General features: G+C 57.6%; 50 protein-coding genes, 2 tRNA genes and 4 other RNA genes (2 of these 56 only partly in view). 32 read left to right on the top strand and 24 right to left on the bottom strand.

What is annotated here, in order from left to right; all coding sequences use genetic code 11:
• On the bottom strand, positions 1-880 hold the 5' portion of the coding sequence (chaA, locus tag LGM20_RS09865) for a sodium-potassium/proton antiporter ChaA (protein WP_004203207.1). It extends 221 nt beyond the left edge of the window; 880 of the gene's 1,101 nt are visible here — the first part of the coding sequence; it begins with the start codon at positions 878-880; its stop codon lies beyond the left edge, outside the window.
• A gap of 263 nt (positions 881-1,143) precedes the next feature.
• On the opposite strand from chaA, the gene chaB reads away from it, so the two are divergent.
• Both chaB and LGM20_RS09875 read left to right on the top strand, forming a co-directional pair.
• Entirely contained in the window at positions 1,144-1,374 is a 231-nt protein-coding gene (gene chaB, locus LGM20_RS09870) for a putative cation transport regulator ChaB (protein WP_023290145.1), read from the top strand.
• Between the two features lie 136 nt (positions 1,375-1,510).
• Entirely contained in the window at positions 1,511-2,191 is a 681-nt protein-coding gene (locus LGM20_RS09875; protein WP_004203203.1) for a gamma-glutamylcyclotransferase, read from the top strand.
• Between the two features lie 56 nt (positions 2,192-2,247).
• Here LGM20_RS09875 and LGM20_RS09880 read toward each other — a convergent pair whose 3' ends face one another.
• Both LGM20_RS09880 and LGM20_RS09885 read right to left on the bottom strand, forming a co-directional pair.
• Complete coding sequence (locus tag LGM20_RS09880; protein ID WP_002910387.1) at positions 2,248-2,490, bottom strand: DUF1883 domain-containing protein; 243 nt, start codon at positions 2,488-2,490, stop codon at positions 2,248-2,250.
• Positions 2,491-2,728: 238 nt separating this feature from the next.
• Complete coding sequence (locus tag LGM20_RS09885; protein WP_002910380.1) at positions 2,729-3,082, bottom strand: DsrE/DsrF/TusD sulfur relay family protein; 354 nt, start codon at positions 3,080-3,082, stop codon at positions 2,729-2,731.
• A 68-nt stretch (positions 3,083-3,150) separates the two neighbouring features.
• On the opposite strand from LGM20_RS09885, the gene nasR reads away from it, so the two are divergent.
• The 7 genes from nasR to LGM20_RS09920 all read left to right on the top strand — a co-directional run bounded on the left by nasR (position 3,151) and on the right by LGM20_RS09920 (position 15,737).
• A complete protein-coding gene (nasR, locus tag LGM20_RS09890; RefSeq protein ID WP_044523872.1) occupies positions 3,151-4,332 on the top strand; it encodes a nitrate regulatory protein NasR in 1,182 nt (393 codons plus the stop codon).
• Positions 4,333-4,576: 244 nt separating this feature from the next.
• Positions 4,577-5,833, top strand: a complete 1,257-nt coding sequence (locus tag LGM20_RS09895) for a CmpA/NrtA family ABC transporter substrate-binding protein (RefSeq protein ID WP_032453296.1) — start codon at positions 4,577-4,579, stop codon at positions 5,831-5,833.
• A 1-nt stretch (position 5,834) separates the two neighbouring features.
• Positions 5,835-6,719 carry a nitrate ABC transporter permease gene (ntrB, locus tag LGM20_RS09900; protein ID WP_044523870.1) on the top strand — a complete coding sequence of 295 codons (885 nt, stop codon included), beginning with the start codon at positions 5,835-5,837 and terminating at the stop codon, positions 6,717-6,719.
• A 9-nt stretch (positions 6,720-6,728) separates the two neighbouring features.
• On the top strand, positions 6,729-7,517 hold the full coding sequence (locus tag LGM20_RS09905) for an ABC transporter ATP-binding protein (protein WP_044523868.1): 789 nt from the start codon (positions 6,729-6,731) through the stop codon (positions 7,515-7,517).
• 10 nt (positions 7,518-7,527) lie between these two features.
• Positions 7,528-11,595 (top strand): nitrite reductase large subunit NirB, encoded by a 4,068-nt coding sequence (nirB, locus tag LGM20_RS09910; RefSeq protein ID WP_077255377.1) that lies wholly within the window; start codon positions 7,528-7,530, stop codon positions 11,593-11,595.
• Positions 11,595-14,201, top strand: coding sequence for a nitrate reductase (locus tag LGM20_RS09915; RefSeq protein WP_044523865.1), 2,607 nt, complete (start codon positions 11,595-11,597; stop codon positions 14,199-14,201). The genes nirB and LGM20_RS09915 overlap by 1 nt, the downstream gene beginning before the upstream one ends.
• A 153-nt stretch (positions 14,202-14,354) precedes the next feature.
• Entirely contained in the window at positions 14,355-15,737 is a 1,383-nt protein-coding gene (locus LGM20_RS09920; RefSeq protein ID WP_044524070.1) for a YchO/YchP family invasin, read from the top strand.
• Here LGM20_RS09920 and narL read toward each other — a convergent pair.
• Together narL and narX are read right to left on the bottom strand one after the other, a co-directional pair.
• On the bottom strand, positions 15,734-16,384 hold the full coding sequence (gene narL, locus LGM20_RS09925; protein WP_002910198.1) for a two-component system response regulator NarL: 651 nt from the start codon (positions 16,382-16,384) through the stop codon (positions 15,734-15,736). The two genes, LGM20_RS09920 and narL, sit on opposite strands and share 4 nt — an antisense overlap.
• Positions 16,385-16,394: 10 nt before the next feature.
• Positions 16,395-18,173, bottom strand: a complete 1,779-nt coding sequence (gene narX / locus LGM20_RS09930) for a nitrate/nitrite two-component system sensor histidine kinase NarX (protein ID WP_044523863.1) — start codon at positions 18,171-18,173, stop codon at positions 16,395-16,397.
• A 311-nt stretch (positions 18,174-18,484) separates the two neighbouring features.
• On the opposite strand from narX, the gene LGM20_RS09935 reads away from it, so the two are divergent.
• The 5 genes from LGM20_RS09935 (at position 18,485) to narI (ending at position 26,938) form a co-directional block, all read left to right on the top strand.
• Complete coding sequence (locus LGM20_RS09935; protein ID WP_023290135.1) at positions 18,485-19,873, top strand: NarK family nitrate/nitrite MFS transporter; 1,389 nt, start codon at positions 18,485-18,487, stop codon at positions 19,871-19,873.
• 405 nt (positions 19,874-20,278) lie between these two features.
• Positions 20,279-24,022 carry a nitrate reductase subunit alpha gene (locus tag LGM20_RS09940; RefSeq protein ID WP_044523861.1) on the top strand — a complete coding sequence of 1,248 codons (3,744 nt, stop codon included), beginning with the start codon at positions 20,279-20,281 and terminating at the stop codon, positions 24,020-24,022.
• On the top strand, positions 24,019-25,554 hold the full coding sequence (gene narH, locus LGM20_RS09945; protein ID WP_044523859.1) for a nitrate reductase subunit beta: 1,536 nt from the start codon (positions 24,019-24,021) through the stop codon (positions 25,552-25,554). The genes LGM20_RS09940 and narH overlap by 4 nt, the downstream gene beginning before the upstream one ends.
• Entirely contained in the window at positions 25,551-26,261 is a 711-nt protein-coding gene (narJ, locus tag LGM20_RS09950; RefSeq protein ID WP_032453280.1) for a nitrate reductase molybdenum cofactor assembly chaperone, read from the top strand. The genes narH and narJ overlap by 4 nt, the downstream gene beginning before the upstream one ends.
• Positions 26,261-26,938, top strand: a complete 678-nt coding sequence (narI, locus tag LGM20_RS09955; protein WP_002910189.1) for a respiratory nitrate reductase subunit gamma — start codon at positions 26,261-26,263, stop codon at positions 26,936-26,938. Before narJ ends, narI begins: the two co-directional genes overlap by 1 nt.
• Here the strand turns inward: narI and LGM20_RS09960 are convergent.
• Positions 26,935-27,831: a DMT family transporter gene (locus LGM20_RS09960; protein ID WP_023290131.1), complete on the bottom strand. Its 897-nt coding sequence runs from the start codon at positions 27,829-27,831 to the stop codon at positions 26,935-26,937. The two genes, narI and LGM20_RS09960, sit on opposite strands and share 4 nt — an antisense overlap.
• 107 nt (positions 27,832-27,938) lie before the next feature.
• Here LGM20_RS09960 and LGM20_RS09965 point away from each other — a divergent pair, with 107 nt between their 5' ends.
• Positions 27,939-28,382 (top strand): Lrp/AsnC family transcriptional regulator, encoded by a 444-nt coding sequence (locus LGM20_RS09965; protein ID WP_023290130.1) that lies wholly within the window; start codon positions 27,939-27,941, stop codon positions 28,380-28,382.
• A gap of 116 nt (positions 28,383-28,498) precedes the next feature.
• On the opposite strand, the gene LGM20_RS09970 is transcribed toward LGM20_RS09965, so the two are convergent.
• From LGM20_RS09970 to LGM20_RS10005, 8 genes are all read right to left on the bottom strand, one after another.
• Positions 28,499-28,630, bottom strand: a non-coding RNA gene (locus LGM20_RS09970) — RtT sRNA.
• 69 nt (positions 28,631-28,699) lie between these two features.
• Positions 28,700-28,831, bottom strand: a non-coding RNA gene (locus LGM20_RS09975) — RtT sRNA.
• A gap of 43 nt (positions 28,832-28,874) precedes the next feature.
• A non-coding RNA gene (locus LGM20_RS09980) (RtT sRNA) lies at positions 28,875-29,006 on the bottom strand.
• Between the two features lie 44 nt (positions 29,007-29,050).
• Positions 29,051-29,135 (bottom strand) — tRNA-Tyr (locus tag LGM20_RS09985).
• Positions 29,136-29,174: 39 nt separating this feature from the next.
• A non-coding RNA gene (locus LGM20_RS09990) (RtT sRNA) lies at positions 29,175-29,307 on the bottom strand.
• Positions 29,308-29,350: 43 nt separating this feature from the next.
• Positions 29,351-29,435 (bottom strand) — tRNA-Tyr (locus LGM20_RS09995).
• A gap of 159 nt (positions 29,436-29,594) precedes the next feature.
• Positions 29,595-30,437, bottom strand: coding sequence for a formyltetrahydrofolate deformylase (purU, locus tag LGM20_RS10000; RefSeq protein ID WP_004203178.1), 843 nt, complete (start codon positions 30,435-30,437; stop codon positions 29,595-29,597).
• 42 nt (positions 30,438-30,479) lie between these two features.
• Positions 30,480-30,938 (bottom strand): YchJ family protein, encoded by a 459-nt coding sequence (locus LGM20_RS10005; protein WP_032428898.1) that lies wholly within the window; start codon positions 30,936-30,938, stop codon positions 30,480-30,482.
• A 112-nt stretch (positions 30,939-31,050) separates the two neighbouring features.
• Here LGM20_RS10005 and rssA point away from each other — a divergent pair, with 112 nt between their 5' ends.
• The 3 genes from rssA (at position 31,051) to galU (ending at position 34,156) form a co-directional block, all read left to right on the top strand.
• Positions 31,051-31,953 carry a patatin-like phospholipase RssA gene (gene rssA, locus LGM20_RS10010; protein ID WP_044523856.1) on the top strand — a complete coding sequence of 301 codons (903 nt, stop codon included), beginning with the start codon at positions 31,051-31,053 and terminating at the stop codon, positions 31,951-31,953.
• 89 nt (positions 31,954-32,042) lie between these two features.
• Positions 32,043-33,056: a two-component system response regulator RssB gene (rssB, locus tag LGM20_RS10015; RefSeq protein WP_032453277.1), complete on the top strand. Its 1,014-nt coding sequence runs from the start codon at positions 32,043-32,045 to the stop codon at positions 33,054-33,056.
• A 197-nt stretch (positions 33,057-33,253) separates the two neighbouring features.
• Positions 33,254-34,156, top strand: a complete 903-nt coding sequence (gene galU / locus LGM20_RS10020) for a UTP--glucose-1-phosphate uridylyltransferase GalU (protein ID WP_023290127.1) — start codon at positions 33,254-33,256, stop codon at positions 34,154-34,156.
• Positions 34,157-34,280: 124 nt separating this feature from the next.
• On the opposite strand, the gene hns is transcribed toward galU, so the two are convergent.
• On the bottom strand, positions 34,281-34,688 hold the full coding sequence (gene hns / locus LGM20_RS10025) for a histone-like nucleoid-structuring protein H-NS (protein ID WP_002910103.1): 408 nt from the start codon (positions 34,686-34,688) through the stop codon (positions 34,281-34,283).
• 422 nt (positions 34,689-35,110) lie between these two features.
• Positions 35,111-35,242: a hypothetical protein gene (locus LGM20_RS10030; protein WP_044523854.1), complete on the bottom strand. Its 132-nt coding sequence runs from the start codon at positions 35,240-35,242 to the stop codon at positions 35,111-35,113.
• A 7-nt stretch (positions 35,243-35,249) separates the two neighbouring features.
• On the opposite strand from LGM20_RS10030, the gene tdk reads away from it, so the two are divergent.
• Positions 35,250-35,867 (top strand): thymidine kinase, encoded by a 618-nt coding sequence (tdk, locus tag LGM20_RS10035; RefSeq protein ID WP_032429180.1) that lies wholly within the window; start codon positions 35,250-35,252, stop codon positions 35,865-35,867.
• 146 nt (positions 35,868-36,013) lie between these two features.
• Here tdk and adhE read toward each other — a convergent pair whose 3' ends face one another.
• On the bottom strand, positions 36,014-38,689 hold the full coding sequence (gene adhE / locus LGM20_RS10040; RefSeq protein WP_044523852.1) for a bifunctional acetaldehyde-CoA/alcohol dehydrogenase: 2,676 nt from the start codon (positions 38,687-38,689) through the stop codon (positions 36,014-36,016).
• Between the two features lie 77 nt (positions 38,690-38,766).
• Here adhE and LGM20_RS10045 point away from each other — a divergent pair, with 77 nt between their 5' ends.
• The 8 genes from LGM20_RS10045 (at position 38,767) to LGM20_RS10080 (ending at position 47,029) form a co-directional block, all read left to right on the top strand.
• A complete protein-coding gene (locus LGM20_RS10045) occupies positions 38,767-38,982 on the top strand; it encodes a hypothetical protein (protein WP_032428896.1) in 216 nt (71 codons plus the stop codon).
• 183 nt (positions 38,983-39,165) lie between these two features.
• A complete protein-coding gene (locus LGM20_RS10050; protein WP_002910095.1) occupies positions 39,166-39,813 on the top strand; it encodes a YchE family NAAT transporter in 648 nt (215 codons plus the stop codon).
• Between the two features lie 744 nt (positions 39,814-40,557).
• Positions 40,558-42,192 (top strand): oligopeptide ABC transporter substrate-binding protein OppA, encoded by a 1,635-nt coding sequence (oppA, locus tag LGM20_RS10055; RefSeq protein WP_023290124.1) that lies wholly within the window; start codon positions 40,558-40,560, stop codon positions 42,190-42,192.
• A gap of 85 nt (positions 42,193-42,277) precedes the next feature.
• A complete protein-coding gene (gene oppB / locus LGM20_RS10060) occupies positions 42,278-43,198 on the top strand; it encodes an oligopeptide ABC transporter permease OppB (protein WP_002910089.1) in 921 nt (306 codons plus the stop codon).
• A gap of 14 nt (positions 43,199-43,212) precedes the next feature.
• Positions 43,213-44,121: an oligopeptide ABC transporter permease OppC gene (gene oppC, locus LGM20_RS10065; protein ID WP_004145396.1), complete on the top strand. Its 909-nt coding sequence runs from the start codon at positions 43,213-43,215 to the stop codon at positions 44,119-44,121.
• 11 nt (positions 44,122-44,132) lie between these two features.
• Positions 44,133-45,146, top strand: coding sequence for an ABC transporter ATP-binding protein (oppD, locus tag LGM20_RS10070; RefSeq protein ID WP_023290123.1), 1,014 nt, complete (start codon positions 44,133-44,135; stop codon positions 45,144-45,146).
• Positions 45,143-46,147 (top strand): murein tripeptide/oligopeptide ABC transporter ATP-binding protein OppF, encoded by a 1,005-nt coding sequence (oppF, locus tag LGM20_RS10075; RefSeq protein ID WP_002910083.1) that lies wholly within the window; start codon positions 45,143-45,145, stop codon positions 46,145-46,147. The genes oppD and oppF overlap by 4 nt, the downstream gene beginning before the upstream one ends.
• A 54-nt stretch (positions 46,148-46,201) precedes the next feature.
• A complete protein-coding gene (locus LGM20_RS10080; protein ID WP_044523850.1) occupies positions 46,202-47,029 on the top strand; it encodes an ion transporter in 828 nt (275 codons plus the stop codon).
• A gap of 63 nt (positions 47,030-47,092) precedes the next feature.
• On the opposite strand, the gene LGM20_RS10085 is transcribed toward LGM20_RS10080, so the two are convergent.
• Together LGM20_RS10085 and cls are read right to left on the bottom strand one after the other, a co-directional pair.
• On the bottom strand, positions 47,093-47,422 hold the full coding sequence (locus LGM20_RS10085; protein WP_002910079.1) for an HI1450 family dsDNA-mimic protein: 330 nt from the start codon (positions 47,420-47,422) through the stop codon (positions 47,093-47,095).
• A 34-nt stretch (positions 47,423-47,456) separates the two neighbouring features.
• Complete coding sequence (gene cls, locus LGM20_RS10090; RefSeq protein ID WP_023290121.1) at positions 47,457-48,917, bottom strand: cardiolipin synthase; 1,461 nt, start codon at positions 48,915-48,917, stop codon at positions 47,457-47,459.
• Positions 48,918-49,060: 143 nt separating this feature from the next.
• Between cls and LGM20_RS10095 the strand changes: the two genes are divergently transcribed.
• Positions 49,061-49,234: a YciY family protein gene (locus LGM20_RS10095; protein ID WP_004194006.1), complete on the top strand. Its 174-nt coding sequence runs from the start codon at positions 49,061-49,063 to the stop codon at positions 49,232-49,234.
• A 277-nt stretch (positions 49,235-49,511) separates the two neighbouring features.
• Here the strand turns inward: LGM20_RS10095 and LGM20_RS10100 are convergent, their stop codons facing one another.
• Together LGM20_RS10100 and LGM20_RS10105 are read right to left on the bottom strand one after the other, a co-directional pair.
• The gene (locus LGM20_RS10100; RefSeq protein WP_162823525.1) at positions 49,512-50,159 is read right to left on the bottom strand and encodes a YceI family protein; all 648 of its coding nucleotides are present in this window, start codon (positions 50,157-50,159) and stop codon (positions 49,512-49,514) included.
• Between the two features lie 685 nt (positions 50,160-50,844).
• Complete coding sequence (locus LGM20_RS10105) at positions 50,845-51,141, bottom strand: YciI family protein (protein ID WP_002910042.1); 297 nt, start codon at positions 51,139-51,141, stop codon at positions 50,845-50,847.
• Between the two features lie 210 nt (positions 51,142-51,351).
• On the opposite strand from LGM20_RS10105, the gene tonB reads away from it, so the two are divergent.
• A complete protein-coding gene (gene tonB, locus LGM20_RS10110) occupies positions 51,352-52,098 on the top strand; it encodes a TonB system transport protein TonB (RefSeq protein WP_032453270.1) in 747 nt (248 codons plus the stop codon).
• 43 nt (positions 52,099-52,141) lie between these two features.
• Here the strand turns inward: tonB and LGM20_RS10115 are convergent, their stop codons facing one another.
• The 3 genes from LGM20_RS10115 to pfkB form a co-directional block, all read right to left on the bottom strand.
• Positions 52,142-53,014 carry a fructosamine kinase family protein gene (locus LGM20_RS10115; protein ID WP_023290117.1) on the bottom strand — a complete coding sequence of 291 codons (873 nt, stop codon included), beginning with the start codon at positions 53,012-53,014 and terminating at the stop codon, positions 52,142-52,144.
• A gap of 105 nt (positions 53,015-53,119) precedes the next feature.
• The gene (ghoS, locus tag LGM20_RS10120; protein WP_023290116.1) at positions 53,120-53,404 is read right to left on the bottom strand and encodes a type V toxin-antitoxin system endoribonuclease antitoxin GhoS; all 285 of its coding nucleotides are present in this window, start codon (positions 53,402-53,404) and stop codon (positions 53,120-53,122) included.
• Positions 53,405-53,497: 93 nt separating this feature from the next.
• Complete coding sequence (gene pfkB / locus LGM20_RS10125) at positions 53,498-54,430, bottom strand: 6-phosphofructokinase II (protein ID WP_023290115.1); 933 nt, start codon at positions 54,428-54,430, stop codon at positions 53,498-53,500.
• A 355-nt stretch (positions 54,431-54,785) separates the two neighbouring features.
• Here pfkB and LGM20_RS10130 point away from each other — a divergent pair, with 355 nt between their 5' ends.
• The 3 genes from LGM20_RS10130 to thrS form a co-directional block, all read left to right on the top strand.
• Positions 54,786-55,544, top strand: a complete 759-nt coding sequence (locus tag LGM20_RS10130) for a DUF481 domain-containing protein (protein WP_004203142.1) — start codon at positions 54,786-54,788, stop codon at positions 55,542-55,544.
• A 269-nt stretch (positions 55,545-55,813) separates the two neighbouring features.
• A complete protein-coding gene (locus tag LGM20_RS10135; RefSeq protein ID WP_023290114.1) occupies positions 55,814-56,047 on the top strand; it encodes a YdgH/BhsA/McbA family protein in 234 nt (77 codons plus the stop codon).
• Between the two features lie 431 nt (positions 56,048-56,478).
• A protein-coding gene (gene thrS / locus LGM20_RS10140) for a threonine--tRNA ligase (RefSeq protein ID WP_017900777.1) crosses the window boundary here: on the top strand, positions 56,479-57,671 show its 5' portion. The gene runs 736 nt beyond the window's last position; only the first 1,193 of its 1,929 coding nucleotides appear in the window; it begins with the start codon at positions 56,479-56,481; the stop codon falls past the right edge of the window.

Consider the following 57,671-nt stretch of genomic DNA (forward strand, 5'->3'; position numbering starts at 1 on the left):
AGCCGAAGAACAGGTTCATCGCCCGCTGTACCTGATTGTTGAGCACCGCTTTGAGCGCGCCAAGGCCTTCCGGCGACAGGATCAGCAAGGCCACGAGGAAGCCGGTGAAGGCCACCGGGGCATTCATGCTGGTCAACAGCGTTTCCAACGGGTTGGCGTTCATTTTAGTGACGGCGATCACCGCCACCAGGTGCACCAGCAGCCAGGCGGTATGCCACCCGCTGCTGTGGGCGGACGGTTTACCGTGGTGCGGGTCGTCATCATCGCCGTCGTCTTCATGCTCATAAACAAACAGACTCTGATGGGTTTTGGTCTGAATAAGCAGGAAAACGCCGTACATGGCCGCCGAAATCACCGCCACCAGCAGCGATTGCCCGGTGCTGAAGTTCGCGCCCGGCAGCGCCATGGGAAACACCAGCACGATAATCGCCAGCGGAAACAGGGCGATAAGATACTGCTTAATGCCGAACAGATTCATATATTGGGTGGCGAATTTACGCCCGCCCAGCAGCAGGGAGAAACCGACCAGACCGCCGGTGACGATCATAATGATGGAGTAGAGCGTATCACGCATCAGGGTCGGCGCGGCGTCGCCGGTGGCCATCAACGCGGAGATCAGACTGACCTCAAGGATAACCACCGACAGGCTGAGAATCAGGGAGCCGTAGGGTTCGCCCAGGCGGTGGGCGAGGACGTCGGCGTGGCGGACCACGCTGAAGGCGCTGCTTAAAATACCGACCAGCGCGAGGATATTAATCGCGATAACCACTGGCAGTGACTGGCTGCTGCCCCAGAAAAACAGCACCGCCAGCGCCAGCACCGGAAAGACGAGGGAAGACTCCTTATGGCGGGTTTTTACCGCCTCATGTGCATGGGTCATGAACCATCTCCATTTATGCAGGTGTTATAATTATAAAAACGCAGGGCGATAAAGTAACAGATTTTGCTAAATTTCTGCTGTATTTTTACTTAAGTTTACGGGTATCGAGAGATATCTTGATTAGTTTGTTATAATTTGCGATTACGCTATTTTTATACTTACTATTCAGATAATTACTAAAATTCATTTTTAACTCATCATCGGCTTGATAGCCTGCCGCCTGCGTTCCAGACTTAAATTTTATGCTCAAACAGGAGGTCATTATGCCCTATAACAGTAAACAAGAGCTCCCCGACAGCGTTCAGCATGTTCTGCCTGCCCATGCGCAGGAAATTTATAAAGAAGCGTTTAACAGCGCCTGGGATCAATATAAAGATAAAGACGAGCGGCGCGATGACGCCAGCCGTGAAGAGACGGCGCACAAAGTCGCCTGGGCGGCGGTTAAGAACAGTTACGAGAAAGGCGATGACGATAAGTGGCATAAGAAAAAATAATTGCTGACGCCGCTTTTATGCTTGCCAGCGCCCCGCTGATTGCTTATTGAAAGATAAAGCTGGATAATATTTCAGCAATATTGACGGATGCATGAGACGAACGCCGGGAAGCGGGCAGTGGCGGAGGTAGTAAACAGTGTTAACTCGTGATTTCTTGATGAATGCGGATTGTAAGACAGCGTTTGGCGCTATTGAGGAATCGCTACTCTGGTCGGCAGAACAACGCGCAGCCTCGCTGGCGGCGACGCTGGCCTGCCGCCCGGATGATGGCTCAGTATGGATCTTTGGCTACGGTTCGCTTATCTGGAACCCGGCGCTCAATTATCGCGAGTCCTGCACTGGCACGCTGCCGGGCTGGCACCGCGCGTTTTGCCTGCGGTTGACCGCCGGGCGCGGGAGCGCCTGCCAGCCGGGACGCATGCTGGCCCTGAAAGAGGGCGGTCGAACCACCGGCGTCGCTTATCGTCTGCCGGACGACACGCTGGAAGAAGAGCTGACGCTGCTGTGGAAACGGGAGATGATTACCGGCTGCTATCTGCCCACCTGGTGCAAGCTGGAGCTGGACGACGGGCGGACGGTAAATGCGCTGGTGTTTATTATGGATCCGCGTCATCCGCTGTTTGAGCCGGATACCAGCGCCCAGGTCATTGCTCCGCTGATCGCCCGGGCCAGCGGGCCGCTCGGCACCAACGCCCAGTACCTGTTTTCGCTGGAGCAGGCGTTGAGTAAGCTCGGGATGCACGACGCCAGTCTTGATGATCTGGTGGCCAGCGTCCGCGCGCTGTTGGGCGAGAGCCCGACGCCGGGCCTGGCCTGAGCGCGCGGAAAAGAAAAACGCCCGGCATGGCCGGGCGTGTGTTAAGGCAGTGACTGTCAGGCCGGAACGTAGCTGATGGAGTGCTCCAGTGACTGGCTGTGACTGTCGATAAGCACGTTCCAGGTGCCGCTGTAGGGCACCGTCAGATAGGCGCTGTCCCGATCCTGCACGCTCAGAATATCCGCATGGCTGTCGCCAGGAACCTTTGCGCTCATCAGATGAATATGGCAGCGCTCTGAGCACCGCACCACCAGCGTGTCACCGCCAAACAACGTCAAACTTGCTTTTACCATCGCCATTTTTGTACCCCGTTTCTGTCCCGCTACAGCATCCTGCCCACCCAGTCCTCGCGTGATATTGTTCACACTTTGCTCTGTGCATCACACCAAACGGCGCGGGTCGGGATGCTGATTTTGATCAAAAAAAGGGATAAAGATTAAACAAAAATGACGTTGTTCCTGAAAGCATTCAGCTAACGTTTTTTTTACCTCTTCAGGCGGCGAAACCTGATATTTCCTCCCGTTCGGCGGCGCAGATTTAGAAGGTCAGCACTTTATCTGCCGCCAAGGTCCACTGGGCCAGCTCAACGAGAGTGCCAACCTCCACCCCATCAACCAGCGGCAGTGCGCTGACCCCGCGGCCGTCCGCGCAGGTCTTGCACAGCTTCACGGGAACCTGCTGGGCGGTGAGGATCTCCAGCATCTGCTGCACATTATACCCTTCCGCCGGCTTCTGCCCGCGCAGCCCGGCGGTGACGGCGTCGGACATCAAAAACAGCTTGAGATCGAGGTCGGACTGCTGTTCGCGCAGGGCAATGGCCAGGCGCAGGCTGTTGAACAGGGATTCACTGCCGTAGGCGGCGCCGTTGGCGATAATCACAATACGTTGCATACAAACTCCTTCTTAAAGGCACGGTTATTGCTTTACCGCAGTATAAAGCGTTAACCCGGAGGAGGGGTATGAATAATACGACTGGTCACGCGGACGAGGCGACGGCCTGGCTGCAGCTGGCGCGCCGCCTGCAAAAACAACAGCTTCAGCAACTTGCCCGGCTGGGCGAGCTGGCAAGTCAGCTCAGCGCGCTGGTGCATATGCTGCAGTGCGAGCGCGGCGCGTCGAATATTTTTCTTTGCTCGGGCGGTCAGCTGTACGCGGCGGAGTGTCGGGCGGGTGGGGCGCTGGTTGATGAGCGGCTGGCCTTGTTCTATGCCGCCCTCGAACGGGCGCGCGCGGTCGCCGGCAGCGCGCTGTGCTGGCGCATCGCCCGGGCGGTCGGCGATCTGGCGCAGCTCCCGGCGCTGCGTGAGCAGGTCAGCCGCCGGCAGGTCGCCGCTGAAGCCGCGACGGAGCAGTTCAGCCGTATTATCCGCCATCTGCTGAATATCGTCCCGCAGCTCAATGACAGCATTGACGACCCGTCGGTAGCCGGGCGTATGGTCGCCCTGTACAGCTTTATGCAGGGAAAAGAGCTGGTGGGCCAGGAGCGCGCGCTGGGAGCATTGGGCTTTACCCGCGGTGAGTTCAGCGACAGCCTGCGCCAGCAGCTGGTGGACCGTATTGATGGTCAGCAGCCCTGCTTTGACAGCTTCCAGGCGCTGGGCAGTCCGGCGACGGTCCAGCTGTTTACGACCGAGTGCCAGGCCGGTCTGGACATCGAGCAACTGCGGCGGATCGCCTGCACCCGCCAGCCGGCGGCGGACGGCGGGGAAACGGCGCTGCGCTGGTTCGGCCTGCAAACCCAGCGGCTTGAGCAACTGCGCGAAGTGGAAGAGCAACTGATCGACGATCTGCTGGACGCCACCGACGCGCTGTTAGAAGACGACGCGCCTGGCTGGCTGGCCGGGGAGGAGAGCGACAGCGTGACGCCGCGGCTGGATAAACAGCTGCTGCCGCTGGTGCGCCAGCAGGCCTATGAGCTGCAACAGCTCTCCAGCCAGCTGGCTTCGCTGAAAGACGCGCTCGAGGAACGCAAGCTGATCGAAAAAGCGAAAAGCCTGCTGATGACTCATCAGGGGATGCCGGAGGAGCAGGCCTGGCAAACGCTGCGCAAGATGGCCATGGACAAGAATCAGCGGATGGTTGAGATAGCCCGCGCGCTGCTGATGGTGAAGGCGATCTGGCCATTAACCCCAAAGGAGTAGATGCACAATCGATGGGCATTCGCTGCCTGTCGGCGGTGCACTTTTGCCTGACAAACCGACCAGAGCGAAAGGAAAAGCCCGCCAGCGCGCCATAGCCAAAGCTGGCATCCCCTTTGCATTAGCATTAGTGAGTGAATAAAAGTCCGGGCGACGAACCAATGGCGGTTCGGGTGTCCGTGGATAAAGGCGTCCTGCAGTGCATATGCACTGTCGGGCGCTTTTTTTTTGCGCGTGTGGAGCGGATATGAGCGATAAGTTTTCAATTTCACGGCGGCGCTTGCTGCAGGCAGGGGCCGCGCTGGGCGGCGCGATGCTGCTGCCGGGCGTGATGCAGGCCGCATGGGCCGGCGGCTCGGACAGACCGGAGCAAACCACCGTGCGGGTAGGGTTTATTCCGCTGACCGACTGTGCGCCGCTGGCCATCGCCGCGGCGAAGGGGTTTGACAAAAAATATGGAATTACCCTGGCGCCGAGTAAGGAGGCCAGCTGGGCGGCGGTGCGCGACAAGCTGGTGGCCGGTGAACTGGACGCGGCGCATATTCTCTATGGCCTGCTGTACGGTCTTGAACTGGGGATCGCCAGCAAGCCGCAGGCGATGGCTAATCTGATGACCCTCAACCGCAATGGTCAGGCCATCACTCTCTCCAGCGAACTGCAGGAGAAAGGGGTGACCGACCTCGGCGGACTGAAACGGCTGATCGACCGCAGCGCGCCGGGCAGCTACACCTTCGCCCATACCTTTCCCACCGGCACCCATGCCATGTGGCTTTACTACTGGCTGGCGAGCGCCGGCATCGATCCCTTTAACGATGTGCGCACCGTCGTGGTGCCGCCGCCGCAGATGGTGATGAACATGCGCATCGGCAATATGAGCGGCTTTTGCGTCGGCGAGCCGTGGAACGCCCGCGCCATTAACGACCGTATCGGCTTCACCGCGGCCACTTCCCAGGATATCTGGCCTGAGCATCCGGAAAAGGTGCTGGGCGCCCGTCGCGACTGGGTGGAACGCCACCCGAACACCGCCCGCGCGCTGGTGGCAGCCCTGATGGAGGCGCAGCGCTGGATCGCCGCCTCGGCGGAGAACACCCGGGAGACGGCCCGCCTGCTCGCCAGACGCGGCTGGCTCAATACCAAAGAGCAGTACCTCACCGGCCGGATGCTTGGGGAGTATGACAACGGCCTCGGCCGCCGCTGGCAGGATGCCCATCCGATGCGCTTTTACGCCGAGGGAGAGGTGAGCTTCCCCTGGCTGTCGGACGGGATGTGGTTCCTCACCCAGTTTCGTCGCTGGGGGCTGCTGAAGCAGGCTCCGGATTACCTCGCGGTGGCGTCGCGTCTTAACCGCATCGACGTCTGGCAGGCGGCCGCCCAGGCGGTCGGCGGGATCAGTACACCGGCAGCCACGATGCGCAGCAGCACACTGATGGACGGTACGGTCTGGAACGGGTCTGACCCGGAAGGCTACGCCCGCCATTTCGCTATTCAACGTAAGGGGGCATGAGATGAAGCAGGCACAACGTAAGCAACCGGTCGTCAGCGTGGAGAACGCGCCTGGCGAAGTCATTATCCTGCCGCCGGTGCAGGTCCGGCGCACCACGCCGACCGTCACGCGCTGGCTGCGTGAGCTCATCCAGCGCCTGCTGCCCCCACTGCTGGGGCTGGGGGTGCTGCTGCTGGCCTGGCAGCTGGCGGCGATGCACAGCAAAGGCTTTCCCACCCCGCTGAGCACGCTGGACTCGGCGCTGACGCTGTTCGCCGATCCGTTCTATCAGGACGGGCCGAATGACATGGGGATCGGCTGGAACGTGCTGGCCTCCCTGCAGCGCGTGGCGGTGGGCTTCGGCCTGGCGGCGCTGGCGGGCATTCCGCTGGGGTTTTTGATCGGCCGCTCGCTGTTCTTCACCCGCATGTTTAATCCGCTGATTGCTCTGCTGCGCCCGGTCAGCCCGCTGGCCTGGCTGCCGATTGGCCTGCTGCTGTTCCAGAAGGCGGAGCCAGCCTCCAGCTGGACCATTTTTATCTGCTCCATCTGGCCGATGGTGATCAACACCGCGGAAGGCGTGCGGCGGATCCCGCAGGACTATCTCAACGTCGCCCGCGTCCTCCAGCTCTCAGAGTGGACGGTGATGCGCAAAATTCTCTTTCCGGCGGTGCTGCCGGCGGTGCTCACCGGCGTGCGCCTCTCCATCGGCATCGCCTGGCTGGTGATCGTGGCGGCGGAAATGCTCACCGGCGGGCTGGGGATCGGCTTCTGGATCTGGAACGAGTGGAACAACCTCAATGTGGAAAACATCATCATCGCCATCGTCATTATCGGCGTCGTCGGCCTGCTGCTGGAGCAGGGCCTGATGCTGCTCGCCCGCCGCTTTAGCTGGCAGGACAAATAAGGAGCCAATATGAAACCATTAATTCAGGTGCAGGCCGTCAGCCAGCGCTTCAACACCGCCAGCGGCGAGTTTCTGGCGCTACAGAATGTCTCCTTCGATATCGTCGAAGGGGAGACCATTAGCCTGATCGGCCACTCGGGGTGCGGAAAATCGACCCTGCTGAATCTGATCGCCGGGATCACGACCCCTACCGAGGGCGGACTGCTGTGCGATAACCGGGAAATCGCCGGGCCCGGGCCGGAGCGGGCGGTGGTTTTCCAGAACCACTCGCTGCTGCCGTGGCTGAGCTGTTTCGACAATGTGGCGCTGGCGGTGGATCAGGTGTTCCGTCGCACCATGAGCAAGCATGAGCGTCGGGAGTGGATTGAACACAACCTCGCTCGCGTGCAGATGAGTCATGCGCTGCATAAACGGCCCGGGGAGATCTCCGGCGGCATGAAGCAGCGGGTGGGTATCGCCCGGGCGCTGGCGATAAAGCCGAAAGTGCTGCTGCTTGATGAGCCCTTCGGCGCCCTGGACGCGCTGACCCGCGCTCACCTCCAGGACACGGTGATGCATATCCAGCAGGAGCTCAATACCACCATCGTCATGATCACCCACGACGTTGATGAAGCGGTGCTGCTTTCCGACCGGGTGCTGATGATGACCAACGGCCCGGCGGCGACGGTCGGCGAGATCCTCGCGGTCGATCTGCCGCGTCCGCGGCATCGCGTTCAGCTGGCGGACGACAGCCGGTATCACCATCTGCGCCAGCAGATCCTCCATTTCCTGTATGAAAAACAGCCGAAAGCGGCATGAGGAGGCGGTCATGACGCGGCGACTGGTGGTGATCGGTAACGGCATGGCGGCCACCCGGCTGGTGCAGCGGCTGGTTGAGCGCGACCCTGCGCGGTTTGCCATTACCGTCGTCGGCGACGAGCCGCACCCGGCCTATAACCGCATCCAGCTCTCGCCGCTGCTGGCTGGCGAAAAAACGGCATCGCAGATCCCGTTGCTGCCGGCGGAGTGGTACACCCGGCACGGGGTATGTCTGCGGTCTGGCGAGGCGGTGGATGAAGTGGATGTTGCGCAACGGTGGCTGCGCATCGCTGACGCCTGGCTGCCGTGGGACGAGCTGGTTTTCGCCACCGGCTCGCGGCCCTTTATCCCGCCGCTGCCGGGCATTGAACGTCCGCAGGTTATGCCCTTCCGCACCCTGGCGGACGTGGAACGTATTCTGGCGATACCCGGCCCGGCGGTGGTGATTGGCGGTGGGGTTTTGGGCGTGGAAGCGGCGGCGGCGCTGCGTCGCCGCGGCGGGGAGGTCACACTCCTGCATCGCGGCAGCGGCTTAATGGCGCCGCTGATCGACGCCTTTGCCGCCGATGAGCTCAGGCAGCAGCTTGAAGCGCGCGGTATTCGCTGCGTGCTGGAGTGCCGGATCGCCGCCATCGACGCCGACGGCGTGCGGCTGGCGGACGGGCGCGTATTCCGCGCCGCCAGAGTGGTGCTGGCGACCGGCGTGCAGCCCAACAGCCGTCTGGCGGCGCAGTCCGGCGTGCTGTGCCAGCAGGGGATCGTGGTTGACCGCCAGATGGCCGCCTCGCTGCCGGGGATCAGCGCCATTGGCGAGTGTTGCGAAATTGACGGCCAGACCTGGGGGCTGGTGGCTCCCTGCCTGCGCCAGGCCGAGGTGCTGGCGGATCGCCTGTGCGGCGCCCCCGGCGCGGGCTTTGTCTGGCAGGACGCCGGGACCCGCCTGAAGGTCACCGGCATTGAACTCTTTAGCGTCGGCGAACAGCAGGCCGGCGAACAGGATGACATCTATACCAGCTGGGATCCCATCGACCGGCACTATCGTCGCCTGCTGCTGCGCGACGGCCGCCTGCGCGGCGTGCTGCTGATGGGCGACTGTACCGCCGCCGCCGCGCTCACCGCGCGCCTGGAAAGCGACGAGCCCGCCACCGCGGACTGGCTTTTTGACCCTTCTTCAACGCAGCCGCAGGCTGCAGGAATAATGACGATGACGAAACCTGTATTAGTGCTGGTGGGACATGGCATGGTCGGCCACCATTTTCTCGAACAATGCGTGAGCCGCAACCTGCATCAGCAATATCGTATCGTGGTGTTTGGCGAAGAACGTTACGCCGCCTACGACCGGGTGCATCTCTCCGAATATTTCGCCGGACGCAGCGCCGAATCGCTGTCGCTGGTGGCCGATGATTTCTTTCACCAGCACGGCATCGAACTCCGCCTCGGCAAGGCGGTGGCGACGATCGACCGCGACGCGCGGCTGGTGCGGGACGCCGAGGGGCATGAAACCCACTGGGATAAACTGGTGCTGGCGACCGGCTCCTATCCCTTTGTTCCGCCGATCCCTGGCAACGATCTCGACGGGTGCTTTGTCTATCGTACCCTTGACGATCTCGACCGTATCGCCGCCCATGCCGCCGCGGCGAAGACCGGGGTGGTGATCGGGGGCGGCCTGCTCGGGCTGGAGGCCGCCAACGCCCTGAAACAGCTGGGGCTGGAGACGCACGTGGTGGAGTTTGCCCCGAACCTGATGGCCGTCCAGTTGGATAACGGCGGGGCGGCGATGCTGCGGGAGAAGATCGTCGCCCTCGGCGTGGGGGTGCATACCAGCAAAGCCACCACCGCCATCGTGCGCGAGGCCGATGGCCTGCGGCTGAACTTTGCCGACGGCGGCACGCTGGCGGCCGACATGGTGGTCTTCTCGGCAGGGATCCGCCCGCAGGACGCGCTGGCCCGCGGCTGCGCGCTGCAGGTTGGCGAGCGCGGGGGGATTGGCATCGACGGCCAGTGCCGCACCACTGACCCGGACGTGCTGGCGATAGGCGAATGCGCCCTGTGGGATAATAAAATTTACGGCCTGGTGGCGCCGGGTTATCAGATGGCGCGGATCGCCGCGGCCACCCTCGCAGGAGAGGACGCCTGCTTTAGCGGCGCCGACATGAGCACCAAACTGAAGCTGCTGGGGGTTGACGTAGCCTCGTTTGGCGATGCGCAGGAGCGCACGCCGGGCTGCCAGAGCTATCAATGGACCGACGGTCCGCAGCAGGTTTACAAAAAAATCGTCGTCAGTCAGGACGGCAAAGCCCTGCTTGGCGGCGTGCTGGTGGGGGACGCCAGCGACTACGCCACGCTGCTGCAGATGATGCTGAACGGCATGGCGCTGCCGCCGCGTCCGGAGAGCCTGATCCTGCCGGCGCTGGAGGGGGCCGCGCCGAAGGCGCTGGGGGTGGCGGCGCTGCCCGACAGCGCGCCGATCTGCTCCTGCCATAGCGTCAGCAAAGGCGATATCTGCCAGGCGGTGAACAATGGCGCGGGGGATATGGCGGCGATAAAAAGCTGCACCAGAGCGGCTACCGGCTGCGGCGGCTGCAGCGCGCTGGTGAAACAGGTGATGGAGCACCAGCTGGCGGCGCAGGGCGTCGAAGTGAAAAAAGACGTCTGCGAGCATTTCCCGTGGTCGCGTCAGGAGATCTACCATCTGGTGCGGGTCAACCATATCCATACCTTCGAGCAGCTGATTAGCCGCTACGGCCAGGGGCACGGCTGCGAGGTTTGTAAACCGCTGGTGGCCTCGGTGCTGGCCTCCTGCTGGAACGAATACCTGCTGAAGCCGGCGCACCTGCCGCTGCAGGATACCAACGACCGCTATTTCGCCAACATTCAGAAGGACGGCACCTATTCGGTGGTGCCGCGGATGGCGGCGGGGGAAGTGACCCCGGACGGGCTGATCGCCATCGGGCAGATCGCCAAACGTTACCAGCTCTACAGCAAAGTGACCGGCGGCCAGCGCATCGACCTGTTTGGCGCGCGGCTGGAACAGCTGCCGGCGATCTGGCGCGAGCTGGCCGACGCCGGGTTTGAAACCGGCCACGCCTATGGCAAGTCGCTGCGCACGGTGAAGTCCTGCGTTGGCGCAACCTGGTGTCGCTACGGCGTGCAGGACTCCACCGGGCTCGCGGTGCGGCTCGAGCATCGCTATAAAGGGCTGCGCGCCCCGCACAAAATCAAGATGGCGGTCTCCGGCTGCACCCGCGAATGCGCCGAAGCCCAGGGCAAAGACATCGGGGTGATTGCCACCGACAAAGGCTGGAATCTCTACGTCTGCGGCAACGGCGGAATGAAGCCGCGTCACGCCGACCTGTTTGCCAGCGACCTCGACGAAGCGACGCTGATCCGCAGCATCGATCGTCTGCTGATGTTCTATATCCGCACCGCCGATCGCCTGCAGCGGACCAGCACCTGGATGGACAACCTGGAGGGTGGCGTGGCCTACCTGCGGCAGGTGGTGCTGGAGGACAGTCTCGGCATTGGCGAGGAGCTGGAACAGGAGATGGCCCGCATCGTCGACAGCTACCAGTGCGAGTGGCAGACCACGCTCAACGATCCCCAGCGCCTGGCGCTGTTCCGTTCCTTCGTGAACAGCGACCAGCCCGACGAGGCGGTGCAGCGCCACGATCTGCGCGGTCAGCCGCAGCCGTTGCCTGCTGAAGCGTTGCCTGAAGGCGAACTCCCATCCCGGCCGTGGCAGGCGATTTGCGACCTTGACGCTATCCCGGCGCAGGCGGGTATCGGCGCCCGGTTAGGGGAGCGGCAGATTGCCCTGTTCCGCTTTGGCGATCGGGTGTATGCCCTGGACAACCGCGAGCCGGGCAGCGCGGCCAACGTGTTGTCGCGGGGGCTGTTAGGGGACGTCGGCGGGGAACCGGTGGTGATCTCCCCGCTGTACAAACAGCGGATTCGCCTGCGCGACGGCTGGCCGTGCGACGGCGGTGAACAGGCAGTGCGCGCCTGGCCGGTGAAAGTGGAGAACGGCAAAGTGTGGGTGGGCAGCCAGCAGCTGCTGGCGCGAGCGGAGGCCTCCTGATGAAGACCATCCGAACGACCTGTCCCTACTGCGGCGTAGGCTGCGGCGTGCTGGCGAGCGTGGATGACGCGGGTCAGGTGAGCGTGCGCGGCGACGATCAGCACCCGGCCAACCTCGGCCGCCTGTGCGTCAAAGGGGCGGCACTAGGGGAGACCACGGGCCTGGCGGGGCGGCTGCTGGCGCCGGAGGTGGACGGCCAGCCGGTGGCCTGGTCTCAGGCGCTGGCGGAGACCGCTTCCCGCCTGCAACAGGTTATCGACCAGCACGGTCCGCAGGCGGTGGCCTTCTACGCCTCCGGCCAGCTGTTAACGGAGGATTACTATGCCGCCAACAAGCTGATGAAGGGATTTATCGGCGCGGCGAACATCGACACCAATTCGCGGCTGTGCATGTCGTCGGCGGTGACCGGCTACAAGCGGGCCTTTGGCGCCGACGTGGTGCCCTGTAGCTATGAGGATGTGGAAAACAGCGATCTGGTGGTGCTGGTCGGCTCGAACGCCGCCTGGGCGCACCCGGTGCTGTACCAGCGTCTGGCGCAGGCGAAGCGGGATAATCCCCGGCTGCAGATCGTGGCGATCAACCCCCGGCGCACCGCCACCTGCGAGATCGCCGATCGCCATCTGGCGCTGGCGCCGGGAAGCGACGGCGGGCTGTTCGTGGGGTTGCTTAACGCCCTGGCGCAGGCCGGGGCCTGCGTCGACGGTTTTCGCGACGGCCCGCAGGCGCTGGCCGCCGCTCGCGGCTGGGACGTGGCGAAAGTGGCGGCTTTTTGCGGCCTGCCCGCCGATGAGGTGGCGGGTTTCTATCGCGATTTTATCGCCGCCCCGCGGGCCATCACCCTCTACACCATGGGAATTAACCAGTCAGCCAGCGGCAGCGACAAATGTAATGCCATCATCAACGTCCATCTGGCCAGCGGAAAGTATGGCCGCCGCGGCTGCGGCCCCTTTTCGCTGACCGGTCAACCCAACGCCATGGGCGGGCGCGAAGTCGGCGGGTTGGCGACGATGCTGGCGGCGCACATGGATTTTGTGCCAGACGATCTGCAGCGGCTGGCCCGCTTTTGGGGAACCGAGCGGCTGGCGCAGACCCCGGGGCTGACCGCCGTGGAGCTGTTTGCCGCCATCGGCCGCGGCGAGGTGAAAGCGGTGTGGATCATGGGCACCAACCCGGTGGTGTCGCTCCCCGACAGCCACGCGGTGAGCCAGGCGCTGGCCGGCTGTCCGCTGGTGATCGTCTCGGATGTCGCCGCTGAGACGGATACCGGACAATTCGCCCACATTCGCTTTCCGGCGCTGGCCTGGGGCGAGAAAAATGGCACGGTCACCAACTCGGAGCGGCGCATCTCCCGTCAGCGTAGCTTCCTGCCGCCGCCGGGGGAGGCGAAAGCGGACTGGTGGATCATCGCCAGAGTAGGGCAGGCGCTGGGGTATCGCGAGGCGTTTGCCTGGCAGCATCCGCATGACGTCTTCCGCGAGCATGCGGCGTTGTCCGGTTTCGAAAACGACGGCCAGCGGGCGTTTGATATCGGCGCGCTGGCGGATCTCAGCCGCGAGGCATGGGACGCCATGGCGCCGGTACGCTGGCCGGTCAGCCGCCGCCGCGCCGCCTGGGATATCACGCGCGGCTGGCATAGCGATGGCAGGCTGCGGATGGTGCCAGTGACGCCTCAGCCGACCCGGGCGGCAACCGATGTCTTTTATCCGCTGATCCTCAACAGCGGGCGGATCCGCGATCAGTGGCACACCATGACCCGCACCGGCGCCGTGCCGCGGCTGATGCAGCATATCGCGGAGCCGGTGGTGGAGGTGGCGCCGCAGGACGCCGTTCGCTACCAGCTTGTCGCCGGCGGGCTGGCGCGGATCTGGTCGCGCCATGGGGTGATGGTGGCGAAAGTGGCGATCAGCGAAGGCCAGCGCCCCGGCTCGCTGTTTGTCCCAATGCACTGGAACAATCAGTTCGCCCGCCAGGGGCGGGTGAATAATCTGCTGGCCGCCGTCACGGACCCGCATTCCGCCCAGCCGGAGAGTAAACAGGCGGCGGTGGCCATCGCCTCCTGGCAGCCTGCCTGGCATAGCGAACTGTTTTGTCGCGAACCGCTGCCGTTTCCTGCGGCCTGGCACTGGCGGCGGCGGGCGGCGGCGGGCGTATTGCACTACTCGCTGGCCGGGGAGGCGTCAGCCCGGCAGTGGCTCAGCGTCTGGTGCGCGCAGCGCGGCTGGCAGATGCAGATAGCAGACGGCGGCGCGGTGTGGAACCTGCTGGCGTGGCATCAGGGGAGGCTGATGCTGGGCTGGTGGAGCGATGCGCGCGAGCCGGCGGTGGATAGCGCAGGGATAAGCGCCGCCTTCGCCGCGCCGCCGTCCGATGCCGCCCGGCGCCATGCGTTGCTCAGCGGCCGACCGGACGCCGCCGCCGCGCCGCCGGGGCGGATCGTCTGCAGCTGTTTTGGGGTGGGGGAGCGGGCGATCGGCGAGGCCATCGCCAGCGGCTGCGCCAGTGTTGGGGCTTTGGGCGCCAGGCTTAAGTGCGGGACCAACTGCGGCTCCTGCGTGCCGGAGCTCAACGCGCTGCTGACGGCGCAACCGGCCCGCGCCGGGGCGTAACGGCGCGACGGCACCTTCTGTGGTTGGGCGACTATTTGCCCAACCGGTTTCAGCATATTCCTGGAATTGTCTGCAGGGCTGCGGGAGAAGGGAAAAAACGATAAACTAAAACTATCTTCCAATTTTTTCTGCGAGCCCGCGCAAAACCTGTTGATGCCTGTGTCGTACCGTTTGCTGCCATCCCTGATCTTTCTCCTGCTGCTGCCGGGCGCTCCCGTCTGGGCGCTGACCGCCAGCGACACCGCTCTTACGCCCCAGGGAGAAGATCCCTTGCCCGATTTGGGGATCGCCCCGCAGGTCGATGACGACGCCAGACACTTTGCCGAAGTGGCGAAGAAATTCGGCGAGGCCAGCATGAGCGATAACGGACTGACGGCGGGCGAGCAGGCGCAGATGTTCGCCATCAACAAACTCGGCAATGAAGTGAGTCACCAGCTGGAGAGCTGGCTCTCGCCGTGGGGCAACGCCAATGTCGACCTGCTGGTCGATAAAGAGGGGAAGTTCACCGGCAGTAAAGGGAGCTGGTTCGTGCCATTGCAGGATAACGATCGCTACCTGACGTGGAACCAGTATTCGGTAACCCGGCGCGAGAACGATCTGGTGGGCAATATTGGGCTTGGCCAGCGCTGGCGGGTCGGCGGCTGGCTGCTGGGCTATAACTCGTTTTATGACAAGGTGCTGAGCGAAAGCCTGGCCCGCGGCAGCGTCGGCGCCGAGGCGTGGGGGGAATATCTCCGCCTGTCGGCGAACTACTATCATCCGCTGGGCGACTGGCAGCTGCGGGAGAATCAAACTCAGGAGCAGCGGATGGCCGCGGGGTATGACGTTACCGCCCAGGCGCGGCTGCCGTTTTATGAGCACATCAATACCAGCGTCAGCGTCGAACAGTACTTCGGCGACAGCGTCGATCTGTTTCACACCGGCACAGGCTACCATAACCCGGTGGCCGTCTCCGTCGGGCTCAATTATACCCCGGTCCCGCTGGTCACCGTGACCGCCAAGCATAAGCAAGGGGAAAATGGCGTCAGCCAGAACAACGTTGGCCTGAAGCTCAACTACCGCTTTGGCGTGCCGCTCAAGCAGCAGCTGGCGGCGGACGAGGTGGCGTTCAGCAACTCGCTGCGCGGCAGCCGCTTCGACAGCCCGGAGCGGGATAATCTGCCGGTGGTGGAGTATCGGCAGCGCAAAAATCTGACGGTCTATCTGGCCACGCCGCCCTGGGATCTACAGTCCGGGGAGACGGTGCAGCTGAAGCTGCAGATCCATAGTCTGCACGGCATCAAGTCGCTGCACTGGCAGGGCGACACCCAGGCACTCAGCCTGACGCCGCCGGTGGATGCCAGCAGCCCCGATGGCTGGAGCGTGATTATGCCGGTGTGGAACAGTGAACCGGGCGCCGCGAACCGCTGGCGCCTGTCGGTGGTGGTAGAGGATAAACAGGGGCAGCGCGTCTCCTCCAATGAGATCGTCCTGGCGCTGACTGAGCCGCTGGTCAAGTTCACCGCGCCTGGCGTCTCGTGGACGGACTCGCCTTAAAAAATTCGCTCCTGGTGGACCCATACCGCGGCTTCCACCCGGGATTTGAGCTTCATTTTCTTCAGCATGTGCTTGACGTGCACTTTGACGGTGCTTTCGGTGATATCCAGCCGGCGGGCGATCATTTTGTTCGGCAGCCCCTGGGCGATCAGCTTGAGGATGTCGCGCTCGCGCGGGGTCAGCTGGCTGATGTCGCGATCGGAGGTGGCGCGGTTGGCGCGCAGGCTGGCGGCCAGCACCGGGGTTAACGCTTCGCTTAATACCATCTCGCCGGCGGCGGCCTGCTGCAGCGCTTTCAGCAGATCTTCCGGCTCCATGTCTTTCAGCAGATAGCCATCGGCACCGCGCTTGAGGGCGGTAACAACGTCCTCTTCATGGTTAGAGACGCTGAAGACCACCACCCGGCCAGACAGCGATTTCTCACGCAGTTTGTCCAGCGTTTCCAGACCGTTCATGCCCGGCATATTGAGGTCCAGCAGGATCAGGTCCGGATCCAGCGACTCCGCCAGCTCGATACCTTGCGCGCCATTGCTGGCTTCGCCAATCACCTGGATGTCCGGCGCCATGCTGATCAGTTGTTTCACGCCGGTGCGCAGCATCGGATGGTCGTCAATGAGAAGGATGGTTGCCCGTTCCTGTTGACTCATGGGGGTCTCCTTATTGGATGGAAAACGTTTTTTCCGGGATAAACGTGACGATCACTTCGGTCCCGCCGGTTTCCCGGCGCCGAACCTGACAGTCGCCGCGCAGACTTTGCGCGCGATCCCGCATAATGATTAAACCGTAATGATTACTCCGCTCGGCGTGGTCCGGCACGCCGCGGCCGTTATCCGCCACCACCAGACGGACCTGATTATCGCGTTGTGACACCGTCACGGTGACTTGGGTCGCGCTGGCATGCTTCAGGGCATTGCTTAACGCTTCGCGGGCGATCTGCAGCAGGTGAATGGCCTGATGCGACGGCACAAAGCGCGGCGGGAGCTGATAATCAAGCTGCACCGTAAAGCCGAAGTGGGCGCTGTACTCCTGACAGCTGGCCTCTAGCGCCGGGCGCAGGCCCGGCTCGGTCAGCTGCAGGCGGAAGGTGGTCAACAGCTCACGCAGCTGGGCCCAGGAGGTATTCAGCTCGTTACGTATCTGCCCCAGCAGCTGACGGCTCTCCGCCGGCAAGGCGTCGCCCTGCATCTGCAGGCAGCTGACCTGCATCTTCATACAGGATAGCGACTGGGCGATGGAATCATGCAGCTCGCGGGCGATAGTGGCCCGCTCTTCCATAACGATCAGCTGCTGCTGTTTCTCCTGATGGCGGTCCAGCGCCAGGGTGCTGGTCAGTTGTTCAACCAACGTATCCACCAGCTGCTGCTGATCGTGGCTGAGATGACGGCCAACCGGCAGCGTCGCCAGCAGGATGCCGTACTGATTATGCGCATCCGACAGCCGCCACTTCAGCGTTGTGCCGCCATCCGGTAGCGGCGGCAGGTTGCGTGGGCAGAGGTAGCAGCCCATGTCATCACATTCATTATCCGAGTGGCAGGTAAACTCCTGATGGTTGTCTTCATCTTCCAGATCGTAGACCCGCACCTCGATATCGCGCAGCAGCGTCAGACCCTGCAGGCCGTTCAGCACCGGCGAAATGCGTTCACAGAGCGGGGCGTTGGCGTGCAGCCGGCGGTTGGCCTGCCATAAGAAGGCGAGGATCTCGTTCTTCTGTTCCAGCCCGGCGGTCTTCTCCTGCACCCGGCGCTCGAGCACGGCGTAGCTTTCCGCCAGCTCTTCCGACATGTTATTTAGCGCCATGCCGAGGGTCGCCATTTCGTTGCGTCCGCTGATGTGCGCCCGCTGGGTGAAATCACGCTGGCTCACCGCTCGCGCCATGCTCAGCAGCTGTTTCCATGGCCGCAGCAGGCGGGCGCGTAGCCAGATGATGGTGAAGATCAGCAGCAGCGCCATGCCGATGGCGAGGAGGCGATGGATCCAGACCACCCGTTCGATACGCTGCTCGGTGGTATGGTCGAATGCGGTGACCAGCTGGTCGATACGATCGACAAAGTCGGCGACATCCTGGGCGACCTCCGCCTGGTTGACCGCGCGCTGCATGCCGGGAGCCAGCGCCAGCTGCCAGTACTGCTGCAGGGCCTGCAGCTGGCGCTCCTGCCCGTCGCGGCGGGCGGAGTTTTGCAGCTCCGGACTGAAGACGGTGGCGGTCATATCATCGACCAGCTTTTGGTCGTGTTCATTCAGCGGGATCGCCGCCAGCAGCCGGTAGCTCTGCATGCGTAATGACCCGGCTTTGTTAATGGCGTGCGCGCTGCCCTGCACGCCGTTGACCAGGCGCGCGGAGATCGCCATACCGGCGACGCCAGTAAGGGTGGCAAGCAGGACGATCAACGCCAGTTGATTGACCAGCGTCAGCGGGGTAAAAAGACGTTTTAACATGGAATGCGTGGCTCCTGACCGGTCGTGTCCCCGGGAGTGGCGCTTATTCTCGGCTATCCCCTGGAGTATACCCATACCCACAAAGAGTTACTCCTTAATTGTCGGTGGTAGGCGCCGTTGGGAGAGGGGTTAGACGCATCCCGGCAGCCGTGTGAAAAACCACACTTTTTTTCCCACCATTCTCTACTCACTTCGGAGCATGGTTTATTTTCGCACAAATTAGCGCGCGCTTTTCCTTTGATTTATATCAACTTACCGCCCGGGGCAACCCCTAAGGTAGCGGCAGGAAAAATGAATAATCAGAGGTATCTATGAGTCAATCTTCCCTCCCGGAGAAGGCTAACCGCTCGGTCATTACCGACTGGCGGCCTGAAGATCCTGAATTCTGGCAACAGCGCGGCCACCATGTGGCGAGCCGCAATTTATGGATCTCCGTTCCCTGTCTGTTACTGGCGTTCTGCGTGTGGATGTTGTTCAGCGCCGTTGCCGTTAACCTCAACAAAGTGGGCTTTCAGTTTACGACCGATCAGCTGTTTATGCTGACCGCGCTGCCGGCGCTGTCAGGCGCTTTGTTGCGCGTGCCTTATGCTTTCATGGTACCGCTGTTCGGCGGCCGCCGCTGGACGGCGTTCAGTACCGGGATCATGATTGTGCCGTGCGTGTGGCTGGGCTTTGCGGTCCAGGATACCTCCACGCCGTTTAGCGTCTTCGTGATCATCTCTCTGCTGTGCGGCTTCGCCGGGGCCAACTTCGCCTCCAGTATGGCCAATATCAGCTTCTTCTTCCCGAAAGCGAAGCAGGGCGGGGCGCTGGGCGTCAACGGCGGCCTTGGTAATATGGGCGTCAGCGTGATGCAGCTGGTCGCGCCGCTGGTGGTGTCGGTCTCGGTGTTTGCCATTTTTGGCGGGACCGGCAGCGAGCAGCCGGACGGCTCAATGCTGTATCTGGAAAACGCCGCGTGGATCTGGGTACCTTTCCTGATTATTTTCACCCTGGCGGCGTGGTTCTTTATGAACGACCTGTCCGCTTCTAAAGCCTCGCTGAGCGAACAGCTGCCGGTGCTCAAACGCCTGCACCTGTGGATCATGGCGCTGCTCTATCTGGCGACCTTTGGCTCCTTTATCGGTTTCTCCGCCGGTTTCGCCATGCTGTCAAAGACCCAGTTCCCGGACGTGCAGATCCTACACTACGCCTTCTTCGGTCCGTTTATTGGCGCGCTGGCGCGTTCGATGGGCGGGGCGATCTCCGACCGTCTCGGCGGTACCCGCGTGACGCTGGTCAACTTTGTGGTGATGGCTGTCTTCTGTGCGCTGCTGTTCCTGACCCTGCCGACCAACGGCCAGGGCGGTAACTTCATCGCCTTCTTCGCGGTGTTTATGGTGCTGTTCCTGACCGCCGGGCTGGGGAGCGCTTCCACCTTCCAGATGATCTCCGTGATCTTCCGTAAGCTGACCATGGACCGGGTGAAGGCCCAGGGCGGCAGCGAAGCCCAGGCGATGCGCGAGGCGGCGACCGATACCGCGGCGGCGCTGGGCTTTATCTCCGCCATTGGCGCCATCGGCGGCTTCTTTATTCCGAAGGCGTTCGGTATCTCGCTGGATCTGACCGGCTCGCCGGCCGGCGCGATGAAAGTCTTCCTGATCTTCTATATCGCCTGCGTGATCATCACCTGGGCGGTATACGGCCGTAAGCGTCAGTAATTCGCTATCGTCGATGTTGCTTCGTAAAGGCGTACTCCCGAAGGAGGCGCCTTTTTTTACCGGCCTATTTAGTTACAACATACTAATAGGTGATTGTATACGTATTGGCCACTGAGCCGGGAAGGGACGGCTTGCCAGCGTCACTGCTCTACCCCTTAATACCTCCCTGGTGAACAATTCCGCGCCTGGCGACCCATTTTTCGATAAAAACCATTAAAAAACATGCAGTTAAAAAATCGAGATTACTACCACCTTGGTGGTAAATGCCAATTTCCGCCGCGATAACAAGCCAGTCCGTATTGATCGCTATCAATTCCCGTCCGCTTTCATAGCGTTACCTTCGCTGCAAATCCAGCAATGTCGATTTATCAGAGAGCCGTCAGGCTCCATATCAGGAGAAACCCGATGAGTAAATTCCTGGACCGGTTTCGCTACTTCAAACAGAAGGGTGAAACCTTTGCCGATGGGCACGGCCAGCTTCTAAACACCAACCGGGACTGGGAGGATGGATACCGTCAACGTTGGCAGCATGACAAAATTGTGCGTTCCACTCACGGTGTCAACTGCACCGGTTCATGCAGCTGGAAGATTTATGTCAAAAACGGACTGGTGACCTGGGAAACCCAGCAAACGGACTATCCGCGCACCCGTCCGGACCTGCCAAACCATGAACCACGCGGCTGCCCGCGCGGCGCCAGCTACTCCTGGTATCTGTACAGCGCGAACCGCCTGAAATACCCGCTGATGCGCAAACGCCTGATGAAGATGTGGCGGGAAGCGAAGGTCCAGCATAGCGATCCGGTTGAGGCATGGGCCTCGATTATCGAAGACGCCGACAAAGCGAAAAGCTTCAAGCAGGCTCGCGGTCGCGGCGGGTTTGTCCGCTCCTCCTGGCAGGAAGTGAATGAGCTGATTGCCGCCTCCAACGTCTATACCGTGAAAACTTACGGTCCGGATCGCGTGGCCGGCTTCTCGCCGATCCCGGCGATGTCGATGGTCTCCTACGCCTCCGGCGCTCGTTACCTGTCGCTGATCGGCGGTACCTGCCTGAGCTTCTACGACTGGTACTGCGACCTGCCGCCGGCCTCGCCGATGACCTGGGGCGAGCAGACCGACGTGCCGGAATCCGCCGACTGGTACAACTCCAGCTATATCATCGCCTGGGGCTCCAACGTGCCGCAGACCCGTACCCCGGATGCGCACTTCTTTACCGAAGTTCGCTATAAAGGGACCAAAACTGTCGCCATCACCCCGGACTACGCCGAAATCGCCAAGCTCTGCGATCTGTGGCTGGCGCCGAAGCAGGGTACCGATGCCGCGATGGCGCTGGCGATGGGCCACGTGATGCTGCGTGAGTTCCATCTTGATAAACCGAGCCAGTACTTCACCGATTACGTGCGTCGCTACACCGACATGCCGATGCTGGTGATGCTTGAGGAGCGCGACGGCTATTACGCCGCCGGCCGCACGCTGCGCGCGTCCGACCTCGTGGATTCCCTTGGTCAGGAGAAGAATCCGGAATGGAAAACCGTCGCCTTTGATGAGAAGGGCGATCTGACCGTGCCGAACGGTTCCCTCGGATTCCGCTGGGGCGACAAAGGCAAATGGAACCTCGAACAGCGCGACGGTAAAACCGGCGAAGAGATTGAGCTGCGTCTGAGCCTGCTGGGTAGCCATGACGAGGTCGCGGACGTCGGCTTCCCGTACTTCGGCGGCGAAGGTTCTGAACACTTCAACAAAGTCGCGCTGGAAAACATTCTGCTGCACAAACTGCCGGTTAAACGCCTGCAGCTGGCTGACGGCTCCACCGCCCTGGTGACCACCGTGTACGACCTGACCATGGCCAACTATGGCCTGGAGCGCGGTCTGAACGATGACAACTGCGCCGCCAGCTATGATGAAGTGAAAGCCTACACTCCGGCCTGGGCGGAAAAAATTACCGGCGTCTCCCGCGCGCATATTATCCGTACCGCCCGCGAGTTTGCCGATAACGCCGATAAAACCCATGGTCGGTCGATGATTATCGTCGGGGCGGGTCTCAACCACTGGTTCCACCTCGACATGAACTACCGCGGTCTGATCAACATGCTGATCTTCTGCGGTTGCGTCGGCCAGAGCGGCGGCGGTTGGGCGCACTATGTGGGCCAGGAAAAACTGCGTCCGCAGACCGGCTGGCAGCCGCTGGCGTTCGCCCTTGACTGGCAACGCCCGGCACGTCATATGAACAGCACCTCGTACTTCTATAACCACTCCAGCCAGTGGCGCTATGAAAGCGTGACCGCGCAGGAGCTGCTCTCGCCGATGGCGGATAAGTCCCGCTACAGCGGCCATCTGATCGACTTCAACGTCCGCGCCGAGCGGATGGGCTGGCTGCCGTCGGCGCCGCAGCTGGGCGTAAACCCGCTGCGCATCGCCGATGAGGCGAAAAAAGCGGGCATGACGCCGGTGGATTACACCGTCAAATCTCTGAAGGAGGGATCGATTCGCTTTGCGGCAGAGCAGCCGGAAAACGGAAAAAACCATCCGCGTAACCTGTTTATCTGGCGTTCCAACCTGCTGGGCTCCTCCGGTAAAGGTCATGAGTACATGCTCAAGTACCTGCTGGGTACGGAGAACGGCATTCAGGGTAAAGACCTTGGCAAGCAGGGCGGCGTGAAGCCGGAAGAAGTTGAATGGCGCGATAACGGCCTCGACGGCAAACTGGACCTGGTGGTGACCCTCGACTTCCGTCTGTCGAGCACCTGTCTCTACTCCGACATCGTGCTGCCGACCGCCACCTGGTACGAAAAAGACGACATGAATACCTCGGATATGCATCCGTTTATTCATCCGCTGTCAGCGGCCGTTGACCCGGCCTGGGAATCGAAGAGCGACTGGGATATCTATAAAGGCATCGCGAAGAAATTCTCTGAAGTGTGCGTGGGCCACCTCGGTAAAGAAACCGACGTCGTTACGCTGCCGATCCAGCATGATTCCGCCGCGGAAATGGCGCAGCCGCTGGACGTCAAAGACTGGAAGAAGGGCGAATGTGACCTGATTCCGGGGAAAACCGCCCCGCATATTATTCCGGTCGAGCGTGATTACCCGGCGACTTATGAGCGCTTCACCTCCATTGGCCCGCTGCTGGAAACCATCGGCAACGGCGGGAAAGGCATCGCCTGGAATACCCAGAGCGAAATGGACCTGCTGCGTAAGCTCAACTACACCAAGGCCGACGGCCCGGCGAAAGGTCAGCCGAAGCTGGAAACGGCCATCGACGCCGCGGAGATGATCCTCACCCTGGCGCCGGAAACGAACGGTCAGGTGGCGGTGAAGGCGTGGAAAGCGCTGAGCGAAATCACCGGCCGCGAGCACGCGCACCTGGCGCTGAACAAAGAAGACGAGAAGATCCGTTTCCGCGATATTCAGGCGCAGCCGCGGAAAATCATCTCCAGCCCGACCTGGTCCGGGCTGGAAGACGAACACGTCTCCTATAACGCCGGATACACCAACGTTCACGAGCTGATCCCATGGCGTACTCTGTCCGGTCGTCAGTCGCTGTATCAGGATCACCAGTGGATGCGCGACTTTGGCGAGAGCCTGCTGGTTTATCGTCCGCCGATTGACACCCGCTCGGTGAAAGCGGTGATGGGCGAGAAGTCCAACGGCAACCCGGAGAAGGCGCTGAACTTCCTGACGCCGCACCAGAAATGGGGTATCCACTCGACCTACAGCGATAACCTGCTGATGCTGACCCTGTCACGCGGCGGTCCGATCGTCTGGATGAGCGAGGCGGATGCGAAAGATCTGGGTATCGAAGATAACGACTGGATCGAAGTGTTCAACGCCAACGGCGCCCTGACGGCGCGCGCGGTGGTGAGCCAGCGCGTGCCGGCCGGGATGACCATGATGTACCACGCGCAGGAACGCATCGTGAACCTGCCTGGCTCTGAAGTCACCGGCCAGCGCGGCGGGATCCATAACTCGGTTACCCGTATTACGCCGAAACCGACCCATATGATCGGCGGCTATGGCCATCTGGCCTATGGCTTTAACTACTACGGCACCGTCGGCTCCAACCGCGATGAGTTTGTGGTGGTACGTAAGATGAAGAACATTAACTGGTTAGACGGCGAAGGCAATGACCAGGTACAGGAGAGCGTAAAATGAAAATTCGTTCACAAGTCGGCATGGTGCTGAATCTCGATAAATGCATCGGCTGCCACACCTGCTCGGTAACCTGTAAAAACGTCTGGACCAGCCGGGAAGGGATGGAGTACGCCTGGTTCAATAACGTGGAGAGTAAGCCTGGCGTTGGTTTTCCGAACGACTGGGAAAACCAGGAGAAATGGAAGGGCGGCTGGATCCGCAAAATCAACGGCAAGCTGCAGCCGCGCATGGGCAACCGCGCGATGCTGTTAGGTAAAATCTTCGCGAACCCGCATCTGCCGGGCATCGATGATTACTACGAGCCGTTCGATTTCGACTACCAGAACCTGCATAACGCCCCGGAGAGTAAACATCAGCCGATCGCCCGTCCGCGCTCGCTGATCACCGGCCAGCGGATGGACAAGATCACCAGCGGTCCGAACTGGGAAGAGATCCTCGGCGGCGAGTTTGAAAAGCGCGCCAAAGACCAGAACTTCGACAACATGCAGAAGGCGATGTACGGCCAGTTCGAGAACACCTTCATGATGTATCTGCCGCGCCTGTGCGAGCACTGCCTGAATCCGGCGTGCGTCGCAACCTGCCCGAGCGGCGCCATCTATAAGCGTGAAGAAGACGGCATCGTGCTGATCGACCAGGACAAGTGCCGCGGCTGGCGGATGTGCATCACCGGCTGCCCGTACAAGAAGATCTACTTCAACTGGAAGAGCGGGAAATCTGAGAAGTGCATCTTCTGCTACCCGCGTATTGAATCCGGAATGCCGACGGTATGCTCCGAAACCTGCGTGGGCCGAATCCGCTACCTCGGCGTCCTGCTGTATGACGCGGACGCGATCGAAAATGCCGCCAGCACCGAGAACGAGAAAGATCTCTATCAGCGTCAACTGGACGTGTTCCTCGATCCGAACGACCCGAAAGTGATTGAGCAGGCGCTGAAAGATGGCGTACCGCAGGGCGTGATTGAAGCCGCGCAGCAGTCGCCGGTCTGGAAAATGGCGATGGACTGGAAGCTGGCCCTGCCGCTGCACCCGGAATATCGCACCCTGCCGATGGTTTGGTACGTGCCGCCGCTGTCGCCGATTCAGTCCGCCGCCGATGCCGGCGAACTGGGCAGCAACGGGATCCTGCCGGACGTGGAAAGCCTGCGTATTCCGGTGCAGTATCTGGCGAATCTGCTGACCGCCGGCGATACCCAACCGGTCCTGTTGGCCCTGAAGCGGATGCTGGCGATGCGTCACTATAAGCGGGCGGAAACCGTTGACGGCGTTGTCGATACCCGCGCGCTGGAAGAGGTGGGCTTAAGCGAAGCGCAGGCTCAGGAGATGTACCGCTACCTGGCGATCGCCAACTACGAAGACCGTTTCGTGGTGCCGAGCAGCCATCGTGAACAGGCGCGGGAAGCGTTTCCGGAGAAAAATGGCTGCGGCTTTAGCTTTGGCGACGGCTGCCACGGCTCTGACAGCCAGTTCAACCTGTTCAACAGCCGTCGCATCGACGCCATCGACGTGACCAGCAAAACGGAGCCGCACGCATGATTGAACTTGTGATTGTGTCGCGTTTGCTCGAATACCCTGACGCTGCCTTATGGCAGCATCAGCAGGAGATGTTCGAGGCGCTCGCGTCATCGGAGAAACTCGGCAAAGAAGATGCTCACGCGCTGGGCGTTTTTCTGCGCGATCTGCTGGCTCAGGATCCGCTGGATGCCCAGGCGGCCTACAGCGAACTGTTTGACCGCGGCCGGGCCACCTCGCTGCTGCTGTTTGAACACGTGCACGGCGAATCCCGCGATCGCGGCCAGGCGATGGTTGACCTGATGGCGCAGTATGAGCGCCACGGTCTGCTGCTCGATAGCCATGAGCTGCCGGATCATCTGCCGCTGTATCTGGAGTATCTGGCGCAGCTGCCGGAAGAGGAAGCCCTTGGCGGCCTGCGGGACGTCGCGCCGATCCTCGGCCTGCTCAGCGCGCGCCTGCAGCAGCGCGAGAGCCGCTATGCGGTGCTGTTCGAGCTGCTGCTGAAGCTGGCCAACACTCAGGTCGACAGCCAGAAGGTGGCGGAGAAGATTGCCGACGAAGCCCGCGACGATACGCCGCAGGCGCTGGACGCAGTCTGGGAAGAAGAACAGGTTAAATTCTTTGCCGACCAGGGCTGCGGCGAGTCGGAGATTTCCGCTCACCAGCGTCGTTTTGCCGGAGCCGTGGCCCCGCAATATCTGAATATCTCTAACGGAGGACAGCAATAATGCACTTCCTGAATATGTTCTTCTTTGACATTTATCCGTACATTGCGGGCTCGGTGTTTCTGATCGGCAGTTGGCTGCGCTATGACTACGGTCAGTACACTTGGCGAGCGGCCTCCAGCCAGATGCTGGACCGTAAAGGGATGAATCTGGCGTCGAACCTGTTTCATATCGGCATCCTCGGCATTTTCGCCGGCCACTTCCTCGGTATGCTGACGCCGCACTGGATGTATGAATCCTTCCTGCCGATCGACGTCAAGCAGAAGATGGCGATGATCGCCGGCGGCGCCTGCGGCGTGATGACCCTGGTGGGCGGTTTACTGCTGCTCAAGCGTCGTCTGCTCAGCCCGCGCGTTCGCGCCACCACCACCGGCGCGGATATTCTGATCCTCTCCCTGCTGATGGTGCAGTGTGCGTTGGGCCTGCTGACGATCCCGTTCTCAGCCCAGCATATGGACGGCAGCGAAATGATGAAGCTGGTCGGCTGGGCGCAGTCGGTGGTCACCTTCCACGGCGGTGCGTCGCAGCACCTGGATGGCGTGGCGTTTATCTTCCGCGTCCACCTGGTGCTGGGTATGACCCTGTTCCTGCTGTTCCCGTTCTCCCGTCTGGTTCATATCTGGAGCGCGCCGGTAGAGTACCTGACGCGCAAATACCAGATTGTTCGCGCCCGTCGCTAACTGGCCCGCGACTGCTGACTGACCCCGCTCTGGCGGGGTTTTTTTTCGCCCCAGCCGAGGTTATTCCCCGCGGCGGCAAACAGAATCAGCATCCCGCCGCACCACTGCACAGGGGTTAACGCATGGTGGAAGACCAGATAGTCGACCCCCATCGCCACCAGTGGATAAATAAAGGAGAGTGAACCGGTAATGGGCGTTGGCAGCTTCTGTATCGCGCTATATAAAAGCTGATACATGATCCCGGTATGGACGACGCCGAGGATCAGCAGATAGCGCCAGGGAAAGCTGGCAGAAAACTCGGGCATTTGCACCAGCGGCAGCAGCATCACGACGCCGACCAGCACCTGAATAAAGGCGATATGCTGAGCAGGGAGCGGATGCAGTTTGCGGGCGATAATGGCGGTCAGAGCATAGAAAAATGCTGCGCCTAATGCCAGCAAAACGCCGGTCGCGAGACTATCGCCGTGCGCCGGGGCAAGCTCGCTTGACAGCAGGATCACCACGCCGCCGAAGGCCAGCAGTAACCATCCCCATTTTACGGCGCTGACTCGCTCCCCCAGCACCATGCCCATCAGTACCAGCATAAACGGCTGGGTGTTGTAGACCACCGTGGCCATGCCAATTGAAATACGCGAGTAGGCGGCAAAAAGCAGCAGCCAGTTGATGACCAGCGCAATGCCGCCAAGCACCGCGAGGGCGAGGGTGAAGCGCGTGAGACGACTGAAGGGTTGGCGGCTGAGAACGATAAACAGCAGCAGGGTGAGCGCGCCAATCAGGCAGCGCCAGAACACCACATCAATTACCGGCAAACCAGAGAGCAGCACGAACGCGCCGATCGAGCCAGAAATTATCATCGCCAGGCTCATTTGCCAGACGCCGCGGGTAAGTTGCATATTTCACCTCCAGAAGTTTTCCATTATTGTGCGAAAAATCCTGACAGCCTGACATGGCTGAATTAAGGTAAGCAGGGGGAAATTCCTTTCATAATTAGGTAAAAACCATGAATGACTTACTTGATGAAATTGACCGGGCGATCCTCGCTTGCCTGACTCAGGACGCCAGAGTCTCGTTGAAGGTATTGAGCGCGCGGGTGGGGCTGACCTCGCCGAGCACCGCCGAGCGGGTGAAGCGCCTGGAGGAGCGGGGGGTGATCCAGGGCTATGGGGCGCGGGTGAATCTCGCCGCGCTGGGCTACAGCCTGCAGGCGCTGGTGCGGGTCCGGCCGCTGCCTGGTCTGCTGCAGAAGGTAGATAAATATATCCAGGCGATGCCGGAGTGCATCGAAAGTGACAAAGTGACCGGAGAGGATTGTTTCGTGATGCGACTGGTGGTGCGTGATATTGCCCAACTGGATACGCTGCTTGACGGCCTGGCTGAATTTGCTCAGTGCAATACCTCGGTGGTGAAAAGTTCGCCGGTGAAGAGACGACTGCCCCCGCTGTGAGTTTCCCGGAGGCGGCGCGGCGCACCAGTCCGGGGCGCCGGTCGGCACCACCTGTAGCCTCGCTAAGCGAAGCGCGAGCGAGGAGATAGCAGCACAGGTGGCTGAAGAGAGTGCAACAGTAGTGGGGGAAGGATGACTCGGCGCTAAAGCGCCTCGCCCTTCGGGCCGTTGCCTGCGGCAACGTTCTCTCGCTACGCTCGAGTCGAACCTTGGTCGAAACTTCTCATCCTCCCCCGTAGGGGAGAATATAGCATGTCGCCTCGCTAAGCGAAGCGCGAGCGAGGAGATAGCAGCACAGGTGGCTGAAGAGAGTGCAACAGTAGTGGGGGAAGGATGACTCGGCGCTAACGCGCCTCGCCCTTCGGGCCGTTGCCTGCGGCAACGTTCTCTCGCTACGCTCGAGTCGAACCTTAGTCGAAGCTTCTCATCCTTCCCCGTGGGGCAGAATATAGAGTATCGCAAGTGAAGTAAGTTGGGTAATGCATGAAGAGATGGTGGTGGGGGAAGGATGACTCGGCGCTAAAGCGCCTCGCCCTTCGGGCCGTTGCCTGCGGCAACGTTCTCTCGCTACGCTCGAGTCGAACCTTAGTCGAAGCTTCTCATCCTTCCCCGTAGGGCAGAATATAAAAGATCGTCGAGTAGTCGAATTGGGAAGTTTTTTAAGAAGATGGTGGTGGGGGAAGGATTCGAACCTTCGAAGTCGATGACGGCAGATTTACAGTCTGCTCCCTTTGGCCGCTCGGGAACCCCACCAGGGGTAAAATCAAATTGTAGGCTATTCAGCAAAGTGAATGGTGGTGGGGGAAGGATAACTCGTCGCTATCGCTCCTCGCCCTTCGGGCCGTTGCCTGCGGCAACGTTCTCTCGCTGGCGCTCGAGTCGAACCTTAGTCGAAGGTTCTTACCCTTCCCGCTAAGTGCAAACATCGTTTACGCCTGCCGGGGAAACCCTATCACTGTAGTGAATAATGGTGGTGGGGGAAGGATTCGAACCTTCGAAGTCGATGACGGCAGATTTACAGTCTGCTCCCTTTGGCCGCTCGGGAACCCCACCACGGGGTAATGCTTAGTACTGGCCTGCTTCCTTCTCGGGAAGCGGGGCGCATCATACCAAATGATGCGCCCCTGTAAAGCATTCCTTTGACAAAAATAAACTGGTTGCCTGATTTTTACCCGTAACGCCGGAAAGCTAACCAATTCATTTCTCAGTCGATTAAAGAATAATCGTCCGGTTACCGTAGACGAAGACACGCTGCGCCAGGACCTGATACAGCGCCCGGCTCAATACGTTTTTTTCGACATCGCGCCCGGCACGCATCATATCTTCTGCGGTATAAGTATGATCGACGTGAATGACGTCCTGCATAATGATGGGACCTTCGTCCAGGTTATCATTCACGTAGTGGGCGGTGGCGCCGATGATCTTCACACCGCGCTCATAGGCCTGATGATACGGACGCGCGCCGATAAACGCCGGCAGGAACGAGTGGTGAATATTAATGATCTTGTTCGGGAAACGAGCGACAAATTCCGGCGTAAGAACGCGCATATACTTGGCCAGCACCACGTAATCCGGTTCGTGGGCGGCAATCGCGTCGCCCATCTGCTTGTCGTGCTCTTCGCGGCTCAGCCCTTCATGGCTGACCAGTTCAAACGGGATGCCAAAACGTTCCACCAGCGGGCGCAGGGTGTCATGGTTGCCAATAACCGCGGCAATGTCGACATCCAGCCCGCCGTAGTTGGCTTTCATCAGCAGATCGCCGAGGCAGTGCGCCTCTTTCGTCACCAGAATCACTACCCGGCGGCGGCCTGCCGGATTGAGTTCACGAATCGAGCCTTCCGGCAGGGCGCTGTCCAGATCGGCCAGCAGAATAGCGTCGTTGAAGATGCCTTCCAGTTCGGTGCGCATAAAGAAACGACCGGTACGGTGGTCAACAAATTCGTTGTTCTGCACAATGTTAAGTTCGTGCTTGTAGCAGATATTGGTGATACGCGCGATGAGGCCTTTCTGATCAGGGCAAATAGTGCGTAGTACTTTACGTTGTAATGAATGCATCGCGAGGAAAATCCTGTAGTGTTTGCAAGCGCTGCGGTAGCGTTACTGGCCGCAGCATTTTTTAAATTTTTTACCTGAACCGCAAGGGCAGGGGTCGTTACGGCCAATCAGCGGCCGTGTCCCGTCGATATAGTACCACTGTCCATTTTCTTTTAAGAATCTGGAACGTTCAATAATGGCGCCCGGGCGGTTATTGTCATTAAAGCGGGCGATAAAGCTGACAAAGCCTTCATTGGCGGCTCGTCCATCATCGCTGGCGAACAGGGTTAAGCCCAGCCATTCGGTGTGGGCAAAGCCTTTCTCCAGTTCGGCGCGAAACTGCTGCGCCTGACAGGACGGATGCCAGGTTTTGATCAGATAGTCGGCATCTTTCATGACGAACGCGCTGTAACGGGAGCGCATAAGCTGTGACGGGCCTGGCGCAAGCTCAGCGCCGGACAGATATCGCTGGCAACATGAGCTATACTCCAGTGCGCTGCCACAGGGGCATAATTGCGACAAAATTGCCTCCATGGAAGAAAGAGTAACGGCGCTTCTACGCCAAAGGGCTTTATGTTAACTGAGCCGTGACAATGTTGCCACGCTCAGAGTGGAAGGATAGTTATCAGTACTAATGAGAAAGCTTAAAATTGGTCTGGCGTTAGGTGCGGGCGCCGCCCGCGGATGGTCGCATATTGGCGTCATCAACGCCCTCCAGCAGGCCGGCATTGAGATTGATATCGTGGCCGGTTGCTCTATCGTTTCGCTGGTAGGGGCGGCGTATGCCTGTAACCGACTCCCGGCCCTTGAGTCCTGGGTCTGCTCTTTCAGTAACTGGGACGTTCTGAAACTGATGGACCTCTCCTGGCGCCGCGGTGGACTACTGCGGGGTGAAAAGGTGTTCAATCATTATCGCCGCATCATGCCCGTGACCGATATCGAACACTGCGAACGGCGATTTGCCGCCGTCGCGACAAATTTAAGCACTGGCCGGGAGCTGTGGTTTACCGAAGGCGATCTGCACTTAGCGATTCGAGCCTCCTGCAGTATGCCGGGGTTAATGTCGCCGGTCAGGCATAACGGTTACTGGCTGGTTGATGGCGCGGTGGTCAATCCGGTTCCCGTATCGCTTACGCGGGCAATGGGGGCGGATATCGTGATTGCCGTGGATTTGCAACATGATGCCCACCTTATGCAGCAGGATTTATTCTCCCTCGAAACGCCGCGGCGGGAAGCCGAAGCGAAGGAGGGGCCATGGCATACTCGTCTGCGCGCACGCTTGACGCAAATGAGTTCCCGCCGTACGGCCGTGACGCCGACGGCGATGGAGATCATGACCACCTCTATCCAGGTCCTGGAGAACCGTCTTAAACGCAATCGTATGGCGGGTGACCCGCCGGATATCCTGTTGCAACCGTACTGTCCGCAAGTCTCGACGCTTGATTTCCATCGCGCCGGCGAGGCGATTACCGCAGGGCAGTTGGCGGTAGAAAAGAAAATGGATGAATTATTACCCTTAGTGCGTACCGCGATTTAACGCACGAGTACCTGACTTAAGCAAATTCTGACAGGCGATAGTGAGAATAGCGTGCCACTATTGAATTATCGTCAGCCAGGGGAGATATCATGACGCAGCCATTGGCGGGAAAACAGATTCTGATAGTTGAAGACGAACCCGTTTTCCGCTCACTCTTGCATGGATGGCTGACCTCGCTGGGAGCAACAACCTTCCAGGCGGAAGATGGCAAGGATGCCCTGCATAAAATGACGGAGGTGCATCCGGACCTGATGATTTGCGACATTTCGATGCCGAGAATGAACGGTCTGGAGCTGGTGGAGACGTTGCGTAACCGCGGCGAGCAGCTACCGATCCTGATGATTTCCGCTACCGAAAACATGGCTGATATAGCCAAAGCGTTGCGGCTTGGCGTTCAGGACGTGTTGTTAAAGCCAGTAAAAGATTTCGATCGCCTGCGCGAAACCGTTTATGCCTGCCTCTATCCTGCGATGTTCAGTTCACGGGTGGAAGAGGAAGAGCGTTTATTTGAGGACTGGGACGCGCTGGTCAGTAATCCCACTGCGGCTTCACGATTACTGCAGGAATTACAGCCGCCGGTGCAACAGGAAATGTCGCACTGCCGCATTCATTATCGCCAGCTGGTGTCGGCGGATAAACCCGGTCTGGTACTCGATATCGCGCCGCTCTCGGACAATGATTTGGCCTTCTATTGTCTGGATGTCACGCGGGCAGGAGATAATGGCGTCCTGGCCGCTTTATTATTGCGCGCGTTGTTCAATGGCTTGCTACAGGAGCAGCTGGCGCATCAGGGACAACGGCTACCAGAAATGGGGAGTCTGCTAAAACAGGTGAATCAGCTCCTGCGTCAGGCAAACCTTCCCGGCCAGTTTCCTTTGTTAGTGGGGTATTACCACAGCGGACTGAAAAATTTAATTCTGGTGTCGGCGGGACTTAATGGCACGCTGAATACCGGTGAGCATCAAATTCAGATTAGCAATGGCGTTCCTTTGGGCACCCTGGGTGATGCTTACCTTAATCAAATTAGTCAACGCTGTACCTCATGGCAGTGCCAAATTTGGGGGGCGGGAGGCCGTTTACGCTTAATGTTGTCTGCGGAGTGAGCAATTGCGTTTATATCTAAGCAGACGGGATTACCCGTTGTCCTTTAGCGGTGGTAACATCGAGCAGTTTTATGCGTAAAAGTCCTAATTCGAGGCTATCGGAAGCTTTTCAGACCAGTGAATACGCGGTTGACTGATATACTCGACACGTTATTTGTAACGAGAAGTTTAAAAAACAAACAGTCCAGGAGATTTCAATGGCTGCCCTTAATTCTAAAGTCAGAAAAGCGGTTATCCCGGTTGCGGGATTAGGCACCAGGATGCTGCCGGCCACCAAAGCGATTCCAAAAGAAATGCTGCCGCTGGTAGATAAGCCGTTAATTCAGTACGTTGTTAATGAATGTATCGCTGCAGGAATTACTGAAATTGTTCTGGTAACGCACTCATCCAAAAACTCTATCGAAAACCATTTCGATACCAGTTTTGAGCTGGAAGCGATGCTGGAAAAACGTGTGAAACGCCAGCTGCTGGAAGAAGTGCAGTCTATTTGTCCGCCGCACGTAACCATTATGCAAGTTCGTCAGGGCCTGGCAAAAGGTCTGGGACACGCGGTGCTTTGCGCCCATCCGGTGGTGGGTGATGAGCCGGTCGCAGTTATTCTGCCAGACGTTATTCTGGATGAATATGAATCCGATCTGAGCCGCGATAACCTCGCAGAGATGATCTCTCGTTTCGATGAGACCGGCGCCAGCCAGATTATGGTTGAGCCTGTCGACGACGTGACCGCTTACGGTGTCGTTGACTGCAAAGGTGAATCTCTCAAGCCGGGAGAAAGCGTGCCGATGGTAGGCGTGGTCGAGAAGCCAAAAGCTGACGTTGCGCCGTCCAACCTGGCGGTGGTGGGGCGCTATGTCCTCAGCGCCGATATCTGGCCGCTGCTGGCGAAGACTCCTCCGGGTGCCGGTGATGAAATTCAGCTGACTGACGCGATTGATATGCTGATCGAAAAAGAGACGGTCGAAGCTTATCATATGAAAGGCAAGAGCCATGACTGCGGTAATAAGCTTGGCTACATGCAGGCGTTCGTCGAATATGGTATTCGCCACAAAACGCTGGGTGACGATTTTAAAGCCTGGCTGGAAACCGCGGTTGCGAAGTAATCCGCAGCGCTGCTGAAAGCACAAAACCGGGAGTCGCAGATGCGCTCCCGGTTTTTTTATATCAGCCCCTGGGGGCGAAAAAAATCCCGCCGCAGCGGGATTTTTTATATCGTAACAACGGAGATTAGATCAGGAAATCGTCCAGTGATTTACCTTGCTCATCCATTGCTTTTTTGATCACCGCCGGGGTACGGCCCTGGCCGGTCCAGGTTTTGGTTTCGCCGTTTTCGTCGACATAGCTGTATTTAGCCGGACGTGCAGCACGCTTAGTTTTGGTACCGGCTTTAACGGCTGCCATGGTGCTCAGCAGTTCATTCGGATCAATACCGTCAGCGATCAGCATTTCACGATATTGCTGCAGCTTACGCGTACGTTCTTCAATTTCTGCCGCGGCGGCGTTTTCTTCTTCACGGCGCTCGTTAACAACGACTTCTAATTTTTCCAGCATTTCTTCGAGCGTTTCCAGGGTGCATTCTCTTGCCTGCGCACGAAGAGTACGGATGTTGTTCAAAATTTTAAGTGCTTCGCTCATTGTAGTAATCTCAAACTTATATTGTGGGGTGGTTTGTTGAACTAATAATAGAGCGATAAAATGCGTTGTGCAATAGGGGGGAATGTAAGGAATTCAAAATTACTGGTTATTTGTCGCGAGAATTAATTAATTTAAGTTAAAATTCCCGTGCCGCTTCACATCTTTCATCCTTATAGCGATGAGCAGAAGGTAAGCTAAAACACTGAGACGGTATGCTTTTTCTGAGGTTCGGTGAGAAAAATTATCCTTTACATGGGTAAATAACCCTCGTCAGTATTAGCGCATTTTTGGTTATGAGGCTTAATATAAAACAACGCGCGGCGCCGCTTATAGCCCCATAGGTAACCGCCCTATAAGCACGAAAAGACAATGGTTACCCCGCCAGTAGCGTCACGGGGCGTACAAATAATGGCCCTGAAAATTCAATTCATCCTCTTAATCCTTTGGCTTTGCAGGCTCTTCAGCTGCGATACAATACCCCTGTCGAATGGGCGGCTGTACGCATAAAATATGGTACAATCGCCGCCGCGATAAAACACTTTGATTGGGGTCACGCAGCCGATGGCACAACTTTATTTCTACTACTCTGCAATGAATGCAGGTAAGTCGACCGCTCTGTTGCAATCTTCGTACAATTACCAGGAGCGGGGGATGCGTACCGTCGTTTATACCGCTGAGATTGATGACCGCTTTGGCGCCGGAAAAGTCAGCTCGCGTATCGGTCTCTCCTCGCCGGCCCGATTGTATAATCCACAGACGTCGCTATTTAACGATATTGCCGCAGAGCACAAGCTAAAGCCGATTCACTGCGTGCTGGTGGATGAAAGCCAGTTTCTGACGCGCGAGCAGGTTCATGAGCTGTCTGAAGTTGTCGATACGCTGGATATTCCTGTGCTTTGCTATGGCTTGCGGACAGACTTTCGCGGTGAGCTCTTTACCGGCAGCCAGTATTTACTGGCCTGGTCAGATAAGCTGGTGGAGCTGAAAACCATCTGTTTCTGCGGCCGGAAGGCCAGTATGGTGCTGCGCCTCGATCAGGAGGGGCGTCCTTACAACGAGGGCGAGCAGGTCGTCATCGGCGGCAATGAGCGGTACGTGTCAGTTTGTCGTAAGCATTATAAAGAGGCGCTGAGCGTCGGCTCGTTAACTCAGGTACAAAACCAGCACCGCCCCAGCTAATACGCGCAGAAGCTCGTCCAGGCGCCTGTGGGCGCCTTTTTATTGCCTGCACTCCGTTGGGCCAGCAGGCGTTAAAGCTTGGCTGTCGGTGGGCAAAAAAAAGCCCCGTCAGATGACGGGGCTTGCAGAACGTTTATGCTTGTCGATTAAGCGGATTTTTTCGCTTTTTTCTCAGCTTTCACCGGAGCTGCTTCGGCTTTCGCGGCTGCTTCGCCTTCGATGAACTCGCGACCGTAGTAGGTATCCAGCAGGATCTGTTTCAGCTCGGAGATCAGCGGGTAGCGCGGGTTAGCGCCGGTGCACTGGTCATCGAATGCATCTTCAGACAGCTTATCAACGTGGGCCAGGAAGTCAGCTTCCTGAACGCCAGCTTCGCGGATAGATTTCGGAATACCCAGCTCAGCTTTCACGCTTTCCAGCCATGCCAGCAGCTTCTCGATTTTCGCTGCGGTACGGTCGCCCGGTGCGGAGAGACCCAGGTGATCGGCGATTTCAGCGTAGCGACGACGAGCCTGCGGACGGTCGTACTGGCTGAACGCAGTCTGCTTGGTCGGGTTGTCATTCGCGTTGTAGCGGATAACGTTGCAGATCAGCAGGGCGTTGGCCAGACCGTGCGGAATATGGAACTGGGAACCCAGCTTGTGCGCCATGGAGTGACACACGCCGAGGAAGGCGTTAGCAAACGCGATACCGGCGATGGTGGCGGCACTGTGTACGCGCTCGCGGGCAACCGGGTTCTTGGAACCTTCGTGGTAGGAAGCCGGCAGGTACTCTTTCAGCAGTTTCAGCGCCTGCAGAGCCTGGCCGTCAGAGAACTCAGAAGCCAGCACGGAAACGTAAGCTTCCAGGGCGTGGGTCACGGCATCCAGACCACCGAACGCACACAGCGATTTCGGCATATCCATCACCAGGTTGGCATCGACGATGGCCATATCCGGGGTCAGCGCGTAGTCTGCCAGCGGATATTTCTGACCTGTCGCATCATCGGTCACAACGGCGAACGGCGTAACTTCAGAACCGGTACCGGAGGTGGTAGTGATCGCCACCATCTTGGCTTTAACACCCATTTTCGGGAACTTGTAGATACGTTTACGGATGTCCATAAAGCGCAGCGCCAGTTCTTCGAAGTGGGTTTCCGGATGTTCGTACATGACCCACATGATTTTTGCCGCATCCATCGGGGAACCGCCGCCCAGCGCGATGATCACGTCTGGTTTAAAGGAGTTCGCCAGGTCGGCGCCTTTACGTACGATGGTCAGCGTCGGGTCAGCTTCAACTTCGAAGAAAACTTCAGTTTCAACACCCGCTGCTTTCAGTACGGAGGTGATCTGATCGGCATAGCCGTTGTTGAACAGGAAGCGGTCAGTCACGATCAGCGCGCGTTTGTGACCATCAGTAATCACTTCATCCAGTGCGATAGGCAGGGAGCCACGACGGAAGTAGATAGATTTCGGAAGTTTGTGCCACAACATGTTTTCAGCTCGCTTAGCAACGGTTTTCTTGTTGATCAGGTGTTTCGGACCAACGTTTTCAGAGATGGAGTTACCACCCCAGGAACCACAACCCAGAGTCAGGGAAGGAGCGAGTTTGAAGTTGTACAGGTCACCGATACCACCCTGAGAAGCCGGGGTGTTGATCAGGATACGCGCAGTTTTCATCATCTGGCCGAAGTAAGCCACGCGAGCCGGCTGGTTATCCTGGTCGGTGTACAGGCAAGAGGTATGACCGATACCGCCCATGGCGACCAGTTTTTCAGCTTTGGTCACGGCGTCTTCGAAATCTTTCGCACGGTACATCGCCAGCGTCGGAGACAGTTTTTCGTGAGCAAACGGCTCGCTTTCGTCAACGTCGGTGACTTCGCCAATCAGAATTTTAGTCGTGGCCGGTACGGTGAAGCCTGCCAGTTCAGCGATTTTCGCCGCAGGCTGACCAACGATAGCGGCGTTCAGCGCGCCATTTTTCAGGATAATGTCCTGAACGGCTTTCAGCTCTTTACCCTGCAGCAGGTAGCCGCCGTGGCTGGCGAAACGTTCGCGAACCGCGTCATAAACGGAATCAACCACCACAACGGACTGCTCAGAAGCACAGATAACGCCGTTATCGAAGGTTTTAGACATCAGAACGGAAGCAACGGCGCGTTTGATGTCAGCCGTTTCATCAATCACCACCGGGGTGTTACCGGCACCTACGCCGATAGCAGGTTTACCGGAGCTGTATGCTGCTTTCACCATGCCTGGACCACCGGTCGCAAGGATCAGGTTGATGTCCGGGTGGTGCATCAGGGCGTTAGACAGTTCAACAGACGGCTGATCGATCCAGCCAATCAGGTCTTTCGGCGCGCCGGCAGCGATGGCAGCCTGCAGGACGATGTCAGCCGCTTTGTTGGTGGCTTCTTTAGCACGCGGGTGCGGAGAGAAAATGATGGCGTTACGCGTCTTCAGGCTGATGAGCGATTTGAAGATGGCTGTTGAAGTCGGGTTAGTGGTCGGTACGATACCGCAGATGATGCCGATAGGTTCAGCGATAGTGATGGTACCAAAGGTGTCGTCTTCTGACAGGACGCCACAGGTTTTTTCGTCTTTATAAGCGTTGTAAATGTATTCGGAAGCGAAGTGGTTTTTGATCACTTTGTCTTCAACGATGCCCATGCCGGATTCGGCAACGGCCATTTTGGCGAGAGGGATTCGAGCATCTGCAGCGGCCAGCGCGGCGGCGCGGAAGATTTTGTCGACTTGTTCTTGAGTGAAACTGGCATATTCACGCTGGGCTTTCTTGACACGCTCAACAAGCGCGTTCAGTTCAGCGATATTAGTAACAGCCATAATGCTCTCCTGATAATGTTAAACTTTTTTAGTAAATCAGTCGCTCGATTCGACATTATAGACAGGCTGTAAACAGCTTGCATGTAAATGTTTATGTAGGAAAATCAGGACGCTGTTTTACCGATTTACTAAAAAAGCTTTCTCTTTTTAACTTTCAGGTACTGCTGCCTTCCACTCTGTTGGTGTCATCAAGATTACTCACTTCTGAGTACAAATTACGTGATTTAGATCAAGTATTGGCACTGCTGATACCTTTCAGCTGGCTGCTTTTTGACCGGTTCGATCAAGTGTAATGGGAGGGTTTTGAAATTAAAAAAACGATTAGCATTAAAACTACAAATAGCTAACATTCGATACATATCACCGGGTTATGCATATTTATAATGAATATTGCATGCAAAAAGCGTATGTTTCGCGCAGTTATTTTATGCTGTTAACAGTCAACCGCCAATTTTGATGATGCTGCGGAGCCCATTGTGACTCAATCACTGTTCGATTTTTCTGCATATTTCAAGTTTTTCATCGGCTTATTTGCCCTGGTTAACCCGGTGGGCATTATTCCGGTGTTCATTAGTATGACCAGCTACCAGCCGGCAGCAGTGCGCAATAAGACCAACCTGACCGCCAACCTGTCGGTGGCGATCATCCTCCTGACGTCACTGTTTCTCGGCGATGGCATTCTGCAGATTTTTGGTATCTCCATTGATTCCTTCCGTATCGCCGGCGGCATCCTGGTGGTGACCATCGCGATGTCGATGATCAGCGGTAAGCTCGGCGAAGATAAGCAGAACAAGCAGGAGAAGTCGGAGACGGCGGTGAGGGAGAGCATCGGCGTCGTTCCTCTCGCGCTACCGTTAATGGCCGGACCGGGGGCAATCAGTTCCACTATCGTATGGGGTACGCGGTATCACTCCTGGGTGCATCTCGTCGGTTTTTCACTGGCGATTGCGGTCTTTGCCCTCTGCTGCTGGGGGATTTTCCGCATGGCGCCATGGCTGGTGCGTCTGCTGGGGCAGACAGGGATTAACGTTATCACCCGTATTATGGGCCTGCTGCTGATGGCTCTCGGCATTGAGTTTATTGTGACGGGGATTAAAGCGCTCTTCCCGGGGCTGCTGAGTTAGTTCGTTGCCACGCAGGCGGGGAGGCTCCCTTCACGCCTGCGCGATTATTAGCAAAACCTATTAACCAGCGCGGAACCGGCGGTAGGAATACTATTTTGCAATATCGCTATTAATTTCATGTTTTTCATTAAGATATGAAATATTTCTCTTAACATTCCCCTCATGTCTCTCCCTCCTGTGATGTTATTTTCTTCACATCATTCTCTGGCGCTTGCTGTCGGATCATCGAAATGATATTAGTAATTTTAACAAGGCTGCAGATGAATGTGCTAAAAAGTAATCTATTGTTAAATTTTTGTACAAAAAATCATCTTGTGGTCGCTGCTCAGTATGATGACTGATGTAAATGTCGTAACAGTATGATTGATAAGAATATTTTTGTATCGGCGTATTGTGACAACCGCTAGTGACGTTGGCAAAGCCGGCAATAAAAGAGAATCCGGTAACATATTTGCAAATTGCATTGGCGGAGGTGTTTACCTTTTGGTACTTTCCGCCGTTATCGTCTGCTGAATTATGCGTGTAAATGAGAATCATTTTTAATCGTCTCATTGCGCCTGAACTGCCCTCCAGCGAGGGGGAACGAATCGACGTTAAGACTGCCGTTCGAGCGGTCGTAATAAATAAGTCGGTGATAGCAATCTGCCAATCGCAAACACTCCTGCGTTGGACAGATCCCGAAAACGGGGAAAAAAACAGGCTGGTTAAAAAACCAGTAATTATAATGACTGGAGTTACAACACAATGACCATCATCACTAAAAAACGTTTGATCGCCGCAGGAGTGCTATCCGCGCTCATGGCTGGCAATATGGCTATGGCAGCGGATGTCCCGGCCGGTGTGCAGCTTTCGGATAAGCAAACGCTGGTGCGAAATAGCGGCGCCGAGCCGCAATCGCTGGACCCGAATAAAATTGAAGGGGTGCCCGAGGCGAATATTAGCCGCGACCTGTTCGAAGGCTTGCTGAATACCTCGCCGAAAGATGGCCACCCGATCCCTGGTGTGGCAGAGAGCTGGGATAATAAAGATTTCAAAGTCTGGACCTTCCATCTGCGTAAAGATGCGAAATGGTCTAACGGCGAGCCGGTTACCGCCCAGGATTTCGTTTATAGCTGGCAGCGTCTGGTAGACCCGAAAACAGCGTCTCCTTATGCCAGCTACCCGCAGTATGGTCATATCCTCAACGTTGATGAAATCATTGACGGCAAGAAAGCCCCAGGCGAGCTGGGCGTAAAAGCCATTGACGACCATACGCTGGAAGTCACCCTCAGCGAGCCGGTACCCTATTTTTACAAACTGCTGGTTAACCCGGCGATGTCTCCTGTCTATAAACCAGCGATTGAAAAGTTTGGCGAGAAGTGGACGCAGCCTGGCAATATCGTCACCAACGGCGCCTACACCCTGAAAGACTGGGTGGTCAACGAACGTATCGTGATGGAGCGCAACCCGCATTACTGGGATAATGCCAAAACCGTTATCAACACCGTCACCTGGCTGCCGACCTCTTCTGAAGTGACCTATGTTAACCGTTATCGCAGCGGTGAACTGGATATGACCTATAACCAGCTGCCGATCGAGCTCTTCCAGAAACTGAAAAAAGAGATCCCGAACGAGCTGCACGTTGACCCGTATCTGTGTACTTATTACTACGAAATTAACAACCAGAAAGCGCCGTTCACCGACGTGCGCGTGCGTACCGCGCTGAAGCTGGGTCTGGATCGCGATATCATTGCCAATAAGGTGAAAGGACAGGGCGATCTGCCGGCCTACGGCTACACCCCGCCGTATACCGATGGCGCGAAGCTGACCGAGCCGGAATGGTTTACCTGGTCGCAGGAAAAACGGAATGAAGAAGCGAAAAAACTGCTGGCCGAAGCCGGCTATAGCGCCGATAAACCGTTGACCTTCAACCTGCTGTATAACACCTCTGATTTGCACAAGAAGCTGGCGATTGCCGCCGCCTCGCTGTGGCGTAAAAACCTGGGCATTGACGTGAAGCTGGTCAACCAGGAGTGGAAGACGTTCCTCGATACCCGTCATCAGGGCACCTATGACGTGGCGCGTGCGGGCTGGTGCGCTGACTATAACGAGCCAACCTCTTTCCTGAACACCATGCTTTCTGACAGCTCAATGAACACTGCGCACTATAAGAGCCCGGCGTTCGACAAAATTATGGCTGAATCCGTAAAAGCATCCGATGAAGCACAGCGCACGGCGGCCTATGCGAAAGCAGAGCAGCAGCTGGATAAAGACAGCGCGATCGTACCGGTCTATTACTATGTTAACGCCCGCCTGGTGAAACCGTGGGTCGGTGGCTACACCGGTAAAGACCCGATGGATAACGTCTATACAAAAGACCTTTACGTTATCAAACATTAATGGCAATACGTGGAGCGGGCCTGTGCTCGCTCCATCGTGTCTTATTTGAGAGCAGTGCAAAGGCACACGCCAGAAGGTACGGGCAATGTTAAAATTTATCTTACGTCGCTGTCTGGAAGCGATTCCGACGCTATTTATTCTTATTACCATCTCATTCTTCATGATGCGTTTGGCTCCGGGAAGTCCTTTTACCGGGGAACGCACGCTACCGCCGGAAGTCATGGCGAATATTGAAGCAAAATACCATTTAAACGACCCCATCATGACGCAGTACTTCAATTACCTGAAGCAGCTGGCGCATGGCGATTTTGGTCCCTCCTTTAAATACAAAGATTATTCGGTCAACGATCTGGTGGCGGCCAGCTTCCCGGTTTCAGCGAAACTGGGCTTCGCCGCCTTTTTGCTGGCGGTAGTGATCGGTGTCGCTGCGGGCGTTATTGCCGCTTTGAAGCAGAATACCCGCTGGGACTATGCGGTGATGGGGGTAGCCATGACCGGCGTGGTTATTCCGAGCTTTGTGGTGGCGCCTCTGCTGGTGATGATCTTTGCCATTACCCTGCACTGGTTGCCGGGCGGAGGCTGGAACGGCGGGGCGCTGAAATTTATGATCCTGCCGATGGTGGCGCTTTCCCTGGCCTATATCGCCAGTATCGCGCGTATTACCCGCGGCTCAATGATTGAAGTGCTGCACTCTAACTTTATCCGCACCGCGCGGGCGAAGGGGCTGCCGATGCGCCGCATTATTTTGCGCCATGCGCTGAAGCCGGCGCTGCTGCCGGTGCTCTCCTATATGGGACCGGCTTTCGTGGGCATCATTACGGGCTCAATGGTCATTGAAACCATTTACGGCCTGCCGGGGATTGGCCAGCTGTTCGTTAACGGAGCGCTTAACCGAGACTACTCGCTGGTGCTCAGCCTGACGATCCTGGTTGGCGCCCTGACTATCCTGTTCAACGCCATCGTTGACGTGCTGTACGCCGTTATCGATCCGAAGATTCGCTACTGAAGCCGGAGTTCGCCATGATGTTAAGTAAGAAAAATAGCGAGGCGCTGGAAAACTTCAGTGAGAAGCTGGAAGTGGAGGGGCGTAGCCTCTGGCAGGATGCGCGTCGCCGCTTTATGCACAACCGCGCCGCGGTCACCAGCCTGATTATGCTGGTGCTTATTGCGCTGTTCGTGACCTTCGCGCCGATGGTGTCGTCATTCTCCTATTTCGACACCGACTGGGGCATGATGTCCAACGCCCCGGACATGGCCTCTGGCCACTACTTCGGGACCGATTCCTCCGGTCGCGATCTGCTGGTGCGCGTGGCGATCGGCGGGCGTATTTCGCTGATGGTCGGGGTGGCGGCGGCGCTGGTGGCGGTGATCCTCGGCACGCTGTACGGTTCGCTTTCCGGTTATCTCGGCGGCAAAGTGGATTCGGTGATGATGCGTCTGCTGGAGATCCTCAACTCCTTCCCGTTTATGTTCTTCGTTATCCTGCTGGTGACCTTTTTTGGCCAGAATATCCTGTTGATTTTTGTCGCTATCGGCATGGTCTCCTGGCTGGATATGGCGCGTATCGTACGCGGACAGACCTTGAGCCTGAAGCGCAAAGAGTTTATTGAGGCGGCGCAGGTCGGCGGGGTCTCCACAGCGAGCATCGTGCTGCGCCATATCGTTCCTAATGTGCTGGGCGTGGTGGTGGTGTACGCCTCGCTGCTGGTCCCCAGCATGATCCTCTTTGAATCCTTCCTCAGCTTCCTGGGGTTGGGGACGCAGGAGCCGCTCAGCAGCTGGGGGGCATTACTCAGCGATGGCGCCAACTCAATGGAAGTCTCGCCCTGGCTGCTGCTGTTCCCGGCGGGTTTCCTGGTGGTGACCCTGTTCTGTTTCAACTTTATCGGCGATGGTCTGCGTGATGCCCTCGACCCGAAAGACCGCTAAGGAGCGCTGCCATGACCATGATTGAAACGGCAAAAGCGCCGCAAGCGCAGAGCCACAGCGGCCTGCTGCTGGACGTGAAAGATCTTCGCGTCACCTTTAAAACGCCGGATGGCGATGTCACCGCCGTCAATGATCTGAACTTCACCCTGCAGGCGGGGGAGACGCTCGGTATTGTCGGGGAGTCCGGCTCCGGTAAATCGCAGACCGCCTTCGCCCTGATGGGACTGCTGGCGGCCAACGGCCGAATCGGGGGTTCCGCCACCTTTAACGGTCGGCAAATCCTCAATTTGCCCGAGCGTGAGCTGAACAAACTGCGCGCCGAGCAAATCTCGATGATTTTCCAGGATCCGATGACCTCTCTGAACCCGTATATGCGGGTGGGCGAGCAGTTAATGGAAGTCCTGATGCTGCATAAAGGGCTGAGCAAAGCCGAAGCGTTTGAAGAATCGGTGAAGATGCTCGACGCGGTAAAAATGCCGGAAGCGCGCAAGCGCATGAAGATGTTCCCACACGAGTTTTCCGGCGGGATGCGCCAGCGCGTGATGATTGCCATGGCGCTGCTCTGCCGGCCCCGGCTGCTGATTGCCGATGAGCCGACCACCGCCCTGGACGTCACCGTGCAGGCGCAGATCATGACGTTACTGAATGAGCTGAAACGCGAATTTAATACGGCCATCATTATGATCACCCATGACCTCGGAGTGGTGGCGGGGATCTGCGATAAAGTGCTGGTGATGTATGCGGGCCGCACCATGGAGTACGGTCAGGCGCGCGATGTCTTCTATCAGCCGTCTCACCCTTACTCTATTGGGCTGTTGAATGCGGTTCCTCGTCTGGATGCCGAAGGCGATGCGTTGTTGACCATTCCGGGCAACCCGCCAAACCTGCTGCGTTTGCCGAAGGGCTGCCCATTCCAGCCGCGCTGTCCGCACGCAATGGAACAGTGCAGCAGCGCGCCGCCGCTGGAGTCGTTCGCGCCAGGCCGCCTGCGCGCCTGCTTTAAACCGGTGGGGGAGCTGCTATGAACGCCGTAACTGAACAACGAAAAGTCCTGCTCGAAATTGCCGACCTGAAGGTGCATTTCGATATTAAAGATGGCAAACAGTGGTTCTGGCAGCCGTCGAAAACGCTGAAAGCCGTAGATGGCGTGACGCTGCGTCTCTATGAAGGTGAGACCCTCGGCGTGGTGGGGGAGTCCGGCTGCGGTAAATCGACTTTCGCCCGTGCCATTATTGGTCTGGTGAAGGCTACCGATGGCAAAGTGGCCTGGCTGGGTAAAGATCTGCTGGGCATGAAGCAGGAAGAGTGGCGCGACGTGCGCAGCGATATCCAGATGATCTTCCAGGATCCGCTGGCCTCGCTGAACCCGCGTATGACCATCGGAGAAATCATCGCTGAGCCATTGCGTACCTATCATCCGAAGATGCCGCGTCAGGAAGTGCGCGATCGCGTGAAGGCGATGATGATGAAAGTCGGGCTGCTGCCTAACCTGATCAACCGCTATCCGCACGAGTTCTCTGGCGGTCAGTGTCAGCGCATCGGCATTGCGCGGGCGCTGATCCTCGAGCCGAAGCTGATTATCTGCGATGAGCCGGTGTCCGCGCTTGATGTGTCCATCCAGGCTCAGGTGGTCAACTTGCTGCAGCAGCTGCAGCGTGAAATGGGACTGTCGCTGATATTTATCGCCCACGATCTGGCGGTGGTTAAGCACATCTCCGATCGCGTACTGGTGATGTATCTGGGCCATGCGGTGGAGCTGGGAACCTACGATGAGGTGTACCATAATCCGCTACACCCCTATACCAAAGCGCTGATGTCGGCGGTGCCGATCCCCGATCCGGACCTCGAAAAAACGAAAACCATCCAGCTGCTGGAGGGCGAATTACCCTCGCCGATTAATCCGCCGTCGGGCTGTGTCTTCCGCACCCGCTGTCCGCTCGCCGGACCGGAGTGCGCCAAAACCCGCCCGGTGCTGGAGGGCAGTTTCCGCCATGCGGTTTCCTGCCTTAAGGTAGACCCGTTATAATCTCAGGGGCTGACGCAGGTCAGCCCTTTTTTTTGCGAGGTTAACGAAGTGGGTATGCTTTCTGCCGCTCGCCTGCGGCTTTATCATTTGCTTTTCGATCAAAACCGACGTTCCGGCCGCCGCTTCGAAGGGCTGTGCGGACTTTTCGCCTTGCTCAGCGTGGTGGTGATATTTGTCGAATCGGGGCTGGGCACGCAATATCATCTGACATTAGATGAATGGCATTTATTCGTCTGGCTGGAGCTGATGGTGACCGCGGTCTTTACCCTGGAGTATCTGCTGCGTATTGCGACATGGCCCAATCCGCTCCACTACATTTTCAGCTTCTGGGGGTTTATTGACTTAGCGACCATCCTGCCGCTATACGTGATGTGGCTGTGGCCGGAAATTAGCCTCAATTATGTCTTTGCCTGGCGGGCAATGCGGGCGATCCGCGCGTTGCGTATTCTCAAACTGTTGCGCTTTATGCCTTCGCTCAATGTGTTCTGGCGGGCGATTGTCAGCGCTCGCCATCAACTGATCCTGTTCTATTCGTTTATCGCCATTGTGATGGTGATTTTCGGCTCGTTAATGTACCTGATAGAAGGGCCAGAGTATGGTTTTACCACGCTCAACGCTTCGGTCTATTGGGCCATTGTGACCATCACCACCGTCGGCTACGGGGATATTACGCCGCACACGCCGCTGGGCCGCATCCTGGCCTCCATTCTCATCCTGATCGGCTACTCCATTATTGCCATTCCGACCGGGCTTATCACCACCCATATGACCAGCGCCCTGAACCGGCGGCGCCAGCAGCGGGTATGCCCGCAGTGCCAGCAGGGCGGCCATGACGATAACGCCCGGTTTTGCCACGCCTGCGGTCATGTCTTACCGAAGTAAACCCTCGGCATAAAAAAAGCCTGCCGGGTGGAACGCGGCAGGCTTTTCACTGGCGGGTCAGCGTTATTCACGCCACAGAATATGACACAGCTTGTGATCTTTCTCGCGGCACAGCAGCACGCGGGCGAAGATATCATTGATTTCCCCGCCGTCGGTATCCGCCAGGCCAATCACCACTTCGGCGAAGAAATCCGGGTTCAGATCGTAATCCACATGCTCTTCCCAGTCTGCGGATGGGTCGAACAGCTCGGCGCCGCCGCGCTCCTCAAACTGCAGGTTAAACAGAATGATGTCCGCCGGGTCGAGGTTATCGGCCGCCAGTTCGAGGAAGATGTCGTATGCCTGCTCAAGCGTTTCGTCTTCGGTCAGGCGGTTGTTTAAATCCATATCCATGATTGCTACTCATTCGGTATCTGATGGGCACGTTTTACAGCAACGGGCTGAAGAAGTAAAACAGTCGCTCGGCGATCCGCTGCCACAGCGGACGTTTTAACCAGAGACGGGCGTCCAGCAGGCGCGAGCGCGAGATATAGTCATCCTGAACCGCCGCCAGATCGCTGCCGAAGCCGGCGTCATCGATGACCAGCGTGATTTCAAAATTGAGCCACAGGCTGCGCATATCCAGATTCACGGTTCCCACCAGGCTCAGTTCGCCATCGACCAGCACGCTCTTGGTATGCAACAGGCCGCCTTCAAACTGGTAAATCTTCACCCCTGCCGCCAGCAGCTCGGTGAAAAAGGCCCGGCTGGCCCAGCCCACCAGCAGCGAATCGTTCTTGCGCGGTAAAATAATACTCACGTCCACGCCGCGCTGGGCGGCGGTACAGATCGCGTGCAGCAGGTCGTCGCTGGGTACGAAGTAGGGCGTGGTCATGATCAAATGCTCTTTCGCCGCGTAGGCGGCGGTGAGCAGCGCTTGATGGATCAGATCTTCCGGAAAGCCCGGACCGGAGGCGATCGTGTGGATGGTATGCCCACTGGCCTCTTCAAACGGCATGATATTGACGTCCGGCGGCGGTGGCAGAATACGCTTTCCGGTCTCGATCTCCCAGTCACAGGAGTAGACGATGCCCATCGAGGTCGCTACCGGGCCTTCCATGCGCGCCATCAGGTCAATCCACTGCCCGACCCCCGAGTCCTGCTTAAAGTAGCGGGGATCGACCAGATTCATGCTGCCGGTGTAGGCGATATAGTTATCGATCATCACCATTTTACGATGCTGACGCAGGTCCATCCGGCGCAGAAACACACGCATCAGATTGACCTTGAGAGCCTCGACCACTTCAATGCCGGCGTTACGCATCATCGCCGCCCATGGGCTACGGAAAAAGGCCACACTGCCCGCGGAGTCGAGCATTAACCGGCAGTGAACCCCGCGACGGGCGGCGGCCATTAGCGATTCGGCGACGCTGTCGGCCATACCGCCTGGCTGCCAGATATAGAAGACCATCTCTATGTTATGGCGAGCCAGTTGAATATCGCGGATCAGGGCCTGCATGACGTCGTCAGATTCGGTCAGCAACTGCAGCTGGTTGCCTTTTACGCCGCCAATACCCTGGCGCCGTTCGCAAAGCTTGAACAGGGACTCGGCCACCGGGCTGTTATCTTCGGCAAAGATATGTTTGCAGGCTTTGAGGTCGTTTAACCATTTGGCCGTGGAAGGCCACATCGCCCTCGCGCGTTCTGCCCGCCGCTTACCAAGATGCAGCTCGCCAAAGGAGAGATAGGCGATGATCCCCACCAGCGGCAGGATATAAATGATCAATAACCATGCCATGGCGGACGGCACAGCGCGGCGTTTCATTAGAATTCGTAATGTTACACCGGCGATCAACAGCCAGTACCCCAGAATGACCAGCCAGTTCACCACCGTGTAAAAGGTTGTCATAGATGTAAAATCCTTTTGAATGACGTTATGTGATGAGTTTACGCATCAGTATTTTTCTGGCAAATAAAAACGCAGCGAAAGCGGTGGTCAGTCGCCGGCAGAGGTTTATAATGGGGGCTGTTTTCACTCGTAGAGTCGTTGCAATGAAGCGTAGTAGAACGGAAGTAGGGCGCTGGCGCATGCTGAGACAGGTGAATCGCCGTAAAGCGCGCTGGCTGGAAGCCCAATCACGCCGCAATATGCGGATCCTCGCTATCAGGAAGGGACTGGTGAAACGGCAGCGTCATGCTCTGCTGTTTATCTTCCCCGACAGTTAAACGAGCAGAACAACGGCACCGAACGCGGTGCCGTTGTCGTTTTCCCGCTCTGCGCGGCATTCCCTTTTAACATCGCCAGATCGCCTATTGAAATATCTATGCGATGCCTGTCAGAGTATGACGGGGGATTATCGACAGAACGCCATTTTCCGCAACAGGTATTCACCGCCGTGTGGAAGTCCGGACAGGGCGTGGGGTCGTCGATCGTTTTTCAATGTCGTGCTCACTATCAGGATACCCACCCTGAATAAAACGCACCGCTTTTGCGGGCGTTAATTTATTTGGCATAGGCTTCCGTGGATAACGTGATAGTCACGTTATCACTCACCGCCGGAACATATTTATCAAGCTTGAAGTCTGAACGTTTTATTACCCCTGAGGCATCAAAACCAATGGCCTGTTTTTTCACCATCGGATGCATATCCTGTTTATTCAGAGTGGCATGCAATACAACCGGTTTGGTGATGCCCTTAATGGTCAGGTTACCTTCAACATCATATTTATTGTCGCCTTTACTTTCCACCCGGGTGCTCTTAAAAGTGGCCTCAGGATACGTGTTGACATCGAAGTACTCTTTGCCTAAAAACTCATCCGTTAACGCTTTGACATGAGTGTCAATGGTTTTGACTGGCAGCGTGACGTGCACAGAGGATTTCTCCGGGTTGTCTTTGTCAAAAGACAATTTCCCTGAAACATCAGAGATATACGCTGTAGGGTTAGAGAAGCCAAAATGGTTCCAGGTAATAACAACGGAAGTATGCTGCGGATCCAGACTATATTCTGTCGCTGCGGCTTGTGACACAGGAATATATAAGGCAAGCAGAGAAAGCAATGCGGTTTTTTTCAGGGTATTCACACAAAAATCCTCATAAGCGTCAGGTACATAAATGGTAGCCCAAAAAAATGCGGCACTTATTGAAAACATTTGTTATTCCCGTTCAAATTTTTTAATCAACCAAGAATCACCCTACAATTACTCTGCGTGAAGTTTACCCGGCGAAATTAATCGACTTTAAAAAATGATCATCTGCAACGTAAATCTGGTTGCGTAGTTTTTAGACGTTCATTCCATATTGATATGTGCCTGTGTCAGCGCACTCCGTTTATTTTCAGACACTTTCAAGCCACCTCGTTTCTGAATACAGTAAGATGGCGATATGGGGTCCCATACCTGCGGAACGGGATATGCATGCTTATTTATTCCAGGCCTTTATATCTGTTGGTCAGCATCTATCTCTCTTTAACGATCTTCTTTCAACTGTATTTTGGATTTACCGGGCGATGTCAGGATGTGCTGGCTTGTAAAGCAAGCGCTAAATCCAATGCAAGACCTCTGTTGCAGACTGATTCAATACATTTACAATTCAAAATCATGCCCGGCGTCGACGTTTAGTCAGCAATTTCTATGGCCGCAGAAGGCGAGGTGAGGGTCGATGATGTCGTCGAAGGAGAAGGGATGTGCTCATCTTCCTGGCGTCTCAGGCGGATAACAGCCAACGCTTGCGTGCGGTTAAAAAGGGCGACATTTTAATGTGATGTAGCAAAATGCGCCCTTTCATCTGATGGCCTGGTGCGTTGTTGCCATTAACCAGAAAAAGAAAAGGGTATTTTCAAAATACCTTCTTATATGGTTTAACAGAGACCTGGCGGTAGACGCCGGCGGCGATATACGGATCGTCATTAGCCCAGGCCTGAGCCGCTTCCAGCGATTCAAACTCAGCGATCACCGTTGAGCCGCTGAATCCGGCTGCGCCCGGTTCGTTGCTGTCAACGGCCGGCATTGGCCCGGCGGTAAGCAGCCGACCTTCATCATGTAAAAGTTGTAGACGCGCAAGATGCGCGGGGCGAACCGAGAGCCGCTTTTCCAGAGAATCGGCGATATCTTCAGCGTAGATAACGTAAAGCACGGCAAAGCTCCTTATCATTAAACAGGCGAATTACGTTAAGTTAAACGACCATGGACTGCAATGCAAAGATGCGCCCCGGCGTCGAATGCCCCGCCGACGCGGCTTTTTTCCGCAAATGGTGGCAAAAATTGACTCAGGTTAAGACGGCTTATTGAATATGATTGCTATTTGCATTTAAAATCGGAGCATCATTTTTCAACAGAAACGACTATGAGCGCAATGACCCTTGATTTACCTCGCCGCTTCCCGTGGCCAACGCTGTTATCCGTGGCTATCCACGGTGCCGTTGTGGCGGGGCTGCTTTATACCTCGGTACATCAGGTTATTGAACAGCCTTCCCCGACGCAGCCGATAGAGATCACGATGGTGGCGCCGGCCGATCTTGAGCCGCCCCCGGCGGCGCAACCCGTCGTGCAGCCCGTTGTTGAACCTGAACCGGAGCCGGAGCCTGAGGTGGTCCCTGAGCCGCCGAAAGAGGCGCCGGTGGTGATCCATAAACCAGAACCTAAGCCGAAGCCCAAACCTAAACCGAAGCCCAGGCCGGAGAAAAAGGTTGAGCAGCCGAAGCGGGACGTCAAACCGGCCGCGGAGCCGCGTCCGGCTTCACCGTTTGAAAACAACAATACGACGCCAGCGCGCACCGCGCCGAGCACCTCCACCGCAGCGGCCAAACCCACCGTCACTGCCCCGAGCGGCCCGCGGGCGATCAGCCGCGTTCAGCCGACCTATCCGGCGCGCGCTCAGGCGCTGCGCATTGAAGGAACGGTGCGGGTGAAGTTTGACGTCACGCCTGATGGCCGAATTGATAATCTGCAGATCCTCTCCGCCCAGCCGGCGAATATGTTTGAGCGCGAGGTGAAAAGCGCGATGCGCAGATGGCGTTACGAGCAGGCAAAACCGGGAACCGGCGTGACGATGACCATTAAATTCCGTCTCAACGGCGTCGAGATTAACTGATAATGCAGGGCGGCGGACCGGGGAGGTCCGCCGTAAACCTTGTCTAACGCGTTTTTTCCATCAAGACATCGTCCAGCGCCTGCTGGACCGTCACCAGGTGCTGGCCACCGAACAATATCGCCCGGTTCAGCAGGGTATAAAGCTGGTAGATCGGCTGACGCTCGAGAAAACCAGCCGGCAGCGGTGAGACGGACTGATAGCCGTCATAGATCTGCGGGGGTTGTTCCGGGTGCATCGGCAGCATAGCTAAATCGCACTCGCGATCGCCCCAGTAGCAGGCCGGGTCGAAGATGTAGGGGCCATCCGGCCCTAAGGCGCAGTTGCCGGACCACAGGTCCCCGTGTAGCAGCGAAGGTTGCGGCTGATGGTTGGCCAGCCGCTGCTGTACCACATCGACTAAGGTATCGATATCGCCAAAGTGCAACCCTTTCTCCGCCGCCAGCTCCAGCTGCCAGCCGATACGCTGCTCGGCGAAGAACACCGACCAGCGACGTTGCCAGGCGTTGGGCTGCGGCGTGGTGGAAAGATCGTTATCAAAATCCAGACCGAACTGCGGCTGATCGCTCCACTGATGCAGGTGGGCTAACTGCTGGCCAAGCAGGAAAGCGTTATGCGCATCCAGCGGGCGGGGAGGGAGGTATTCCATGACCACGAAGCTGTAGTCGCGATCGCTGCCGACGGCAAAGACCTGTGGTACGCGAACAGTTTTGCTTCGCGACAGCAGCTCCAGCTGATCGGCCTCGGCGGTGAAGATAGGCAGGAGTTCCCGTTCGTCGCATTTCACGAAGTAATCTTTGCCGCCGAAACGCAAATGCCAGGCGGAATGGATCTCTCCGCCGGGCAGCTCGGTTTTCAGTTCGATTTCAGCGTCTTCGGTATGCCAATCGCGTAAAAGAGTACTGATTGCTTGCCACATGCTGTCTCTCCCCATGTTTTCCAACATATCATAAGGTTAGCGCATTACTACCGGGTAAACCTGGAACTGACGCACAACTGACGCTTTACGTTGCGCTAAACGCACTTATTGAGCTTTTAACCATTCAGCGAATGTGCTGACGGCGATCTCCGCCGGGCGGCCAAGGGCCGCTTCCGCCAGTCCGGCGCTAAGGGCCTTCACTTCCTCGGCTGCCTGGGCGCTCAGCAGGCCAAAGGTATTGGTGCCCAGCTCATGGGGAGTGCCCTCTTCATCATTGAGCGTCAGTACAAACCCTGCTCGGGTAAAATGGTTGCTGACCTCATTGATCTCCGTTAGCGCCTGTTCGTGGAAGTTCACGCTGACGACCCAGGCGGTAATATCATTGCTCATTTCTACACCCCGTTGTTATGCATGGCCTTTCCAGCATAGACCATCCTGCAAATATCGTGGTTCCCCTCCGCCAGCGCGGAGGGGCAGGGGAGATCAACGCCCGCAGAGATAATCGTAGATTTTTTGCGTATTGGCCTGCGAGCAGAGGCGGGTACCCTGGTTGATGGTCGCGGCGCTACCGGCGGCGACGCCAAAGCGTACCATGTCTTCGAGGCTGGCGTTCTCCGCCAGACGTAAGGTCATGGCGCCCACCATGCTGTCGCCGGCGCCGACGGTGCTCTGGCTTTTCATTGGCGGCGGCACCACCTGAACGCTGCCGCTGGCGTCAACCCCTAACGCCCCCTGCGGACCGAGGGAGACCACCACCCGGCGCACTTTACCGGACTGGATCAACGACTGAGCGGCAAGGCGAACGTCATCGGGCTGGCTCAGATCGCGCTGCACGAGGGCGCTGAGCTCTTTCTGGTTTGGCTTCACTAATTCAATATTGCCGACGTCCAGCGCGGCGGCCAGCGCGTCGCCGGAACTGTCGATAATGCAGCGCAGGCCCTGCTGTTGCGCATGCTTAACCAGCTGCATCAGATTTTCGACGCTGATACCTGGCGGCAGACTGCCGCTGATCACCAGCAGAGAGCCGGGGTCGATGGTCAGGACTTTCTCTTCCAGACGGCGGAATTCATCGTCTGTCAGCGCGGCGCCGGGCATCACAAAGCGATACTGTTCGCCGCTGGCGGCTACGTGAACGTGCAGGTTCTGTCGCGTCCAGTCGCGGGTTTCGACGGTCTCGACCGGCACCTGCTCATCGGCCAGCAGAGCGGCAAGGTGCTCGCCGGTGGCGCCGCCAATAGGGAAAATGGCGGTGGCTTTCCCGCCGAGAAAGGTCACGGCGCGGGCGACGTTGATCCCGCCGCCGCCGGGTTCAAATACCGGCGCGCTGCAGCGGAGTTTCCCTTCCGGGTAGATCTGCGGGGTCTGGGTGGCGCTATCCAGCGAGGGGGCCAGCGTGAGCGTATAAATTTTGGTCATTCCTTCTCCTCCTTAATACGGCGACTGTACTTTATTTAAGCATGGCACGATGATCCAGGGAGGGAAAGTGCTGTCCCTGAGAGATTTGCAAAGAAGCCTGTATTTTCATTATGAAATAAAGATTGTTTCCGGAGCTGTCTTATTCAAAAAACGAAAGAGTAAGTGATTGCTATGTTATTCGTGCTTTTTTATAATTTGCTACCTTTCTTAGGACCTGCACTGCGCGATCCTCGCGAAAGTTTCCGGGACCCACAGGTCTCTTTTATGTTGTACGGACGCTAAATTCAATGAGCCGGCAAAGTGACGCCTGTTCATCATTTGTACTGTCCTAAAAAATGTATTTTAGAGAGTTATAATGAAGCTTTTAAAGACAGTACCCGCAGCGGTCATGCTGGCGGGGGGGCTTTTTGCGTCTGTTGGCGCAATGGCCGATGATTCTGTATTTACCGTCATGGATGACCCTTCCGCTGCCAAAAAACCGTTCGAAGGAGTGGTCAACGCAGGTTACCTGGCGCAGTCCGGCAACACCAAGAACTCCTCAATGACGGCCGATTCCACCCTGACCTGGTATGGCAATACCACCGCCTGGTCGCTGTGGGGCAACGCCAGCAACACCTCGTCCAACGATGAGCGCTCCTCAGAGAAATATGCTGTCGGTGGCCGTAGCCGCTATAACCTGACCGATATGAACTACGTCTTTGGGCAGGGCAGTTGGCTAACCGACCGCTACAACGGCTACCAGCAGCGCGATGTTCTGACGGCGGGCTATGGTCGTCAAATCCTCAACGGACCAGTGCATAGCCTGCGGTTTGAATTTGGTCCTGGCGTCCGCTATGACGAATACACCGACGGGGATACCGACACTCAGCCGCTGGGTTACGCCTCCGGAACCTGGGCCTGGCAGATGACCGACAACGCCAAATTTACTCAAGGGGTATCGGTGTTTGGCGCCGAGGACACCACGGTCAACTCAGAGAGCGCGTTAAACGTGGCGATTAACGCCCACTTTGCGCTGAAAGTGGCGTACAACGTCACCTGGAACTCGGAGCCGCCTGCGTCTGCGCCGGAGCATACCGATCGCCGGACCTCGCTCTCCCTCGGGTATAAGATGTAATATTTTCAGGCCGGGTTTCCCGGCCTGATCGTTTTAGATTTAGCAATAAGTGACATTATTTTTTCTGGCAATTCGTTTTAGTTTTTATAAAAAGAAACGGGCCTCCATCTTTTCTCCATTATTCTCCGTTTGCTGACAAATATTCATTCTATTTGACACGAAAAGCTAAATATTCGACGGACAAATATGTGATCTGGATCTATACTAAGAGTCACTGACCGAATGGCGACATTGTTCGGTCCGTCTTCCGTAATAAGAGAATAAACATCATGAAAAACAGCCAATTTACCATCGCAGCCCTGGCGCTGTGCGTGCTTTCCTTTGGCGCATCAGCCGCCACGCCAGTTCCGCCGTCGGGTAACCAGGACCATACGCAGGTAGGTATCGCCAAAGCAACCGACGTTGAGGCCGGTTCGAATATTGCCCCCGGTTCCCGTAGTACCGGACAATCCATGAGCGATGCCTTTAATGTGCATACGCTGGTAGCAGGCGAGTGGTCTTAATATCGCAGGCTACTGCTTCACGGGCGGACTATTAAGCCGGGTAGAGTGGTACCGGTTTAACGACCCGCGCTAAACATCACGCAGGCAATATCAAGGCGTCTCTTTTAGTTTGTCCGCATAATATCATCCGGCTTCGCTGGTGATTATTTTCGCGTCTTCCTGGCGGATATTCTGCTTTTATCCGCGCGGCTCTTGTTTTCTCCACATTCCGCCATCATTTATGCTATTACGGCTTTAATCACGTACCAATGATGTGTAAACTACTCCCCGGTGTTATCAGCAGGCGGCAGCAGGCGGGAACGATCGCTCCGGTCGTGCTCCTCTTTTCGCAGAGTGAAGCGGGAACTGCGCCTTAACCTGATGATAATGATGATTATATAGTTTTGTATGTGCTCTTTCGTGCGGGGCACCACTGCAAATAAGGACATAAAATGCCTGTAATTACGCTTCCTGATGGCAGCCAACGCCATTTTGATCACGCTGTCAGCCCGATGGACGTCGCGCTGGATATCGGCCCGGGTCTGGCGAAAGCCACCATCGCCGGGCGGGTAAACGGTGAACTGGTAGACGCTTGCGACCCGATTGAAACTGATTCCACCCTCTCTATTATCACGGCTAAAGATGAAGAAGGGCTGGAGATCATTCGTCACTCCTGCGCGCACCTGTTAGGTCATGCCATCAAGCAGCTGTGGCCCAACACCAAAATGGCTATCGGTCCGGTTGTTGATAATGGCTTCTACTATGACGTAGACCTCGACCATACCCTGACTCAGGAAGATATCGACGCGCTCGAAAAACGTATGCATGAGCTCGCCGAGAAAAACTACGATGTCATCAAGAAGAAAGTGAGCTGGCACGAAGCGCGTGAAACCTTCGTGAAGCGCGGCGAAAGCTATAAAGTTTCTATTCTTGACGAAAACATTGCCCATGATGACAAGCCTGGCCTGTATCATCATGAAGAATATATCGATATGTGCCGCGGTCCGCACGTGCCGAACATGCGCTTCTGCCATCACTTCAAGCTGATGAAAACCGCCGGTGCCTACTGGCGCGGCGACAGCAACAATAAAATGTTGCAGCGTATCTACGGCACCGCGTGGGCAGATAAAAAAGCGTTGAATGCTTATCTGCAGCGTCTGGAAGAAGCCGCCAAGCGCGACCACCGTAAAATCGGTAAGCAGCTCGACCTGTATCATATGCAGGAAGAGGCGCCTGGGATGGTGTTCTGGCACAACGACGGCTGGACTATCTTCCGTGAACTGGAAACCTTTGTCCGTTCGAAACTGAAAGAGTATCAGTACCAGGAAGTCAAAGGTCCGTTCATGATGGACCGTGTGCTGTGGGAAAAAACCGGCCATTGGGACAACTACAAAGATGCGATGTTCACCACCTCTTCTGAGAACCGTGAATACTGCATTAAGCCGATGAACTGCCCGGGCCACGTGCAGATCTTCAACCAGGGGCTGAAATCCTACCGCGATCTGCCGCTGCGTATGGCGGAGTTTGGTAGCTGCCACCGTAACGAACCATCAGGCGCGCTGCACGGTCTGATGCGCGTTCGCGGCTTTACCCAGGATGATGCGCATATCTTCTGTACTGAAGATCAGGTTCGCGATGAAGTGAA

This window comes from Klebsiella quasipneumoniae subsp. quasipneumoniae, from assembly GCF_020525925.1.
Taxonomy (GTDB): Bacteria; Pseudomonadota; Gammaproteobacteria; order Enterobacterales; family Enterobacteriaceae; genus Klebsiella; species Klebsiella quasipneumoniae.

Excerpts from the sequence above, each read along its gene's own strand:
- chaB (WP_023290145.1), top strand. The coding sequence starts at position 1,144 with ATGCCCTATAACAGTAAACAAGAGCTCCCCGACAGCGTTCAGCATGTT.
- LGM20_RS09880 (WP_002910387.1), bottom strand. The coding sequence starts at position 2,490 with ATGGCGATGGTAAAAGCAAGTTTGACGTTGTTTGGCGGTGACACGCTG.
- LGM20_RS09885 (WP_002910380.1), bottom strand. The coding sequence starts at position 3,082 with ATGCAACGTATTGTGATTATCGCCAACGGCGCCGCCTACGGCAGTGAA.
- nasR (WP_044523872.1), top strand. The coding sequence starts at position 3,151 with ATGAATAATACGACTGGTCACGCGGACGAGGCGACGGCCTGGCTGCAG.
- LGM20_RS09895 (WP_032453296.1), top strand. The coding sequence starts at position 4,577 with ATGAGCGATAAGTTTTCAATTTCACGGCGGCGCTTGCTGCAGGCAGGG.
- ntrB (WP_044523870.1), top strand. The coding sequence starts at position 5,835 with ATGAAGCAGGCACAACGTAAGCAACCGGTCGTCAGCGTGGAGAACGCG.
- LGM20_RS09905 (WP_044523868.1), top strand. The coding sequence starts at position 6,729 with ATGAAACCATTAATTCAGGTGCAGGCCGTCAGCCAGCGCTTCAACACC.
- nirB (WP_077255377.1), top strand. The coding sequence starts at position 7,528 with ATGACGCGGCGACTGGTGGTGATCGGTAACGGCATGGCGGCCACCCGG.
- LGM20_RS09915 (WP_044523865.1), top strand. The coding sequence starts at position 11,595 with ATGAAGACCATCCGAACGACCTGTCCCTACTGCGGCGTAGGCTGCGGC.
- LGM20_RS09920 (WP_044524070.1), top strand. The coding sequence starts at position 14,355 with ATGCCTGTGTCGTACCGTTTGCTGCCATCCCTGATCTTTCTCCTGCTG.
- narL (WP_002910198.1), bottom strand. The coding sequence starts at position 16,384 with ATGAGTCAACAGGAACGGGCAACCATCCTTCTCATTGACGACCATCCG.
- narX (WP_044523863.1), bottom strand. The coding sequence starts at position 18,173 with ATGTTAAAACGTCTTTTTACCCCGCTGACGCTGGTCAATCAACTGGCG.
- LGM20_RS09935 (WP_023290135.1), top strand. The coding sequence starts at position 18,485 with ATGAGTCAATCTTCCCTCCCGGAGAAGGCTAACCGCTCGGTCATTACC.
- LGM20_RS09940 (WP_044523861.1), top strand. The coding sequence starts at position 20,279 with ATGAGTAAATTCCTGGACCGGTTTCGCTACTTCAAACAGAAGGGTGAA.
- narH (WP_044523859.1), top strand. The coding sequence starts at position 24,019 with ATGAAAATTCGTTCACAAGTCGGCATGGTGCTGAATCTCGATAAATGC.
- narJ (WP_032453280.1), top strand. The coding sequence starts at position 25,551 with ATGATTGAACTTGTGATTGTGTCGCGTTTGCTCGAATACCCTGACGCT.
- narI (WP_002910189.1), top strand. The coding sequence starts at position 26,261 with ATGCACTTCCTGAATATGTTCTTCTTTGACATTTATCCGTACATTGCG.
- LGM20_RS09960 (WP_023290131.1), bottom strand. The coding sequence starts at position 27,831 with ATGCAACTTACCCGCGGCGTCTGGCAAATGAGCCTGGCGATGATAATT.
- LGM20_RS09965 (WP_023290130.1), top strand. The coding sequence starts at position 27,939 with ATGAATGACTTACTTGATGAAATTGACCGGGCGATCCTCGCTTGCCTG.
- purU (WP_004203178.1), bottom strand. The coding sequence starts at position 30,437 with ATGCATTCATTACAACGTAAAGTACTACGCACTATTTGCCCTGATCAG.
- rssA (WP_044523856.1), top strand. The coding sequence starts at position 31,051 with ATGAGAAAGCTTAAAATTGGTCTGGCGTTAGGTGCGGGCGCCGCCCGC.
- rssB (WP_032453277.1), top strand. The coding sequence starts at position 32,043 with ATGACGCAGCCATTGGCGGGAAAACAGATTCTGATAGTTGAAGACGAA.
- galU (WP_023290127.1), top strand. The coding sequence starts at position 33,254 with ATGGCTGCCCTTAATTCTAAAGTCAGAAAAGCGGTTATCCCGGTTGCG.
- hns (WP_002910103.1), bottom strand. The coding sequence starts at position 34,688 with ATGAGCGAAGCACTTAAAATTTTGAACAACATCCGTACTCTTCGTGCG.
- tdk (WP_032429180.1), top strand. The coding sequence starts at position 35,250 with ATGGCACAACTTTATTTCTACTACTCTGCAATGAATGCAGGTAAGTCG.
- adhE (WP_044523852.1), bottom strand. The coding sequence starts at position 38,689 with ATGGCTGTTACTAATATCGCTGAACTGAACGCGCTTGTTGAGCGTGTC.
- oppA (WP_023290124.1), top strand. The coding sequence starts at position 40,558 with ATGACCATCATCACTAAAAAACGTTTGATCGCCGCAGGAGTGCTATCC.
- oppB (WP_002910089.1), top strand. The coding sequence starts at position 42,278 with ATGTTAAAATTTATCTTACGTCGCTGTCTGGAAGCGATTCCGACGCTA.
- oppC (WP_004145396.1), top strand. The coding sequence starts at position 43,213 with ATGATGTTAAGTAAGAAAAATAGCGAGGCGCTGGAAAACTTCAGTGAG.
- oppD (WP_023290123.1), top strand. The coding sequence starts at position 44,133 with ATGACCATGATTGAAACGGCAAAAGCGCCGCAAGCGCAGAGCCACAGC.
- oppF (WP_002910083.1), top strand. The coding sequence starts at position 45,143 with ATGAACGCCGTAACTGAACAACGAAAAGTCCTGCTCGAAATTGCCGAC.
- LGM20_RS10080 (WP_044523850.1), top strand. The coding sequence starts at position 46,202 with ATGCTTTCTGCCGCTCGCCTGCGGCTTTATCATTTGCTTTTCGATCAA.
- LGM20_RS10085 (WP_002910079.1), bottom strand. The coding sequence starts at position 47,422 with ATGGATATGGATTTAAACAACCGCCTGACCGAAGACGAAACGCTTGAG.
- cls (WP_023290121.1), bottom strand. The coding sequence starts at position 48,917 with ATGACAACCTTTTACACGGTGGTGAACTGGCTGGTCATTCTGGGGTAC.
- LGM20_RS10095 (WP_004194006.1), top strand. The coding sequence starts at position 49,061 with ATGAAGCGTAGTAGAACGGAAGTAGGGCGCTGGCGCATGCTGAGACAG.
- LGM20_RS10100 (WP_162823525.1), bottom strand. The coding sequence starts at position 50,159 with ATGTTTTCAATAAGTGCCGCATTTTTTTGGGCTACCATTTATGTACCT.
- tonB (WP_032453270.1), top strand. The coding sequence starts at position 51,352 with ATGAGCGCAATGACCCTTGATTTACCTCGCCGCTTCCCGTGGCCAACG.
- LGM20_RS10115 (WP_023290117.1), bottom strand. The coding sequence starts at position 53,014 with ATGTGGCAAGCAATCAGTACTCTTTTACGCGATTGGCATACCGAAGAC.
- ghoS (WP_023290116.1), bottom strand. The coding sequence starts at position 53,404 with ATGAGCAATGATATTACCGCCTGGGTCGTCAGCGTGAACTTCCACGAA.
- pfkB (WP_023290115.1), bottom strand. The coding sequence starts at position 54,430 with ATGACCAAAATTTATACGCTCACGCTGGCCCCCTCGCTGGATAGCGCC.
- LGM20_RS10130 (WP_004203142.1), top strand. The coding sequence starts at position 54,786 with ATGAAGCTTTTAAAGACAGTACCCGCAGCGGTCATGCTGGCGGGGGGG.
- LGM20_RS10135 (WP_023290114.1), top strand. The coding sequence starts at position 55,814 with ATGAAAAACAGCCAATTTACCATCGCAGCCCTGGCGCTGTGCGTGCTT.